Annotated in this window: 46 protein-coding genes and 2 tRNA genes; 13 read left to right on the plus strand and 35 right to left on the minus strand. The window is 71.6% G+C overall.

Annotated features, from left to right (window positions below; genetic code table 11):
* Positions 1-95 precede the first annotated feature (95 nt).
* The 4 genes from AQI88_RS32060 to AQI88_RS32075 form a co-directional block, all read right to left on the minus strand.
* Positions 96-169: transfer RNA gene (locus AQI88_RS32060), tRNA-Met, on the minus strand.
* A 78-nt stretch (positions 170-247) separates the two neighbouring features.
* Positions 248-2,059: a tetratricopeptide repeat protein gene (locus AQI88_RS32065; protein ID WP_208615959.1), complete on the minus strand. Its 1,812-nt coding sequence runs from the start codon at positions 2,057-2,059 to the stop codon at positions 248-250.
* 206 nt (positions 2,060-2,265) lie between these two features.
* Positions 2,266-2,339, minus strand: a tRNA-Met gene (locus AQI88_RS32070).
* Positions 2,340-2,380: 41 nt separating this feature from the next.
* Positions 2,381-5,275 carry a UPF0182 family membrane protein gene (locus AQI88_RS32075; protein ID WP_208615967.1) on the minus strand — a complete coding sequence of 965 codons (2,895 nt, stop codon included), beginning with the start codon at positions 5,273-5,275 and terminating at the stop codon, positions 2,381-2,383.
* A 164-nt stretch (positions 5,276-5,439) separates the two neighbouring features.
* On the opposite strand from AQI88_RS32075, the gene AQI88_RS32080 reads away from it, so the two are divergent.
* Positions 5,440-5,982, plus strand: a complete 543-nt coding sequence (locus tag AQI88_RS32080) for a PPA1309 family protein (protein ID WP_067005878.1) — start codon at positions 5,440-5,442, stop codon at positions 5,980-5,982.
* Between the two features lie 73 nt (positions 5,983-6,055).
* On the opposite strand, the gene AQI88_RS32085 is transcribed toward AQI88_RS32080, so the two are convergent.
* The 4 genes from AQI88_RS32085 to AQI88_RS32095 all read right to left on the minus strand — a co-directional run bounded on the left by AQI88_RS32085 (position 6,056) and on the right by AQI88_RS32095 (position 9,227).
* Entirely contained in the window at positions 6,056-7,153 is a 1,098-nt protein-coding gene (locus tag AQI88_RS32085) for a YlbL family protein (protein ID WP_208615961.1), read from the minus strand.
* Between the two features lie 52 nt (positions 7,154-7,205).
* Positions 7,206-7,379 carry a hypothetical protein gene (locus AQI88_RS46840; RefSeq protein WP_167357495.1) on the minus strand — a complete coding sequence of 58 codons (174 nt, stop codon included), beginning with the start codon at positions 7,377-7,379 and terminating at the stop codon, positions 7,206-7,208.
* A gap of 140 nt (positions 7,380-7,519) precedes the next feature.
* Positions 7,520-7,981 (minus strand): molybdenum cofactor biosynthesis protein MoaE, encoded by a 462-nt coding sequence (locus AQI88_RS32090; RefSeq protein WP_067005880.1) that lies wholly within the window; start codon positions 7,979-7,981, stop codon positions 7,520-7,522.
* A 133-nt stretch (positions 7,982-8,114) separates the two neighbouring features.
* Complete coding sequence (locus AQI88_RS32095) at positions 8,115-9,227, minus strand: SDR family oxidoreductase (RefSeq protein ID WP_067005882.1); 1,113 nt, start codon at positions 9,225-9,227, stop codon at positions 8,115-8,117.
* 192 nt (positions 9,228-9,419) lie between these two features.
* Here AQI88_RS32095 and AQI88_RS32100 point away from each other — a divergent pair, with 192 nt between their 5' ends.
* On the plus strand, positions 9,420-10,865 hold the full coding sequence (locus AQI88_RS32100) for a zinc-dependent metalloprotease (RefSeq protein ID WP_067005884.1): 1,446 nt from the start codon (positions 9,420-9,422) through the stop codon (positions 10,863-10,865).
* Positions 10,862-11,392, plus strand: coding sequence for an NUDIX hydrolase (locus AQI88_RS32105; protein ID WP_067005886.1), 531 nt, complete (start codon positions 10,862-10,864; stop codon positions 11,390-11,392). Before AQI88_RS32100 ends, AQI88_RS32105 begins: the two co-directional genes overlap by 4 nt.
* A gap of 74 nt (positions 11,393-11,466) precedes the next feature.
* Here AQI88_RS32105 and AQI88_RS32110 read toward each other — a convergent pair whose 3' ends face one another.
* From AQI88_RS32110 to AQI88_RS32125, 4 genes are all read right to left on the minus strand, one after another.
* Entirely contained in the window at positions 11,467-12,222 is a 756-nt protein-coding gene (locus AQI88_RS32110; RefSeq protein ID WP_067005888.1) for an AIM24 family protein, read from the minus strand.
* A gap of 18 nt (positions 12,223-12,240) precedes the next feature.
* Positions 12,241-12,921 (minus strand): AIM24 family protein, encoded by a 681-nt coding sequence (locus AQI88_RS32115; protein WP_067005890.1) that lies wholly within the window; start codon positions 12,919-12,921, stop codon positions 12,241-12,243.
* 11 nt (positions 12,922-12,932) lie between these two features.
* The gene (locus tag AQI88_RS32120; protein ID WP_067005892.1) at positions 12,933-14,540 is read right to left on the minus strand and encodes a TerD family protein; all 1,608 of its coding nucleotides are present in this window, start codon (positions 14,538-14,540) and stop codon (positions 12,933-12,935) included.
* A gap of 127 nt (positions 14,541-14,667) precedes the next feature.
* The gene (locus AQI88_RS32125) at positions 14,668-15,264 is read right to left on the minus strand and encodes a M48 metallopeptidase family protein (protein WP_079057943.1); all 597 of its coding nucleotides are present in this window, start codon (positions 15,262-15,264) and stop codon (positions 14,668-14,670) included.
* A 278-nt stretch (positions 15,265-15,542) separates the two neighbouring features.
* On the opposite strand from AQI88_RS32125, the gene AQI88_RS32130 reads away from it, so the two are divergent.
* Positions 15,543-16,757: a TOMM precursor leader peptide-binding protein gene (locus tag AQI88_RS32130; protein ID WP_067005897.1), complete on the plus strand. Its 1,215-nt coding sequence runs from the start codon at positions 15,543-15,545 to the stop codon at positions 16,755-16,757.
* Entirely contained in the window at positions 16,750-18,120 is a 1,371-nt protein-coding gene (locus tag AQI88_RS32135; protein ID WP_067005899.1) for an ABC1 kinase family protein, read from the plus strand. The genes AQI88_RS32130 and AQI88_RS32135 overlap by 8 nt, the downstream gene beginning before the upstream one ends.
* 137 nt (positions 18,121-18,257) lie before the next feature.
* Here AQI88_RS32135 and AQI88_RS46180 read toward each other — a convergent pair whose 3' ends face one another.
* The 5 genes from AQI88_RS46180 to AQI88_RS32155 all read right to left on the minus strand — a co-directional run bounded on the left by AQI88_RS46180 (position 18,258) and on the right by AQI88_RS32155 (position 22,151).
* Positions 18,258-18,470, minus strand: a complete 213-nt coding sequence (locus AQI88_RS46180; RefSeq protein ID WP_159050453.1) for a hypothetical protein — start codon at positions 18,468-18,470, stop codon at positions 18,258-18,260.
* Between the two features lie 136 nt (positions 18,471-18,606).
* Positions 18,607-18,930 (minus strand): hypothetical protein, encoded by a 324-nt coding sequence (locus AQI88_RS32140; RefSeq protein ID WP_067005901.1) that lies wholly within the window; start codon positions 18,928-18,930, stop codon positions 18,607-18,609.
* Positions 18,927-19,295: a WhiB family transcriptional regulator gene (locus tag AQI88_RS32145; protein ID WP_067005904.1), complete on the minus strand. Its 369-nt coding sequence runs from the start codon at positions 19,293-19,295 to the stop codon at positions 18,927-18,929. Before AQI88_RS32145 ends, AQI88_RS32140 begins: the two co-directional genes overlap by 4 nt.
* Positions 19,296-19,470: 175 nt before the next feature.
* On the minus strand, positions 19,471-19,791 hold the full coding sequence (locus AQI88_RS32150) for a hypothetical protein (protein WP_067005906.1): 321 nt from the start codon (positions 19,789-19,791) through the stop codon (positions 19,471-19,473).
* Between the two features lie 164 nt (positions 19,792-19,955).
* Positions 19,956-22,151, minus strand: a complete 2,196-nt coding sequence (locus AQI88_RS32155) for an ATP-dependent DNA helicase UvrD2 (RefSeq protein ID WP_208615962.1) — start codon at positions 22,149-22,151, stop codon at positions 19,956-19,958.
* A gap of 183 nt (positions 22,152-22,334) precedes the next feature.
* Between AQI88_RS32155 and AQI88_RS32160 the strand changes: the two genes are divergently transcribed.
* Positions 22,335-22,577, plus strand: a complete 243-nt coding sequence (locus tag AQI88_RS32160; protein ID WP_067005908.1) for a mycoredoxin — start codon at positions 22,335-22,337, stop codon at positions 22,575-22,577.
* Positions 22,578-22,693: 116 nt separating this feature from the next.
* On the opposite strand, the gene nudC is transcribed toward AQI88_RS32160, so the two are convergent.
* The 5 genes from nudC to AQI88_RS32185 all read right to left on the minus strand — a co-directional run bounded on the left by nudC (position 22,694) and on the right by AQI88_RS32185 (position 33,145).
* Complete coding sequence (gene nudC, locus AQI88_RS32165) at positions 22,694-23,638, minus strand: NAD(+) diphosphatase (protein WP_067005910.1); 945 nt, start codon at positions 23,636-23,638, stop codon at positions 22,694-22,696.
* 155 nt (positions 23,639-23,793) lie between these two features.
* Positions 23,794-25,197 carry a dipeptidase gene (locus AQI88_RS32170; protein WP_067005912.1) on the minus strand — a complete coding sequence of 468 codons (1,404 nt, stop codon included), beginning with the start codon at positions 25,195-25,197 and terminating at the stop codon, positions 23,794-23,796.
* A 47-nt stretch (positions 25,198-25,244) separates the two neighbouring features.
* Positions 25,245-28,787, minus strand: coding sequence for an ATP-dependent helicase (locus AQI88_RS32175; RefSeq protein ID WP_067005914.1), 3,543 nt, complete (start codon positions 28,785-28,787; stop codon positions 25,245-25,247).
* A gap of 168 nt (positions 28,788-28,955) precedes the next feature.
* Complete coding sequence (locus AQI88_RS32180) at positions 28,956-32,492, minus strand: ATP-dependent helicase (RefSeq protein WP_079057944.1); 3,537 nt, start codon at positions 32,490-32,492, stop codon at positions 28,956-28,958.
* 266 nt (positions 32,493-32,758) lie between these two features.
* A complete protein-coding gene (locus AQI88_RS32185; protein ID WP_067005918.1) occupies positions 32,759-33,145 on the minus strand; it encodes an MGMT family protein in 387 nt (128 codons plus the stop codon).
* Positions 33,146-33,331: 186 nt separating this feature from the next.
* On the opposite strand from AQI88_RS32185, the gene AQI88_RS32190 reads away from it, so the two are divergent.
* The 3 genes from AQI88_RS32190 to AQI88_RS32200 all read left to right on the plus strand — a co-directional run bounded on the left by AQI88_RS32190 (position 33,332) and on the right by AQI88_RS32200 (position 39,474).
* On the plus strand, positions 33,332-36,154 hold the full coding sequence (locus tag AQI88_RS32190; protein ID WP_067005920.1) for a lysylphosphatidylglycerol synthase domain-containing protein: 2,823 nt from the start codon (positions 33,332-33,334) through the stop codon (positions 36,152-36,154).
* 85 nt (positions 36,155-36,239) lie between these two features.
* Complete coding sequence (locus AQI88_RS32195; RefSeq protein ID WP_067005922.1) at positions 36,240-37,784, plus strand: alpha/beta hydrolase; 1,545 nt, start codon at positions 36,240-36,242, stop codon at positions 37,782-37,784.
* Between the two features lie 127 nt (positions 37,785-37,911).
* Positions 37,912-39,474: an alpha/beta hydrolase gene (locus AQI88_RS32200; RefSeq protein ID WP_067005924.1), complete on the plus strand. Its 1,563-nt coding sequence runs from the start codon at positions 37,912-37,914 to the stop codon at positions 39,472-39,474.
* A gap of 89 nt (positions 39,475-39,563) precedes the next feature.
* Here AQI88_RS32200 and moeZ read toward each other — a convergent pair whose 3' ends face one another.
* The 12 genes from moeZ to AQI88_RS32255 form a co-directional block, all read right to left on the minus strand.
* Positions 39,564-40,742, minus strand: a complete 1,179-nt coding sequence (gene moeZ / locus AQI88_RS32205) for an adenylyltransferase/sulfurtransferase MoeZ (protein WP_067005927.1) — start codon at positions 40,740-40,742, stop codon at positions 39,564-39,566.
* A gap of 63 nt (positions 40,743-40,805) precedes the next feature.
* The gene (locus tag AQI88_RS32210; protein ID WP_067005929.1) at positions 40,806-41,555 is read right to left on the minus strand and encodes a spherulation-specific family 4 protein; all 750 of its coding nucleotides are present in this window, start codon (positions 41,553-41,555) and stop codon (positions 40,806-40,808) included.
* Positions 41,543-42,502 carry an NAD-dependent epimerase/dehydratase family protein gene (locus AQI88_RS32215; RefSeq protein ID WP_067005931.1) on the minus strand — a complete coding sequence of 320 codons (960 nt, stop codon included), beginning with the start codon at positions 42,500-42,502 and terminating at the stop codon, positions 41,543-41,545. Before AQI88_RS32215 ends, AQI88_RS32210 begins: the two co-directional genes overlap by 13 nt.
* 198 nt (positions 42,503-42,700) lie before the next feature.
* Positions 42,701-44,194: a hypothetical protein gene (locus tag AQI88_RS32220; RefSeq protein WP_425264580.1), complete on the minus strand. Its 1,494-nt coding sequence runs from the start codon at positions 44,192-44,194 to the stop codon at positions 42,701-42,703.
* 107 nt (positions 44,195-44,301) lie between these two features.
* Complete coding sequence (locus tag AQI88_RS32225; RefSeq protein WP_067005933.1) at positions 44,302-45,978, minus strand: glycosyltransferase; 1,677 nt, start codon at positions 45,976-45,978, stop codon at positions 44,302-44,304.
* A 241-nt stretch (positions 45,979-46,219) separates the two neighbouring features.
* Entirely contained in the window at positions 46,220-47,812 is a 1,593-nt protein-coding gene (locus AQI88_RS32230) for a dipeptide ABC transporter ATP-binding protein (RefSeq protein ID WP_067005935.1), read from the minus strand.
* Positions 47,809-48,807: an ABC transporter permease gene (locus AQI88_RS32235; RefSeq protein WP_067005937.1), complete on the minus strand. Its 999-nt coding sequence runs from the start codon at positions 48,805-48,807 to the stop codon at positions 47,809-47,811. Before AQI88_RS32235 ends, AQI88_RS32230 begins: the two co-directional genes overlap by 4 nt.
* Positions 48,804-49,823, minus strand: coding sequence for an ABC transporter permease (locus tag AQI88_RS32240; RefSeq protein ID WP_067005939.1), 1,020 nt, complete (start codon positions 49,821-49,823; stop codon positions 48,804-48,806). The genes AQI88_RS32235 and AQI88_RS32240 overlap by 4 nt, the downstream gene beginning before the upstream one ends.
* Positions 49,824-49,827: 4 nt before the next feature.
* Entirely contained in the window at positions 49,828-51,546 is a 1,719-nt protein-coding gene (locus AQI88_RS32245) for an ABC transporter substrate-binding protein (protein ID WP_067005941.1), read from the minus strand.
* Positions 51,547-51,700: 154 nt separating this feature from the next.
* Positions 51,701-51,796 carry an Ms4533A family Cys-rich leader peptide gene (locus AQI88_RS48870; RefSeq protein ID WP_317933593.1) on the minus strand — a complete coding sequence of 32 codons (96 nt, stop codon included), beginning with the start codon at positions 51,794-51,796 and terminating at the stop codon, positions 51,701-51,703.
* 56 nt (positions 51,797-51,852) lie between these two features.
* Positions 51,853-53,463 carry a DUF3152 domain-containing protein gene (locus AQI88_RS32250; RefSeq protein WP_079057946.1) on the minus strand — a complete coding sequence of 537 codons (1,611 nt, stop codon included), beginning with the start codon at positions 53,461-53,463 and terminating at the stop codon, positions 51,853-51,855.
* Between the two features lie 8 nt (positions 53,464-53,471).
* On the minus strand, positions 53,472-54,530 hold the full coding sequence (locus tag AQI88_RS32255; protein WP_067005945.1) for an alpha/beta fold hydrolase: 1,059 nt from the start codon (positions 54,528-54,530) through the stop codon (positions 53,472-53,474).
* 223 nt (positions 54,531-54,753) lie between these two features.
* Here AQI88_RS32255 and AQI88_RS32260 point away from each other — a divergent pair, with 223 nt between their 5' ends.
* The 4 genes from AQI88_RS32260 (at position 54,754) to AQI88_RS32275 (ending at position 56,631) form a co-directional block, all read left to right on the plus strand.
* Positions 54,754-54,975, plus strand: coding sequence for a hypothetical protein (locus tag AQI88_RS32260; protein WP_067005947.1), 222 nt, complete (start codon positions 54,754-54,756; stop codon positions 54,973-54,975).
* A 189-nt stretch (positions 54,976-55,164) separates the two neighbouring features.
* Complete coding sequence (locus AQI88_RS32265) at positions 55,165-55,806, plus strand: TetR/AcrR family transcriptional regulator (RefSeq protein WP_067005949.1); 642 nt, start codon at positions 55,165-55,167, stop codon at positions 55,804-55,806.
* A gap of 134 nt (positions 55,807-55,940) precedes the next feature.
* Complete coding sequence (locus tag AQI88_RS32270; RefSeq protein ID WP_067005950.1) at positions 55,941-56,168, plus strand: DUF3107 domain-containing protein; 228 nt, start codon at positions 55,941-55,943, stop codon at positions 56,166-56,168.
* A gap of 193 nt (positions 56,169-56,361) precedes the next feature.
* Complete coding sequence (locus AQI88_RS32275; RefSeq protein ID WP_067005952.1) at positions 56,362-56,631, plus strand: hypothetical protein; 270 nt, start codon at positions 56,362-56,364, stop codon at positions 56,629-56,631.
* A 99-nt stretch (positions 56,632-56,730) separates the two neighbouring features.
* On the opposite strand, the gene AQI88_RS32280 is transcribed toward AQI88_RS32275, so the two are convergent.
* The gene (locus AQI88_RS32280; protein WP_067005954.1) at positions 56,731-57,477 is read right to left on the minus strand and encodes a ferritin-like fold-containing protein; all 747 of its coding nucleotides are present in this window, start codon (positions 57,475-57,477) and stop codon (positions 56,731-56,733) included.
* Between the last annotated feature and the right edge of the window lie 194 nt (positions 57,478-57,671).

A 57,671-nucleotide genomic window follows, 5' to 3' on the forward strand; every position in this document is an offset into this window, starting at 1 on the left:
TTTTTTTTCGTCCTCGCACCTGCCGCAAACTTGCACCTGCCACAAACACGCCGAGGGCCGGAATCCATCTCTGGATTCCGGCCCTCGGCCTTCAGTAGCGGGGACAGGATTTGAACCTGCGACCTCTGGGTTATGAGCCCAGCGAGCTACCGAGCTGCTCCACCCCGCGTCGGTGAACACGACATTACGCGAGGGAAGCCCACGGAAGCAAATCCATGGGGGACGAGGTGGCCGGGGTCACTTTGCCTCACGCCGACAGTTCTTCCCGCAACGCATCCCGCAACCGCCCCGCCCGCTCGGCGACCTCGGCGGGCCCGAGCGCCACCGCCCGGTCCGCCCACTTCTGCCCCTCCGCCAGCTCTCCGCGACGCGCGTAGACGAGGGCCAGCCGAAGAGCCGCCCGCCCATGCCCCGCGTCAGCGGCGCGCGTCCACCACACGGCCGCCTCCGGCTCGCTCCCCTCCCGGGCGAGCAGCAGCCCCAGATTGAACGCTCCGTTGCGCGACCCGGCCTCGGCCGCCGCCCGGTACCACCGCGCCGCCTCGACCACGTCACCCCGGGCCGCCGCGAGCATGCCCACCCGGACCTGTGCGCGCCGGTGTCCTTGGGTGGCGGCCCGCTCGTACCACTCCTCGCACTCGGTCTTCTCGTGCACGATCTCGCCCAGCTCGTGCGCGGGCTCCGGCGGCCTGCGCGCGTCCAGCACGGCGGCCAGCCGGTACGCGGCCTCCGCGCTCCCGCCGCCCGCGGCGCACCGCAGGTGCCGTTCGGCCTCCTGCTCGTCCCCCTCACGCAGCCGGGCCATGCCGACCTGGAGCGCGGCCTCGGTGTGCCCGGCGGCGGCCGCCCGCTCGTACCACCGCAGAGCGACCGGCTCCTCGCCGCGCCCGGCGTGCAGGATCCCGAGGTTGAATGCCGCGTCCACGCTCCCGGCCTCGGCCGCCTTGGAGAACCACGGCTCGGCCCCGGTCGTGTCGCCGCCCTGGAGCAGCAGGATGGCCAGCGCGTTCGCCGCCTCCCGGTGCCCGGCGTACGCGGCGCGCCGGTACCACTGCTCGGCCTGCGCGGTCCGGCCCTGCTCGGCGCAGAGCAGCCCGAGGTTGTAGGCCCCGTTGTCGTCCCCGGCGTCCAGTGCCGCCCGGTACCAGCGCTCGGCGGTCTGCGTCTCCCCGCGCTCGGCGTGCAGCGCGCCCAGCGCGTTGGCCGCGTTGCCGTCGCCGTCCTGCGCGGCCCGAAGCCACCACACGGACGCGCTGTCGGTGTCCCCGGCGTCCCGCAGCAGGAATCCGAGCGCGCAGGCGGCGCGTGGCTCGCCGTCCTTGGCGGAGGTCAGGTACCAGCGGCCGGCCTCCTTCAGGTCCCCGCGCTTCTCCAGGATCGCCCCGAGGTGCAGCGCGGCGCGCCGGTGGCCGCGCGCGGCGGCCTGCCGGTACCACTGCTCGATCTCCTCGACAGCGTTGTCAGCCCCGGCCTCGTCCTCGCGCGGCGCCCTGCGGTCGAGCGCGCGCGCCAGCCGGTAGGCGGCCTCGCGGTGTCCGCGTTCGGCGGCGGCCCGCATCCAGTGCTCTGCGCCGGCATCCCCGCGGTGCTCCAGCAGGTCGGCGAGCGCGTAGGCGCCCAGCGCATGGCCCTGCTCGGCGGACTGGCGCAGCCAGTACTCGGCGGCGGGTTCGTCCCCGCGCTCGCGGTGGTGCCGGCCCAGCGCGTGCGCGGCGGCGGCCGAGCCGGCGACGGCGGCGATCCGCCACCAGCCGGCGGCCTCATCGGCGTAGCCGCGCTGGTGGAGGAGGACGCCCAGGTTGTTGGCGGCGGCCCGGTCTCCGGCCGCGGTGGCGGCCCGCAGATGGGGTTCGGCTCCGTCGAGGTCGCCGCGGCGCAGCAGCAGGGCTCCGAGGACGCTGGTGGCCTCGGTGTCGCCGTTCTGCGCGGCGAGCGCGAGGCGTACCTCGTCGGCGGCTTCCCCCATGTCGCCCATCTCGTCCCGCGTCGGCTCCTCGACCGAAGGCTGCACAAATCGCCCTGTCTCGAACAGAGTTGCCTTGTCCCCCATAACGTCCATCGTCGCACCACCTACAACCTGGGTACACCCGGTATACCGCAGCCCGTGAGGTCACTTCAGCGTTTTGTCGACATGCCCACAGAGAGATAAGTCAAACACAGTTCGCCCAACTCCCCACGGCGGCGTGGCCGTCCCTCCTGTCTGCACATGAGTTCGCACATCACGAAGGCCCGGATCCCTGTCAGGATCCGGGCCTTCGACTTCAGTAGCGGGGACAGGATTTGAACCTGCGACCTCTGGGTTATGAGCCCAGCGAGCTACCGAGCTGCTCCACCCCGCGCCGTTGCCTGGTAACAGTACCACGGCGCGGGGCGGCCTTGATCAACTCTTCTTCGTATTGCCTGTCCTGTGGGCCGTACTGCCTGTCTCGTCGGCCTTGGACTGTGCATCCTCGGCCCGCTTCAGCGCGTCCTGCAGGTCCTTCTGCGCCTTGGCGTACGCGTCCCAGTCCGGCCCCTCCTTCAGGGCCTGCTGTCCGGCGGCGAAGGCCTTCTGCGCGTCTTCCAGTGCCTGCTTGACCGTCGGATTGCCGGAGCTGGGCGGTTGGGCGGTGCCGGTGTCCGGCGGGGTGGTGGCCTTCACCCCGAACACCTTGTTGAGCGCCTCGTCCAGGGTGTCCTCGAAGGCGGTCTTGCCCTCGTAGGTGACCAACACCTTGCGCAGCAAGGGGTACTTGAGTTCACCGCCGCGGACGTAGACGGGCTCCGCATACAGCAGGCCTCCGTCCAGCGGCACGGTCAGCAGGTTGCCGTACTCGACCTTGGAATGGCCTCTGCTCAGGAGACTGATGGTCTCGGCGATGTCAGCCTGGGAGTTGAACTGGCTCTGGACCTGCTTGGGTCCGTCGACCGTGGTGCTCGTCGGCAGTTTCAGGACTCTGATCTTGCCGTAGTCGCTCGCGCGCGGATCGGAGTCGACCGCCATGAAGGCGCTCAGGTTGTCCCGCCCGTTCGGCGTGAACGTCGTCGTCAGCGAGAACGCCTGCGCACTCTGGTCCGGCATCTTCATGCTCAGGTAGTACGGCGGTACCGCACTGCCGGAGTCGTTGGTCGGGTCGTCCGGGACCTGCCACACCTCGCTGCCGCTGAGGAAGGTCTGCGCGTCCGTCACGTGGTAGCGGGTGAGCAGCTCGCGCTGGACCTTGAACAGGTCCTGCGGGTAGCGCAGATGGGCCAGCAGGGACGGAGAGATGGCGCTGCGGGACTTGACCGTGCCGGGGAAGGCCTTCATCCAGGTCTTCAGCACCGGGTCCTTGGTGTCCCACTGATAGAGCTTGACCTCGCCGGTGTACGCGTCGACGGTCGCCTTCACCGAGTTGCGGATGTAGTTGACCTGGTTCTGCTGGGCCACCACGGTGCGCGAGTTGTTGGTGGCGTTCAGCGAGTCGGCCGTCGTGTCGCCGAGGGTCGTACGGGAGGCGTACGGGTAGCCGTTCGTCGTCGTGTACGCGTCGACGATCCACTGGATGTGGCCGTCCACCACCGCCGGGTAGGCGTCGCCGTCGATGGTCAGCCAGGGGGCGACCGCCTCGACGCGCTCCTTGGGCGTGCGGTTGTACAGGATCCGTGAGCCCTTGCCGATCGCGCCGGAGTAGAGGATCTGCGGCTCGTTGAACGCCACCGCGTATGCGGCCCGGTTGATCGGGTTGTCGAGGTTGACCCCGCTCTTGCCCGTGTAGCTGGTGGTCTTCTCGCCCTGGTCGTCGGAGTAGTCGATCTCCTTCTGGGGACCGCCGACGATCGAGTACGTGCTGGTCTTCTCTCCGTAGTAGATCCGCTGCTCGTACGTGCCCAGGTCGCCCTTGGACGGCAGGTTCTTCTCGGTGAAGACCGGGTGGCCCTCGTCGGCCTCGGTGCCCTTGGCGGCGACCACGCCGAAGCCGTGCGTGTAGCGGAAGTGGTCGTTGATCCAGTTGTTCTTCGGGATGCCGTCCAGGTTCAGCTCGCGCAGACCGAGGACGGTGTCCTGGTCCTTGCCGTCCTTGGCGTACCGGTCGACGTCGAGGTTGGTCGGGAACCCGTAGTAGTTCCGGATCTGCTGGAGCTGCTGGAACGTCGGCGAGACGACGTTCGGGTCCAGGATGCGGATGCTGGCCGTGTCGTCGACCTGGTCGCGCAGCTTGGTCTTGTCCGCGGTGGCGGACTTGCCCGCGTACTCGGTGACCTTGGTGTCGTCGATGCCGTACGCCTCGCGGGTCGCCTTGAGGTTCTTCTGGACGTACGGGGCTTCCTTGGCCTGCTCGTTGGGCTGCACCTGGAACTTCTGCACGATGGCCGGGTACAGGCCGCCGATCAGGATCGCGGACAGCACCATCAGGCCGAAGCCGATGACGGGCAGCTGCCAGGTGCGCCGCCACAGGGTGGCGAAGAACAGCAGCGCGCAGATGACGGCGATGCAGAACAGGATCGTCTTGGCCGGCAGATAGGCGTTGGCGTCGACGTAACGCAGGCCGGTCCAGTTGCCGGTCGCCTTGAAGTCGCTGGACTTGACGGCGAGGCCGTACCGGTCGAGCCAGTAGGCGACCGCCTTCAGCGCGACGAAGATCCCGAGGAGCACGGACAGGTGCCCGGTCGCGGCGGCGGTGGCGCGCGCACCCGGGCTGGTGACACGCAGCCCGCCGTACAGGTAGTGGGTGAGCGCGGCGGCGATCAGGCACAGGATCGCGGTGGCGAAGCCGAAGCCCAGCAGGAACCGGTACCAGGGCAGGTCGAAGGCGTAGAAGGAGACGTCGAGGTGGAACTGCGGGTCCTTCTGGTGGAAGGGCACGCCGTTGACCCACATCAGCCAGGTGCGCCACTGGCTGGACGCCGAGGCACCCGCGATCAGGCCGACGAGGGAGGTGACGGCGAGCAGCAGCCACGTCTTGTACGGCGCGATGCCCATCCGGTAGCGGTCCAGGCTCTGCTGCTCCATGGACATGGCGCTCAGCGGGGGCCGCAGCCGGTGCGCGAGCCAGATGTTGAAGCCCACGGCGAGAGCCATCAGCAGGCCGAAGACGAAGAACAGCCCGATCTTGGTCGACAGGGTGGTGGTGAACACGGACGAGTAGTGCACCGACCGGTACCACAGCCAGTCCGTCCAGAAGCCCGCGAACATGGTGAACGCCATACCGAGGACGGCGAGGACGCCCAGGGTCATGAGGAAGGTCCGGGCGCGCCGGGACGGGCGGCCCGCTCTGATCCGCGGCCCCGTCGGGCCTCCGCCGCGGTCCGGCATCTGGAAAGCCAAGGTGCGCCCCTCGAAGTTCGCTGTCGATCCGTCAGGCCCTCGTGTTCGCGGGCCCGCCGTGGCCCCCCGTGATCGCGGGCCCACACCTATGCAACTTACTGACGGTTTACTCGGTTCCCGATTCCGGCCGGGAACGAGGCAGGATTGTGACCATGTCCAACACTCCCATGGCGGCGAGCCCGCTCACCCGGGCCGTACTCGAGATCGACGAGTACGCCTCCGGCCTCGGCTGGGACCAGCCCGCTCGCCTCTTCGCCCTCGTAGACACCGCACGGCTGCGGGCTCAGGAACCCTCGCTCGCCGCCCAGCTCGGCCTGGAGGACGAGCCCGAGACCACCGGTCTCACCCCGATCGAGCAGGACGAGGTCCCGACGGGCAAGCCGCTCGACGAGTTCCTCGGCACCATCGCCTGGCCCGATGCGGTGGTCGGCTGCGCGCTCACGGTGGAGCGCATGATGCTGCCCCCGTCGGCCGAGGCGCAGGTCCCGCAGGGCCTGAGCGAGGCCAAGCTGGCCAAGTGGGTGGCGGACCACCCCGAGCGCCAGGAGGTCCGTATGACGGTCGCGGTCCTGCGTGACGGCAGCCGCGAGTCGGCGCTGCGCCTGCGCGAGAAGGACTCCCCGACGGAGGTCCTGACCGGCCCTGACCTGGTACCGGGTCTGGCGGAGGCCCTGAAGGCGACGTTCGAGGACTGACCGTCCGCTGTACGGCGATGGGGGCGCCCCCGGCTTCGAGGGGCGCCCCCAGCCGCGTACCGGGGCCTGCCGGTCAGCCCTTGGTGGTGCACTTCGGCAGATCGGCGGTGTCTCCGCTGCGGATGTCCTTGAGGGCACCGAGGGCGTCGCCGATGGTCTTGACCTTGACCAGGGTGAGCCCGCTCGGGGTGTCCTTGGCGGCGGCCGCGCAGTTGTCTGCGGGCGTCAGGAAGTACTGGGCACCCTTGCTGCGCGCGCCGACGGTCTTCATCTCGATGCCGCCGATCGGCCCGACCGTGCCGTTGTCGTCGATGGTGCCGGTTCCGGCGACGAACTTGCCGCCGGTGAGGTTCCCCGGGGTGAGCTTGTCGTAGATGCCGAGCGCGAACATCAGACCGGCGCTGGGGCCGCCGACGTCGGCGAGCTTGATGTCGATGCTGAACGGGAAGGTGTGATCGGTCCCGGCGGAGATCCCGACGATGGCCCGCTTGGCGGCGGTGTCGTCGGAGGTCTTGGTCGTGAGGGTGACGTTCTGCGTCTTGGTCGCCGTCTTGTGCTCCTTCTCGGCGGCGGCCTGCTCCTTGGCGGGGACGACGGTGAAGACGACGTCCTGCCCCGGCTTGTGCTTGGTGACGAGCTTGGCGACATCGGACGGCTGCTTGACCGCCGCACCGTCCACGGCCTTGATCACATCGCCGGCGTGCAGCCTGCCCTCGGCCGGGGAGTTCTTGACGACGGTGGAGACGATCACCCAGGACTTCACCGGGACGCCCAGCTCCTTCAGGGCGGCGACCTTGGCGCTCTCCTGGGACTGGCTGAACTCCTCGGCGTTCTCCTGGGTGGACTGCTCCTCCGTCTTGCCGTCCGGGTAGAGGGTGTCGTGGGGCACGATCTTGCTGTCGTGCGCCAGCCAGCCGTAGACGGCCTCGACCAGGTTCATCCGGAAGTCGGCGCTGGTGACGCGGACGGTCGTCATGTTCAGATGCCCGTCCGCCGGGTAGGTCTTGTGCCCCGAGATCTGCAGCACCGGCTCGCCCTCGTGCTCCCCCAGTGTGTTCACGGTCGGCCCCGGGGACATCTCCGAGTACGGCACGGGGATGAGCACTCCCGCGCACAGGAGCGCGATCAGCATCAGGGTGGAGGCGAGCATCGTCGCGGTGCGGCGTGGCATGCCACGACAGTACGGGACGCCTCTGTCAGCGCACCGTCAGGGCACCCCGTCCTCAGGCGCCGCGCGCACCCGGGTGGGACTTCTCCATGGCCTCGCGGAACCGCGCGTACCCGTCCAGTTCGGGACCGTCGCTGCGCGCCTTGCGTGTCCGGTTGGCCCAGCTGCCCCACAGACCAGCACCGACCGCGGCGATCAGCGGTATCAGCAACCAGGCAAGCACCGCCATGCCGACCTCCCAACCCCATGAGTGTCCGCAACTGACTGATCAGCAGATTAACCATCCGCACTGACAACGCTCACGCCAGGGGGGCGGTTACGCAACCGGAGGGGGTGATAGGCCGAAGGTGAACGAAGGTACGACTGATGTCAGCAGGCGCCGACCCACTCCTCGGTCCCGTCCGAGAACTTCTGGTGCTTCCAGATGGGCACTTCGTGCTTCAGGTCGTCGATGAGCTTGCGGCACGCCTCGAAGGCCTCGCCGCGGTGGGGACACGACACGCCGACGACGACAGCGAGGTCGCCGACCCTGAGGTCGCCCACGCGGTGGACGGCGGCCAGCGCCCGCACCGGATACTCGGCGACGACCTTCTCGGCGATCCGCCGCATCTCGGCCTCGGCGCTGGGATGACAGGAGTACCCGAGCGCATCGACGTCGGCACCTGAGTCATGGTTCCGCACGGTCCCCACGAACAGCGCGACACCACCGGCGGCGTCGTCCCCGACGGCTTGGAACACCTCGTCCACGGACAGCGCGCTCTCCCGGATACCGATCAGCTTGATGGGATCCTGCGCCGCCTGCTCACCGGGGTGATCGTTCGTGGGTGCCATGCCCCCATGGTGCCGCACACCTCCGACATCCCGGAATACAACTTTCACCAGGCACACACGCGGGGAGGTTTGGAGTCTCCTACAGTCACTTTTCGACCGGCCGAGCCAGGCGTCCAGGGGGCGGGCCCTTGCCTCACAGCCGCCGCCGGGCCTTCCGAGCCCGCCGTACGACAGCGGCAGCGCCCAGCAGCGCCACCGTCGCCCCCGCCGCTCCGGCCGCCGTCGCGTCCTTCCGTCCCAGCCGACGCCCGGCAACCGTGTGCCGCCCGGAGACCTCCTCCAGCAGCTCGGCCAGCACCTCCTCGTTGGTCCACCCCGGCCGCCACCCGGCGTCATGCAGCCGGCTCCCGCTGACCACCCAGGGATACATCGTGTAGGCCAGATCACCCGCCGGCGACGGAGTGAGGCCGATCCGGTGGAGCCGAGCAGCGGCGCCCAGCGCGACCGCCGAGGGCAGCTCCATCCGCCGGATCCCGCTCAGCTCCTCGACCTCCTCCTGCTCCAGCCAGCCGTCACAGCCCACGGCCAGCTCCCCGTCGACCTTCTCCAGGACGGCGTACTCCAGAGCACTGCACAGGTCCTCGACGTGACAGAACTGCCAGGCCGGCCGCGACCCGGCGACCACCAGCAGCCGAGGCGACTCGAAGTACCTGGTCAGCGCGGTGTCCGTACCGCCGACCAGCACGGCCGGCCGCACCACGGTGACGTTCAGCCCCGGATGCGCCCGCGGAGCGCGCCGCGCCAGCCGCTCGATCTCCAGCAGATCCCCGACCCCGGTGGCCTCGGCCGTGGCCCGCAGCTCCGCGTCCTCCGACAGGGGCAGCTCGTTGTCCGGCAGCGCCCCGTAGACCATCGCCGACGTGCACAGCACGACCCGGTGCACCCCGGCCGCCGCCGCGGCGGTCAGCACGGTCTGCGTCCCCCGGACGTTGTAAGCGGTGCGCGCGGCGGCGTCGCTGCCGAGGTCCAGGTCGAGGGCCAGATGCACCACCACGTCCGCGCCCCGCAGCTTGTCCGCGATCGCCGGGTCGCGCACGTCGAGGATGTGCCACTGCGCATCCGCGCACTCCCCGCGCCGCTCGTCGATGGCGACGACCTGCTTGATCTCCTCGCAGGCGGCGAGCCGCTCGGTGAGCAGGGCACCGACCCCGGTGGCGGCGCCGGTGACCGCGACGACGGGCCCGCGCACGGCGGGAGGGGTGGAAAGGTTTCGCGCTGCGCGAACCTGCGGATCTGGGGAACTCACCGGGCGTCTCCAGCGGTTGTCTTCAGTACGAGCGCGAGTGACGCGTACGTACCAGGTGCATCCATCCTGCCGCAGCCCTTGCGTCGGCGAAGCACTGAGGCCCGATCGGGTTCGGGTGTCTACGCTGGGTGGTGATGTCGGGCAGCCGCGCCACCGGAGCGAATCCGGTGGCCTTACCAGCCGAGGAATCCCGTGAGTGACACCCCATTCGGATTCGGCCTTCCGCCGGAGGAGCCGGAAGACGGCGACGAGGGCAAGAAGAAGGACCAGCAGAGCGGTGGTGGGCAGGGACCGGCCAACCCGTTCGGTTTCGGCGGCCTGCCCGGAGCCGGTGGCTTCGGCAGCCCGGGCGCCGACAATCCGCTCGCAGCGATGTTCGGTTCCCTGAACCCCACCGACCTGGGCGCCGCGTTCCAGCAGCTGGGCCAGATGCTCTCCTACGAGGGCGGCCCGGTGAACTGGGACATGGCCAAGCAGATCGCCCGCCAGACGGTCGCCCAGGGCACCCCTGACGGCACCAAGGACGCGAGCGTCGGCACCGCCGAGCGCTCCGCGGTCGAGGAGGCCGTCCGCCTGGCCGACCTGTGGCTGGACGACGCGACGTCGCTGCCGTCGGGCGCGGCCTCGTCGGTGGCCTGGTCCCGCGCGGAGTGGGTCGAGGCGACCCTGCCCGCGTGGCAGGAGCTGGTCGACCCGGTCGCCGAGCGGGTGGGCGCGGCCATGGGCGACGTCCTGCCGGAGGAGATGCAGGCCATGGCGGGCCCGCTGATCGGCATGATGCGCTCGATGGGCGGCGCCATGTTCGGCACGCAGATCGGGCAGGCCGTCGGCGTGCTCGCGGGCGAGGTCGTCGGCTCGACCGACATCGGCCTGCCGCTGGGCCCGGTCGGCAAGGCCGCGCTGCTCCCGGCCAACGTGGAGGCGTTCGGCAAGGACCTCGGCGTGCCGAAGGAGGAGGTCCGGCTCTACCTGGCCCTGCGCGAGGCCGCCCACCAGCGGCTGTTCGCGCACGTGCCGTGGCTGCGCTCGCATCTGTTCGGCGCGGTCGACGGGTACGCGCGCGGGATCAAGGTCGACACGGCCAAGCTGGAGGACGTGGTCGGCCAGTTCGACCCGCAGAACCCGGAGCAGTTGCAGGACGCCCTCCAGCAGGGCATGTTTCAGCCGGAGGACACGCCCGAGCAGAAGGCGGCCCTGGCCCGTCTGGAGACCGCTCTGGCACTCGTCGAGGGCTGGGTGGACGCGGTGGTCCACGCGGCCGCGAAGCCGCGTCTGTCGTCCGCCGACGCCCTGCGCGAGACCCTGCGCCGCCGCCGCGCCACCGGCGGCCCGGCGGAGCAGACGTTCGCCACGCTGATCGGCCTGGAGCTGCGCCCGCGCCGGCTGCGCGACGCCTCCCGCCTGTGGGCCTCGCTCACGGACGCGCGCGGGGTCGACGGCCGGGACGCCCTGTGGGCCCACCCGGACATGCTGCCGACGGCCACCGACCTGGACGACCCGGACGGCTTCGTACACCGCGAGCAGCTGGACTTCTCCGAGCTGGACAAGATGCTCGGCGAGGCGGCGGACGGCTCCCGGGACAAGCCCGACCTGAAGAAGAAGGACAAGGGCGAGACCGGGGGCGACGACACCGAGTGAGCCTGTACGACGACGCGGTCCTCGTCCTGAAGGGGCACGAGGACCAGCCCGAGCTGGGTCAGGCCTACCTGGACCACCTGGCGGCCCACCCGGACGGCATGTGGAAGGCCTGCCACGCCGGACATGTGACGGCGAGCGCCCTGGTGATCGACCCCGAGCGCGGCCGCGTGCTGCTGACACTCCACAAGAAGCTGCGGATGTGGCTGCAGATGGGCGGCCACTGCGAGCCGCACGACGCCTCCCTGGAGGCGGCGGCCCTGCGGGAGGCGACCGAGGAGTCCGGGATCGGCGGTCTGACCCTGCTGCCCGGCGGCCCGGTGCGCCTGGACCGGCATCCGATCCCGCCGCCGTGCCACTGGCACTACGACGTCCAGTACGCGGTCCTGGCACCGTCCGGCGCGGTGCAGGAGATCAGCGACGAGTCGCTCGATCTGCGCTGGTTCGCCTACGACGAGGTGGCGGGCGTGGCCGACGACTCGGTCGTGCGGCTGCTGGACGCCACGCGCGCCAGGCTCCGAAACGGGTAAGGGACGGCACGCGTAAGGGGCGGCTGCTCAGGCAGCCGCCCCTTACGTTCGTTTTCCGGACGCAGACCCGGCGGTCAGCTCCAGACGTTGCCCTGGTTCTGGGCGCGTGCCCCGTGCTGACCCATGCCGAACTGCGCGGCCAGGCCCTGCCCGATCTGGGCGTTCTGCGGCGGCAACAGCTCACTCGGCTGGACGAGCGCGAAGCCCGAGCCCATGAAGCTCAGCTCCCAGCCCTCGCCGGTGTTGCCACGGCGCCGCCACACCCCCGAGGAGTGCGTCTGGGCCTGCATCTGCACACGCAGCCCGGTGGACCAGGCGACGATCGCGTCCGCGTCACAGTTGACGTACTTGTCGGGCGTGACCTGCATCAGCAGCGGCGCGCCCGAGGTCATCAGGGCCACCTTGCCGCGCCCGGTGATATTGAGCTGGTACTTCCCGGACCCGGAGATGCCGTAGAGGCTGTCGACGGCGATGACCTCGTGGTGCAGCGAGGAGTCCATCGCGAGGACGTAGCTGCTGTCGACCGTCAGCCCGTCCTGCTCGACGTCCATGACGTGCACGTGCTGGGCGAGGTTGGCGAGATAGACCGTGCCCTGCCCGTGGCAGCGCATCAGGTCCAGGCCCTCGCCGGTGTGCGCACGCGCGCGTGCCTGGTTGTTGCTGCGGTATTCGGCGTCGAACTCGACCAAGCCCTGGTAGGCGACCATGGTGCCCTTGCGGGCGAGGATGTCGTCGTGGCCCTCCAGAGTGACGCGAAGCATCTGCGCGTTCTGCAGGCTCCAGCGCTCCTGCGTCTGGAGGTCGTTGTGCGCGAAAAGCGGGCTCTGCATGGTGTTTCTGGCTCCCCCTCAGCCCCGGATCCGGAGGCGGTCGGTGCTGTCCTCGCTGGGCTGGACGACGACGATGCCCTGGCCGGAGAAGGCCATCTGGTAGGCCTCGCCGCTGCCCCGGCCGATCAGCGACTGCGCCTTGAAGCTGCGCTTGCCCTTCACCTTCAGGTTCGGGGACCAGGCGACGAGCGCGTCGGGGTCGACGTACGTCTCGTCCTCGCCGCCTCCGCAGTCGACGACGATGGGCTTGCCCCGGGAGGTCAGCGCGACCCAGCCCTGCCCGGAGATCTTCGTGTTCCACAGGCCCTGCCCGGCAAACTTGGCGAGCCCCTTGACGCGCTCGACGCCCCACTGCAGGTGGGCGTCGAAGGCGAGCAGGTTGGTGGCGTTGACGGAGATGCCGTCGCCGTTGAGGTTGATCACGACGACGTTCGCGCCGTAGTCGGCGAGGTAGAGCAGGCCGTCGCCGGAGCACTTCATCAGCGGGGCGCCCTCGCCGGTGATCCAGTCGCGGGCGATCTGGCGGACGGCCGGCGGGTTGGGCTCGTACTGGATGAAGCCTTCGTAGGCGACCATCGACCCCACGCGCGCGAGGAGGTCGTTTCCGGTCTGCATGGCGACCTTCAGCATGTGGCTGCCGTGGTTCTCCATGCGGGCGGTGACGGGTGCGGGGGCGTAGCCCGCGAGCGGCTGGTTCATGACGGGCTCCCTCAGACCTCGTAGGGCTGGACGACGATGAAGTTCCCGGGCGCGCCCCGGAACTGGAGGTTGACGCTCTCCCCGGTGTCGCCCGGGTAGGCGTTGCGGCGCATCCGGACCTGGCTGGAGACGATCACTTGGGAGGCGGCCGACCAGGCGACCACCGCGTTGCAGTCGGCGAAGGTCGTGGGCGTCACGGGCAGCACGACGGGCGTGCCGTGCGTCTTGACGACGATCGTGCCGGTGCCCTGGAACTGCATGGTGAACAGCGCGCCACCAGGGATCCCGTGCCCCTCGATACGGCGGACCTCGTACTGGAGGCTCTCGTCGAAGGCGAGGACGTTCTCCGCGGAGACGCAGATCGCGTCGCCCTGCAGTTCGACGGGGTGCAGGTGTGTGGAGTTCTCGGCGAGGAACACCTGGCCGTTGCCGGTGCAGCGCATCAGCTGCATCTCCTGGCCGGTCGCGCTGCCCACGAGCCGCCCGGCGAACCCGGCGCCCTTGTAGCTGAAGTCGACCTTGCCCTGGTAGAGCACCATGCTGCCCTGCCGGGCCAGCACTGGCTGCCCGCCGATGCCGAGGTCGACGCGGATGAGCTTCTTGTTCTGCTGCGTCCAGCGCTGCCCGGTGGGCGTCTCCTTGAACGCCTGGAGCGCGGCCGTCACACCGGCCCCGCCCTGGGGGGCGCCCTGCGGCACTCCGTAGGGGGCGGCCTGCTGGCCGGGGACCTGGCCGTACGGCGGCTGCTGGCCGTAGCCCGGGGGCATCGGCGCGCCCGGCTGACCGCCGTACGACGGCTGCTGCGGCGGCTGGCCGTAGGGCGCGGGCGCCGGGGCCGGCGGATGTACCGTGCCGCCGGCGGGCGGGGCCAGGGGGGCGATGACCGTCGGGGCCGCGTGCACGTTCGGCGCGGGAGGCGGGGTGGCTCCGGGCGGAGGGGCGAAACCCTGGGCTGCGGGCTGCACGGCGGGCGCCGGAGCCGGAGCGGGAGCCGGAGTGGGCGCGGGCGCCGCCGGGACGCCGAACGCGGGCGGGGCGAAGCCGGGAGCGGCGCCGCCCTGGGGCTGCTGCGGGGCGGCGGGCGCCTCCTCCTCAAGCACCTCTCCGCCGAAGTTCTTCAGCAGCGCCTCCAGGCCGCCGTCGAAGCCCTGACCGACCGCCGCGAACCGCCACACGTCCTTGAAGTAGAGGTCACCGAGCATCACGGCCCGCTCGGTGGAGAACTCCGAACCGTTGAAGGAGTACCGGGCGACCTCTTCACCGCCGGCCACGATGCGCACGTAGCCCGGGCTGATCTGCGACATCTGCCCGGCGCCGTCGATGGTCGCCGTGAAGGCGAGCTTGCGGATCTGGGAGGGGATCCGGTCCAGCGTGACCCGGAACGACTCCGTGTCGCCCGCCTGGGCCCCCAGCAACTGGATGGACTCCTCGGGGGACTTCGGCTGGTTGAAGAAGATGAAGTACCGGTCGTCCGAAAGGCGCTCGTCGGCGTCCAGACCGAAGCAGCTGATGTCGAAGGTCAGTCCAGGGGCGGAGATCTGCACGCCTACGTACAGATCCGTGCCCGCCGTGAGGTCACTGATCCTGGCCTTGTGGCCGCGTTGGAATTCCCTGGCCATGCGTTACGACCGTCCCCCATCCCGAATGTGAGTGCGTCGCGCCAGGCTAACGGCAAACCCCGGCAACGGACGCAGTCGGTACAGACCCGGTACACAACCGCGCCCCGTACCTCACAAGGGCAGCCGTTCACTCACCCCGGGCGCCGGGCACATGCGGCAGCCGGTCGGCGGCCACCACCCCTTCGAGGTAGCCGCGGGCCCGCTCGGTGCGCGGGTAGGACTCCAGCAGCCGCCAGAAATCGGGCCCGTGACCGGGCACCAGCAGATGCGCCAGCTCATGGCAGAGGACGTAGTCGACGACGTACTCCGGCATCCCCTGCAACCGGTGCGAGAGGCGGATGCTGCCCTCGGCCGGAGTGCACGAACCCCAGCGGGTGTTCTGGTTGGTGACCCAGCGCACAGAGGCGGGGCGCGCCCGGCCGCCGAAGTACTGGGCCGACAGCCGCTCGGCCCGCTCCGTCAGCTCGGCATCGCCCAGCACCCGTTTGCTCTCCTGGGCGGCGAGTTTGTCGAGCATGACGGTCACCCAGCGCTGCTCCTCCGCCTCGGACATCCGGGCGGGGATGAGCACGACGGTGCGATCGCCCTCGCGGTACGCAGAGACCGTCCGACGGCGCCGGGCACTTCTGCGGACCTCGATCGCGCTCGCCTTTGAGCCGCTCGGCGGCTGGCTCGTCGTGCTGCGCTGTGGCTGTCCGGCGCGGTGCAGTGGGTCGGCGGGCACGCCCCGACGTTACCCGCTGGGCAGGGCCGAAGTCCCGGCTCCGGGACGGTTCGATACCGATGCCCACCATGCGTTTGATTTGTACGACCGATATGCCCTACTGCCATGGCCGATTTATACGACGAATACCCCCAGCCTGTGGATAACCTCCGCCACCCGGCGCCACGGACCGGCATGCTGGCAGGCGTCGGCAGAGCACGACCGACTCCACCGACAACGACGACGTTCGATGACTCAAGGGCTGTTCCAGGGCAATTCGACCGATACGGGGGCCTGGCATGCATCCGATGGTGAAGCCCGCGCTGCGACGCGGCTGGCGTGACCTCAACACCGTGCAGTTCGGGCTGACTCCGGCGCACGCGATGACACTGGGGCCGATGGACACGGCGACCGGCAGCTTCTTGGAGCTGCTCAACGGCACCCGCGGCCTGCCGCTGCTGCGCGAGGAGGGCAGGCACATGGACCTGCCGGACGGCCATGTCGACGCGCTGGTGGAGCGACTGGCCCGCGCGGGCCTGATCGACGACACCCGCGGCGGCGGACCGGCCGCCGACGCGCTGCGGGAGAAGAAGGACGTCCTGGAGCGGCTGCGCCCCGACCTCGCCTCACTCTCCCTGACCACCCCCGAGCCGGGCGGCGCACTCGGCCGGCTCGCGGCCCGCCGGTCCCTGCGCGTCCAGGTGCGGGGTGCGGGGCGGGTCGGGGCCGTGCTGGCGTCGGTGCTGTCCGGCGCGGGTGTCGGCGAGGTCGACGTGCGCGACGTGGGGCGCGTGGAACCGTGGGACGTGGCTCCGGGAGGACTGCCCGCAGAGTCGGTCCGCGAGCGCCGGGCGGACGCGGCACGGGCCGCCGTCCGCCGCGCCGCACCGGACCGCCCGCCACGCCGCACCCGCTCCTCCCCCGGCGACACGGAGGACCCAGGCCTCTCCCTGGTGATCCTCACCGCGCGAGACGATGTCGCCGTGCACGCACCGGATCCCTTCGCCGCCGAACCGCTCATGGCCTCCGGAACACCCCACCTCTATGCCGGGGTCGTGGAGGCAACCGGCGTCGTCGGCCCGCTCGTCCTGCCCGGCGAGACGGCCTGCGCCGGCTGTCTGCACCAGGACCGCACCGACCGGGACCCGGCCTGGCCCCGCCTGATCGCCCAGTGGCGTTCCGGAAAGGCCCGCCAGGTCGGCCCCTGTGACCTGGCCCTCGCCACAGCGGTCGCGGGACTGGCCGCCGCGCACGCCCTGGCCTTCCTGGACGGGGAGTCGCCGTCCAGCGCGGGCGCACGCTGGGAGGCGTCCCTGCCCGGTCTGAACTGGCGCTCCCGGCCCGTGTGGCCGCACTCGGCATGCGGCTGCGGGGCGGTGGAGAAAGGTAAGGGGGAGCACTCCTCAACCGGCGGGGAACCGCGCGAGACAATGGCGGTGCAACGGCCGTCGACGGAGCGACGACGCGAGACAGGCGCGGCGCGGCCGACTGGGACTTGGAGGGCGCATGTCTGATCTTCCCCGGAAGGCGGTCACCCGTACCGCCAAGCTCGCCGCGCTCCCGCTCGGCTTCGCCGGCCGGGCGACCTGGGGGCTGGGCAAGCGGATCGTGGGCGAGTCCGCGGAGATCGTCGGCCGGGAGCTGCAACAGCGCACCGCGGAGCAGCTGTTCAAGGTCCTCGGGGAGCTGAAGGGCGGTGCCATGAAGTTCGGGCAGGCCCTGTCCGTCTTCGAGTCCGCCCTGCCGGAGGAGGTCGCCGGCCCCTACCGCGCGGCCCTGACCAAACTCCAGGAAGCGGCACCGCCGATGCCGACCCGCACCGTGCACGCGGTGCTCGAGGAGCGGCTGGGTGCGGGCTGGCGGGAGCTGTTCCTGGAGTTCGAGGACAAGCCGGCGGCCGCGGCCTCCATCGGACAGGTCCACCGAGCGGTATGGCACGACGGCCGTGAGGTGGCAGTCAAGGTGCAGTACCCGGGCGCGGGCGAGGCCCTGCTGTCCGACCTGAGCCAACTGAGCCGATTCGCCCGGCTGTTGGGGCCGCTCATTCCCGGCATGGACATCAAGCCGCTGATCGCCGAGATGCGGGACCGCGTCTCCGAGGAGCTGGACTACGCACTGGAGGCCCAGGCCCAGGACGCACACGCGCAGGAGTTCGCGGACGACCCGGACGTCGTGGTCCCCGCCGTGGTGCACCAGTACGAGCAGGTCCTGGTCACAGAGTGGATCGACGGCATCCCACTGTCGGAGATCATCACGGACGGCACCCAGGAGCAGCGCGACCGGGCCGGCCAGCTCCTGGCCCGCTTCCTCTTCTCGGGTCCGGCCCGCACCGGCCTGCTGCACGCCGACCCGCATCCGGGCAACTTCCGGCTGGTGCCCGGCGGCCCGGACAGCGAGGAGGACTGGCGCCTGGGTGTCCTGGACTTCGGCACGGTCGACCGGCTCCCGGGCGGCCTGCCGTCACCGATCGGCATCTCGCTGCGGATGACCCTGGACGGCGAGGCGGACACGGTCTACGAACTTCTGTGCACGGAGGGATTCGTCAAGGAATCCATAGAGCTCAACCCCGACGCGGTCCTCGACTACCTGTTGCCGATCATCGAACCGTCCCGGGTCGAGGCGTTCACCTTCACCCGCTCATGGATGCGCAGCCAGGCCGCCCGCATCGCCGACCCCCGCTCCCCCGCCTACCAGCTGGGCAAGCAGCTCAACCTGCCGCCGGCCTATCTGTTGATACACCGGGTGACGCTGAGCACGATCGGCGTGCTGTGCCAGCTGGGGGCCTCGGTACGGCTGCGAGAGGAACTGGAGGAATGGCTCCCGGGATTCGTCCCCGAAGCCGAGCTGATCGAGGAGGAACCGGCAGCGGAGGCGTGATCCTGGGGTTGCCGTGAGGCCCGGGGCTGCTGAAGTCCGGGGCTGCCACGGAGCCTCGGGCTGCCGTGAAGTGTGCGAGGAGCGGGGTGGGGAGGGGGAGGGGGAGGGGAGGGGGGAGGGGCCCTTGAGAGGCGTTCTCACCACCAGGTCGAGTCCAGCCGCCCCTCAATCGCTCGCAGATTCTGCCGGGAGCAGGCGTCGCAGAAGTACTGACGGGTGCCGTTCTCCACGGAGCAGGTCCAGGTGGCCGGCTGGGAGCCATCGGCGCGGATGCCGCAGCGGGCGCACACGAGAGGGCGGGGCTCCGTGGTGGAGCCGCCCTGATCACTTCCTCCGGGAGGACTCGTCACCCGTCGACCATAACTCTCCGGTCGGCGGATCGCCCGGCACAACGCACCGCGGGGGCCGGTCCGTTCGGACGGACCGGCCCCCGCGGGCAAGGTTTCGCCTTCCTGGGCGGGAAGGCCACCGCTTCGGTGTGCTCGGTTACTGCATGACGGCCATGGCGAGCGCACGGCGGGCGCGCTTCGAGGCGCGTTCCGCCCGGCGCTGCATCCGCCGGGCGGTCGCCAGGCACACGGCCCGGCGCTCCCGGTCGGCCTCGTGCAGCCGGTCGTGCATATGCGCACGAGCCAGGGCTTCTGGGATGAGTTGCATCTCTCGGGTCCTGTTCTGACGCGAGCCGGTCGCGCCATTGGTGGTGAAGTCTGGGGTCGCGGAGCCTGCGAGCTCGCTGATGGACGGCTTCATCGGGGCCTGCTTCTTGGGGTCGTGCGTGAGGGGGCGGTCGATCGTTCCTGCGGTGTTCATGCCGTGACCGGGTTCTTGCGCGGGCGACCACGCGGCCGCTTCCGGGCGACGACGACACCCTGGACGAACAGCTCGCCACCCCAGACGCCCCAGGGCTCACGCCGTTCCTTGGCGCCGGCGAGGCAGGCCTCGATCAGCGGGCAGGTGCGGCAGAGGGACTTGGCGTACTCGACGTCCGCCGGCGACTCGGCGAAGAAGACCTCCGGGTCGTAGGAACGGCAGGGGACGGCTACGCCGAGGTTCTCGATGGCGTCGTCGAGCGCGGTGAGCGCGGTGAGGGGGGTCAAGGTGGAGTCCTCCGTGGGGCCGGGCGGGGGGATCGTCTGTGAAGGCGGTACGGACGGGGCGTGCGCTTCGAGTTGCACGGTTGGTCTTCCTCGTCTGGTCGTTCCGGCCGGTTGACCGGGTGTCGGCGTGGTACCGGGTTCTTTTCTTGTCCCGAGGCCCCTTCGCTCCGTCGTCCCCGTTCGGGGGCAAACAGAAGGGCCGCGGATCCCGGATGGGGTTCCGCGGCCCTGAAGGCGCCGGCCTGATCGGCGATCAGGCTGGATCACTCCAGGGTTCTGGCCCACGGAAGGCCCACATCAGGTGGTGCTGCGTCGTCTGCTTCCGGAATCCGGCACCGGCCGCCGCAAAGGCATAGGCATGCGCCCGTGCCTCTACCGCTTCCAGTGCCTTGGTCGGTCGCTCATTGCGCTCACGGATGGGAAGACCCGCGAGAGACAGGGAGGACGCCGGACGGACGGCACGGATGCCGGACAGACCGGTGCCCTGGTTCGAGGCGCCGAGCATGCACGTGGAGACGGCCGAGCGATCGGTCAGTTTGGCCGCGCTGATGGTGCTGGGGTTGATGCTGATCACTGGACTCGCCTCCTCTCGGCGTCTTGGGGACTGGGGGTGAGCCAGTCCGTTCGGATATGCAAGTACAACACGGAACCGGGCCTTGGAGAAGGCCGCCGCTTCCGTGCCTAGAACCTATGGGGATTGCTGGGGCATGCGCAAACTATTTTTTCGACGAGTTCGTATCAGTCGTTCTCGTCGCCTGCCACACCCTCGTGGCCTGCGCAGATGGCCAGAACGTCGGTTCCGTAGCGCTGCAGCTTGCGGTTGAGGACGCCGGGGATGCGGGACAGCTCGGCCGGGCTGTCGGGCCGCGCTTCGGCGATGGCCATGAGGGTCCGGTCGGTGAAGATGCAGAAGTCCGGCTGTCCGCTGCGCTCCGCCTGGACGGCCCGCCACTCGCGCAGCCGCTCGTAGAGGCCTTCGTCCATGTCGGAGGGGCAGTCCTCGCAGCGCATCAGCTTCATTTCGCCCGCGTCGGTGAGCGTGCGGCCGCAGACCCGGCAGCGGGCCGGGGTGCGCTGAGTACGCCGGCGGGCGGCCGGGGTGTCGGCGAGGGCGCCGCGTTCGATGCCTCCGGCGGCTGCGGTCCCGGTGCGGCCGGCGGTGGCGCCGGAGCCGGGGCGCAGGCCGTCGAGGAAACGGCTGGGCCTGCGGTTGGGCCGGCCGCCGGGTGAGCGGGACAGGGCCCAGGAAAAATGCAGGCGTTCTCGAGCGCGGGTCACGCCGACATAGAGGAGACGGCGTTCCTCCTCGACCTGTTCGTCCGTCTTGGCGTACGTGATCGGCATCATGCCCTCGGCGATGCCGACCAGGAAGACGACGTCCCACTCCAGGCCCTTGGCCGCGTGCAGGGAGGCCAGGGTGACGCCCTGGACGGTCGGGGCGTGCTGGGCGTTCGCCCGTTCGTCGAGCTCGGCCACGAGGTCGCCGAGGGTGGCTCGGGGCTGGGCGGCGGCGAAGTCGTGGGCGAGGTTGACCAGGGCGGACAGCGACTCCCAGCGTTCTCTTGCGGCGCCGGAGCCGGCCGGTGGCTCGCTGGTCCAGCCTTCCCCGGACAGCACGGCGCGCACTTGTGAGGGGAGGTTCACGGCGTCGTCGAGCAGGGAGTCGTTGCCGCCGAAGCGGGCGGCGGCGCGCAGGGCGATGCCCGCCTTGCGTACCTCGGGCCGGTCGAAGAAGCGCTCGGCGCCGCGCAGCTGGTAGGAGACGCCGGCGTCGGCGAGGGCCTGTTCGTAGGTTTCGGACTGGGAGTTGGTGCGGAAGAGGATGGCGATCTCGGCGGCCGGGACACCGGCGTCGATCAGTTCGCGGATGCGGCGGGCTGCGCCCTCGGCTTCGGCGGGCTCGTCGGTGTATTCGGTGTAGACGGGTTCGGGACCGGCGGGGCGCTGGGAGACCAGTTCCAGCCGGTGGTCGGCGGCGCGGCCGCGGGCCTGGGCGAGCAGGCCGTTGGCGAGGCGGACGACCTGGGGGGTGGAGCGGTAGTCGCGAACCAGCTTGACGACGGTGGCGCCGGGGTGGCGGAGACGGAAGTCGAGGAGATGGTCGGGCGTTGCTCCCGTGAACGAGTAGATCGTCTGGCTGGCATCGCCGACGACGCACAGGCTGTCGCGGTCGCCGAGCCACAGTTCCAGCAGCCGCTGCTGGAGGGGGCTGACGTCCTGGTATTCGTCGACGACGAAGTGCTGGTACTGGGCGCGGACCTGCGTGGCGATGTCGTGCCGGTCTTGGAGGACGGCGACGGTCAGCAGCAGGACGTCCTCGAAGTCGATGACGGCCCGGTCGCGCTTGAGGTCTTCGTAGGCCGCGTAGAGGTGGGCGATCTCGACGGGGTCGCGGGGGGCCTCACGACCGGCCTTCGCAACCGCGTACGGGTACTCGGCGGGGATGGTCTGGGTGACCTTGGACCATTCGATCTCGGCCATGGCGTCCCGCAGCTCGCCGCGGTCGAGGCGGAGGTTGCAGGTGGCGGCCGCGTCGGCGACGAGCTGGAACTTGCGGTCGACGAGCCGGGGCATGGAGCCGCCGATGGCTTTCGGCCAGAAGTATTGGAGCTGGCGCAGCGCGGCGGAGTGGAAGGTGCGGGCCTGTACGCCGTGGGCGCCGAGCTGGCGCAGTCGGCCGCGCATCTCGCCTGCGGCGCGGTTGGTGAAGGTGACGGCGAGCACGCTGGAGGGCTGGAGGATCCCTGCGCGCACTCCGTAGGCGATGCGGTGGGTGATCGCCCGGGTCTTGCCCGTGCCCGCTCCGGCCAGGACGCACACCGGGCCGTGCAGGGCGGTGGCCACCTCGCGCTGCTCGGGGTCGAGCCCTTCGAGCACCGCGTCGGCCGAGTCCGGTGCCTGCGGGAAGAGGGTGGAGTGCGTTGCTGCTGTCACACCGCCATGCTGCCAGGTCGTCCGTGACTGCTGGGTCGGTTGTCCACAGGCGGGCGCTGATAGTCGTACGAATGCGGCAGGCGTCACAGCGGTGGCGGATACCCCGGGCGGGAATGCCGGGCCGATGCCTTACGTTTCCACCCTGGACTACCTTCCCCGAGCTGCCTGAGGAGCGCGAGAGACATGCAGGGCACTGTGACGATGTACAGCACGACTTGGTGCGGCTACTGCCGTCGGCTGAAGAGCCAGATGGACCGGGAGGGCATCGCCTACACCGAGATCAACATCGAGCAGGACCCGGCGTCCGCTGCTTTCGTGGAGAAGGCGAATGGCGGAAACCAGACGGTTCCGACCGTGCTCTTCGCGGACGGCAGCACGCTGACGAACCCGTCGCTGGCCCAGGTGAAGCAGAAGATCGCCGCCTGACGAGGTCGGTCCGCACCTGCGGAGGAGGCGGTTCTTGAGGCTGTGGTGCCTCAAGAACCGCCTTTTGTGTCTTGTCTCACATTCCGGCGCCGGTGGCCGTTTACGCCGGCTCGGGTTCAGACGAGGCTTCTCGTCGGGAGCGGCTTGCCGTACCACATCTCGATCAGGCGGGCGGCGATGGAGATGCCGTACGGGGGCAGCACCTCGCCGGATTCGAAGGCCGCGTGCAGTTCCTCGCGGGAGAACCAGCGGGCCTCGTGGATCTCGTCGCCGTCGACGTTGATGTCGGTCGAGGTGGCGTGGGCCATGAAGCCGAGCATGAGGCTGGACGGGAAGGGCCAGGGCTGGCTGGCCACGTACTCGACCGGACCGACGGTGATGCCGGCCTCCTCGAAGACCTCGCGGCGCACCGACTGTTCGATGGACTCGCCGGGCTCGACGAAGCCGGCGAGCGTGGAGAAGCGGCCCTCGGGCCAGTGGACCTGGCGGCCGAGCAGGATCCGGTCCTCCTCGTCGGTGACGGCCATGATCACGGCCGGGTCGGTGCGCGGGTAGTGCTCGGCACCGCAGGCCTGGCAGCGGCGGATGTGGCCGGCGGCGGCGATGACCGTGCGCTCGCCGCATCGGGAGCAGAAGCGGTGGGTGCGCTGCCAGTTCTCCAGGCCGACCGCGTGCACCATGAGGCCGGCGTCTCGCGGTGACAGGAGCAGTCCGGCCTCGCGCAGGCCTGCCGGGCGCGCGGACTGGTCGATGCGGCCGGGCAGCGAGTCCTTCTGGAGGGCGAAGTAGCTGACGCCGTCCTCGCCGATGCCGAGGAAGTAGCGGTGGGCCTCGGTGAGCGGCGCCTCGAAGGAGGGGGTCATGACGAGTTCGGTCCGGCCGTCGGGCGTCTCGTCGATGAGCACCTGGCCGCCGGATACCACGAAGCAGCGGGTGGTGGGGTGGCTCCACGCCGCCGCGAGCCAGGCCTCGTCGAGCCGGTGGTGGGCGGCGCGGTCGATGCCGCTCGGGGCGGTCAGCGAGATAGGTCGGTCTGCGGTGCGGTCGGTCCAGGTGGTCACGGGTGCTTCCAACTCCCCCTGTGGAACGGTTCGTTTCGGCGGGCGGTTCGGCGGGATGTAGGGCGGGTGGGCACCGGGCCGGGCGTGGGCGGAGCGTGCGGGGCGGTTCTTCCAGTGTGCCCGCGCGCGGTGCCGTCCCGTACGGCACCTGCCGGTCAGGGGGCGGGACGCCAGTTCTCGGCGAGGTCGCCCCACAGGTAGGCGCTGGTCTCGACGCCCTTGAGGAGGAGGTCGAGTTCGACCTTCTCGTTCGGGGCGTGCCAGCCGTCGGAGGGGACGGAGATGCCCAGGAAGAGGACGGGGGCGCCGAGGATCTCCTGGAGGTCGGCGGCGGGTCCGGAGCCACCCTCGCGGGTGAAGCGGACCGGCCCCTGGAAGGCGCGGCCCATGGCGCGGGCCACGGACTGCAGCGCGGGGTGGTCGAGGGGGGTCAGGCACGGGCGCGTGGCGGAGCCGAAGCTGATCTCGTGCCGGACCCCGGCGGGCACCTGCTCGGCGACCCAGGCGTGGACGGCCTTCTCGATGTGGTCGGGGTCCTGGCCGGCGACCAGCCGGAAGGAGAGCTTCACCATCGCCGAGGACGGGATGATCGTCTTGCTGCCGGGGCCCTGGTAGCCGCCGCCGATGCCGTTGACCTCGGCGGTCGGGCGGGCCCAGATGCGCTCCAGAACGGTGTGCCCGGCCTCGCCGTGGGTGGCGTACGACTTGGCGGTGCGCAGCCACTGCTCCTCGTCGAACGGCAGCTCGGCGAAGAGTTCGCGGTCGCGGTCGGCCAGCTCGACGATGCCGTCGTAGAAGCCGGGGATCGCCACGCGCGCGTCCTCGTCGTGCAGGGCGGCCACGAGGCGGGCGGCGGCGGTGGCCGGGTTGGGGACGGCGCCGCCGAAGGAACCGGAGTGGATGTCCTGGTCGGGGCCGCACAGCCGGATCTCGCACTCGGCGAGGCCGCGCATGCCGGTGCAGACGGTCGGAGTGTCCGCCGACCACATGCCGGTGTCGGAGACGATCACGGCGTCGGCGGTGAGCTGTGCGGCGTGCTCCTCGACGAGGCTGCGGAAGTGCGGGGAGCCGGACTCCTCCTCGCCTTCGATCAGCAGCTTCAGGTTGACGGCGGGGGCGGTGCGGCCGGTGGCGGCGAGGTGGGCGCGGACGCCGAGTGTGTGGAAGAACACCTGGCCCTTGTCGTCGGCGGCCCCGCGCGCGTAGAGGCGGTTTTCGCGGATGACGGGTTCGAAGGGCTCGCTGTCCCAGCCGTCCTCGCGGGCGGCCGGCTGCACGTCGTGGTGGCCGTAGACGAGGACGGTGGGCGCGTCGGGGTCGCCCGAGGGCCACTCGGCGAAGACGGCCGGGGCGCCCGGGGTCTGCCAGACCTCGGCGGTCGGGAAGCCGGTCTCCTTGAGCTTGGCGGCGAGCCAGTCGGCGCTGTGCCGTACGTCGGGCGCGTGGTCGGGCTGGGCCGACACGGAGGGGATGCGCAGCCATGCGGTGAGGTCGTCGAGGAAGGCGGCGCGGTGCTGCTCGATGTACGTGCGGACGGCGCTGTCCGGGGTCTGGCTCATGCTCACGAGCCTATCGGCCCGCACCGACATCCTCGGCGGGCGGTTCGTCACACTTGGCTTGCCTCGCGTGCCCCTTCCGTGTCGCCCGGGTTGTCTCCGGTGAGAAGCCGCTCCAGGGCTGCCCGGTCGGGCAGGCCCTCGGGGCGTACGATCTCGCCGCTGCGCACGTACACGAAGGCAGCCGTGACCGACTCGGGCGGCACGCCCTGCTGCTCGGCCCAGGCCAGCCGGTACACGGCGAGCTGGAGGGGGTCGGCGGTGCGGGAGCGGCTGGTCTTCCAGTCGACGATCTCGTAGGCCGCTCCGTGGCCGTCGTCGTACTTGTAGACGGCGTCGATCCGGCCGCGTACGACCCGCCCGGCGAGGGTGAGCTGGAAGGGCGCCTCGACGCGGTAGGGGGTGCGGTGGGCGTACGCGGTGCGTTCGAAGGCCTCCTTGAGCGCCTCCAGGTCGCGTTCGTCGGCGATCTCGGCTGCGCTGCCGGGCAGCTCGTCGGGCTCCAGCACGGGCAGCGTCAATTCCTCGAAGCGCGCTTCGACCCAGGCGTGGAACCGGGTGCCCCGGCGCGCGCCGGGTTGCGGAGGGCGCGGCATGGGGCGCGCGAGTTCCTGCGCGAGCCCGTCCGGGTCCTCGGCGAGACGCAGCAGCTGGGACGCGGTCAGTGTGGTCGGCAGGGGGACGTCCGTGACGCTCTGCCGGGCGCGCAGCAGCTCACCGGTGAGCGCGTCGAGGTCACGGTCCCAGGAGGCGATGGTGCGGGCCTCCTCGGGGGTGATCTCCGGGGTGACCTCGGGGACGGCCTCGCGGGTGAGGGGCCGGGGATGCCCGGGCTCGACGGGGGCCGGCCCTTGGTGGGGAACAGCCGGCCGCTCGGCGCCCCAGGAGTCCCAGTCTCCGGGGTCCTCCGGATGCAGGGCGGCGTCATCGGCGTGCGGGCTCTCGGCGTACGGCTCCTCGTCGTACGGGAAGTCCTCGTCGTACGGAAACTCCCCCGCGTACGGGTCCTCGTCGTCCGGCGGCGCCGGCCAGTCGGGGTCGTCGAAGGCGTCGGGGGCGTGGGCAGCGGGCGGGTGACCGTCCTGCCGGGCGGCCAGGGTGTCCAGGTGGGCGAGGACGGTCTCCGCAGCCGCGCGGCGGCGGGCCATGGCCGCGTCGTCCAGGGGCAGCGGCCACACCTGGTCGGCGGTGGCCGTGTGCAGGGCCGGGTTCTCCTCGTCCTCGGCGGGCTCGTCGACCCACGCCTCGATCTCGCCGTACCCGGCGGCGCAGTGGTCGTGCAGGGCCTTGAGGAAGTCGGAGGGTCCGCGTGGCTTCTTCTGGCTGGGCCCCCACCAGTGGCCGGAGCCGAGGAGGAGGGAGCGGGGGCGGGTGAAGGTGACGTAGCCGAGGCGGAGTTCCTCGGTGTGCTGGTGCTCCTTCATGGCCTCGTGGAAGGCCTTCATGCCCCGGGAGTCCCAGGAGCCGATGTCTGGCAGGGTGTCGGTGTCGCCGCGCAGGGCGTGCGGCAGCACCCTGGCCTGCGCGGTCCACTTCTCGCGGCCCTGGGCGCTCGGGAAGGTGCCCTTGACCAGTCCGGGCACGGCGACGACGTCCCATTCCAGACCCTTGGACTTGTGCGCGGTGAGCACCTTGACGGTGTTCTCGCCGCCGGGCAGGGCGTTGTCGAGGCCCTTTTCGTACTGGGCGGCTGTGCGCAGGAAGCCGAGGAAGGCCAGCAGCGTGGCCTCGCCGTCGCCGGCCGCGAAGGAGGCGGCGACGTCCAGGAAGTTGGACAGGGTCTCGCGGCGGCGGGCGGCCAAGGCGTGCGGGGACGCCGACAGCTCCACCTCCAGGCCGGTGACCGCGAGGACGCGGTGCAGGACGTCCATCAGCGGGTCGGACAGGGAACGGCGCAGGTCCCGCAGTTCGGCGGCGAGGCGGGCGAAGCGCACGCGCGCGTCCGGGGAGAACGGCAGGCCGTCGTCGTCCCCGTCCTCGTCCAGGGGGCTTTCCAGGAACGTGTCCAGGGCGTCCGCGAGCGATATCACCTCGGACGGATCGACCCCTTCGACGGCCTCGGCGAGCCGGCGGTCCGGGTCGTCGGTGTCGCCCACGCGCGCGTGGGCGACCAGCAGGCGGGCACGGCGGCCGAGGAGGGCGAGGTCGCGAGGGCCGATGCGCCAGCGCGGGCCGGTCAGCAGGCGGACCAGGGAGGCGTTGGCCCCGGGGTCCTGGAGGACTTCGCAGACGGCGACGAGGTCGGCGATCTCGGGCAGGTGCAGCAGCCCGGACAGGCCGACCACCTCGACGGGGATGTCACGGGCGACGAGGGCGGCCTGGATCTCGGCGAAGTCGGTCGCCGTGCGGCACAGTACGGCGATCTCGCCCGGGGCCTTGCCGGTGCGCACGAGGTGGGCGATGGAGTCGGCGATCCAGTCGGTCTCCTCGGCGTGGGTGCGCAACAGGGCGCAGCGGACCGTGCCGTCGTGTTCGGCGCCGGGGGCCGGGCGGAGGGCCTCCACGCCCGCGTGCATGGCGCGCAGGGGCTCGGCGAGGCCGTTGGCCAGGTCGAGGAGGCGGCCGCCGCTGCGGCGGTTCTCGCTGAGGGCCTGGCGGGTGGCGGGGTGCCCGCCGGCGTGGGCGAAGTGCTCGGGGAAGTCGTCCAGGTTGGCGACGGAGGCGCCGCGCCAGCCGTAGATGGCCTGGCAGGGGTCGCCCACGGCGGTCACCGGGTGTCCGGTGCCGCCGCCGAACAGGCCCGACAGCAGGACGCGCTGGGCCACGGAGGTGTCCTGGTACTCGTCCAGGAGCACCACACGGAACTCCTCGCGCAGCAGCCGGCCCACGTCGGGGATGCCGGCGAGGCGGGCGGACAGGGCGATCTGGTCGCCGAAGTCGAGCAGGTCGCGTTCGCGTTTGGCGGCCCGGTAGCGCACGACGAGGTCGGTGAGCTCGCGGCGGGCGGCGGCGGCCTCGGGGACCTTGCGCAGGTCGGCGTTGGTGAGCTTGGTGCCCTCCAGGGTGCCGAGCAGGCCGGTGTCCCAGGCACGCAGCCGGGCGGGGTCCACGAGGTGCTCGGCGAGTTCGGAGTCGAGGGCGAGCAGGTCGCTGACGAGGTCAGCGAAGGAGCGGGTGAGCGCCGGGTAGGGGCCGGGAGCTTCGCGCAGTACGCGCGCGGCGAGCTGGTAGCGGGTCGCGTCGGCCAGCAGCCGGGAGGTGGGTTCGAGGCCGATGCGCAGGCCGTGGTCGGTCAGCAGGCGGCCGGCGAAAGCGTGGTACGTCGAGATGACCGGCTCGCCGGGCGGGTTGTCCGGGTCGATGACCTCGGGGTCGGTCACGCCGGCCTTGATCAGCGCCTTGCGGACGCGTTCGGCGAGTTCACCGGCGGCCTTGTTGGTGAAGGTCAGGCCGAGCACCTGTTCGGGGGCGACCTGCCCGGTGCCGACCAGCCAGACCACTCGGGCCGCCATCACGGTGGTCTTGCCCGAACCGGCTCCGGCCACGATCACCTGCGGGGCGGGCGGCGCGGTGATGCAGGCCGTCTGCTCCGGGGTGAACGGGATACCGAGGAGCTCTTTGAGCTGCTCGGGATCGGTGATACGGGCGGGCATGTCGACAGAGGCTAGCGGCGGGCACTGACAATCGAGGACGGATCGGCCGCCCGGGGAGGAAAAGACGCAGGTCAGCACGTGTGGTGCCGTACGTCACTCGGGCCTGTGCGGTTCGACGGGGTGCCGCGCGCCACTCGGGCTTCGGCCTCTGCACGGGTCGCCGCCGCGTCACTCGACCACGTGCCGCCCCTCCGGCCGGGCGCTGCACGAGGCGCGGAACGCGCAGTGCGTGCAGTGCTGGCCGGCGCTCGGTGTGAACTGCTCGTCGAGGACCTTTCCGGCGGCGTTGGCCAGCAGTTCGCCGACCCACTCCCCCGCGAGCGGCTCCTGGGCCTGCACCTTGGGCAGGGTCTCGCCGCCGTCCCGCTTGGCGGCGCCCTGCCTGAGGTGCACCAGTTCGGCGCCGCCCGGTTCGGGGCGTACGCCGTCGAAGGCGGTGTCGACGGCGCCTTCACGGACGGCGAGCTGGTACACGGCGAGCTGCGGATGACGGACCACCTCGGCGCCGCTGGGCGCCTGCTTGCCGGTCTTGAAGTCCACGACGTAGGCCCGGCCCTCGCCGTCCGCCTCGACGCGGTCCATCTGGCCGCGGATGCGCACCTCGTAGTCGCCCGCTGCGAGGGTGATGTCGAAGTCCTGCTCGCTGGCCACCGGAGTGCGGCCGGTGCGGTCCAGTACGTGCCAGTTCAGGAAGCGTTCGAGCGCCACGCGCGCGTTGTCCTTCTCCTGCGCCGACTTCCAGGGCGCGTCGAAGGCGAGCGCGTTCCACACCGACTCCAGGCGTTCCATCAGCGCGTCGAGGTCGGCGGCGGTGCGGCCGGAGGCGACCTCGTCGGCGAGGACGTGGACGACGTTGCCGAAGCCCTGGGCGGTCGTGGCGGGCGCGTCGGCCTTCACCTCGCGGCCCAGGAACCACTGGAGTGCGCAGGTGTTGGCGAGCTGGTCCAAGGCGCTGCCGGAGAGCACGACGGGCTGGTCGCGGTGGCGCAGCGGCACCTTGCTCTCGGTCGGCTCGAACATGCCCCACCAGCGGTAGGGGTGCGCGGACGGCACCAGCGGGCGGCTGTCCTCGTCCGCGAGCGCGGCAAGCCTGGCCAGGCGGCGGGCGGCGGCCTCCCGCAGGGCGGCCGAGACGCGCGGGTCGACGGTGGTGGCGCGCAGCTCGGCGACGAGCGCGGCCACGGACAGCGGGCGGCGGGGGCGGCCGGTGACGTCCCGGGGTTCTACACCCAGTTCGGTCAGGAAGCGGGAGGGCTGGTCGCCGTCGTCGGCCGGTGCCTTCACTGCGGTCACCACAAGACGCTCACGCGCGCGCGTGGCGGCCACGTAGAACAAGCGGCGCTCCTCGGCGAGCATCGCGCCCGGGGTAAGTGGTTCGGCGAGTCCGTCGCGGCCGATGCGGTCGGCCTCCAGGAGGGAGCCACGGCGGCGCAGGTCGGGCCACAGGCCTTCCTGGACGCCGGCGACGACGACGAGCCGCCACTCCAGGCCCTTGGCGCGGTGCGCGGTCATCAGACGGACGGCGTCGGGGCGTACGGCGCGCCGCGTGAGGGTGTCGGCAGCGATGTCCTCGGCCTCGATCTCCTCCAGGAAGTTCAGGGCGCCGCGGCCTCCGGTGCGCTCCTCCGCGCGCGCGGCGGTGGCGAACAGCGCACACACCGCGTCCAGGTCCCGGTCGGCGTTGCGGCCGGCCGCGCCGCCGCGCCGGGCGGCCCGTTCCAGGCGCGCGGGCCAGGGCGTGCCGTCCCACAGGTCCCACAGCGCCTCCTCGGCCGTACCGCCGCGGGCGAGGCGCTCGCGGGCCCTGCGGAGCAGCGCGCCGAGGCGCTGCGCTCCGCGCGCGTACGCGGGGTCGTGCGCCACCAGACGCTCGGGTTCGGCGAGTGCCTGCGCGAGTAGTTCGTCGGAGGGCGGCGGCAGGGGGTTCCCGGCGGCTCGCTCCTCCTCGCGCAGGGCACGCCCGAGGCGGCGCAGATCGGCGGTGTCCATGCCGGCGAGGGGGGAGGCGAGCAGGGTGAGGGCGGTCTCGGCGTCGAGCCAGTGCGTGTCGGCGGCCTGCTCGTCGGCAGGCGTCTCGCTGCCGGCTTCGAGAGCCGACTCCTCGGCTTCGCCGGGCGCGTCCCCACGAGAACGCCGGGCGGCCTCCGCCGAGAACTCCTCCGCTTCGTCGGCCCCTTCCTCACGAGAACGGCGGGCGGCCTCCGCCGAGGACTGCTCCGCTTCGCCGGGCGCCTCCCCACGAGAACGCCGAGCGGCCTCCGCCGAGAACTCCTCCGCTTCGCCGGGCGCCTCCCCGCGAGGACGCCGGGCGGCCTCCGCCGTGGCCACGGCCCTGAGGGCCGTCAGCAGGGGCGCCACGGCCGGCTCGTGGCGCAGGGGCAGGTCGTCACCGTCGATGTCCAGGGGGACGCCGGCCGCGGTGAGGGCGCGGCGCAGCGTCGGGATGGTCCGGGAGCCGGCGCGCACCAGGACGGCCATGTCGCTCCAGGGGACGCCGTCCTCCAGGTGCGCGCGGCGCAGGATGTCGGCGATGTTGTCCACTTCCGTGCCGGGCGTCGGGTACGTGTAGACCTCGACGCGGCCGCCGTCCCGTACGGCGGCCGGTTCGCGGTGGGCGCGCACCTTCTCGGCGGGCAGCCGGGGCAGCGGCATGCGCTGGGTGATCAGGCGGGTCGCGGCCAGCAGGGCGGCGCCGGAGCGGCGGGAGGTGCGCAGCACCTCGACGGGGGCGGGGCGGCCGTCCGCGCGCGGGAAGGCCACGGGGAAGTCCAGGATGCCGTTCACGTCGGCTCCCCGGAACGTGTAGATGGACTGGTCGGGGTCGCCGAAGGCGACCAGGGCGCGGCCGCCGCCGGCCAGGGCGTGCAGGAGTCGTACCTGGGCGGGGTCGGTGTCCTGGTACTCGTCGACGTACACGGCGTCGTACCGGGCGGCGAGGCGGGCTGCGACCTCGGGGCGGCGGGCGAGCAGCACCGCGCGGTGGACCAGTTCCGCGTAGTCGAGGACGCCCTGCAGGTCGAGCACGTCGAGGTATTCGGCAAGGAAGGCGGCCGCGGCCCGCCAGTCCGGGCGGCCGATGCGGCGGGCGAAGGCGTCCAGGGCACCGGGTGAGAGGCCCAGCTCGCGGCTGCGGGCGAGGACGGCGCGGACCTCGTCGGCGAAGCCGCGGGTGGTCAGGCAGGCGCGCAGCTCGTCCGGCCAGCGCACGTGGTCGAGGCCGAGCCGCTCCAGCTCGGGCTGCCCGGCGAGCAGCTCGCGGACGGTGACGTCCTGCTCGGGTCCGGACAGCAGGCGCAGCGGCTCCGCGAACAGTCCGCTGTCCTGGTGGGCGCGGACCAGGGCGTAGCAGTACGAGTGGAAGGTGGTCGCCCGCGGTGCGCGGGCCGCGCCGATGCGCAGGGCCATGCGGTCGCGCAGGTCGACGGCGGCCTTGCGGCTGAAGGTCAGCACCAGGATGCGTTCCGGGTCTGCGCCACGGGCGATGCGCGCGGCCACGGACTCCACCAAGGTGGTGGTCTTGCCGGTGCCGGGACCTGCGAGGACGAGCATCGGCCCGGTCCGGTGATCAACCACGGCGCGCTGTGTGGCGTCCAGACGAGGGGAATCGACGTCGGCCGGCGGGGTACGGACCAGTCGGTAAGCGCCACGGTTCCCCTGCCGCACCGGTGGGTGCGGCAGGCGCCTAGTGGAGGAAGAGGAGCTCACGTGGTTGGCCGGTCCTGGTGGTCGTGCTGGTGGGCAGGCGGTCACGCGTGCGAGGCGGTGGCCGCGGGATGAGGGGGACACGTGCAGCCGACGCTACGCCGCCGCACCGGACGGAAGCAGGGCTTCCGATTCTTCCCTCACGGCTCTCGCGGCCCTCGCGCCACGCGCGTCCCTCACCTCACGAACGTACGTCATGCCACGGACGTCCCCCGTGTCCCTCGTACGGGCCACAGGTTCCCCCTGAGGGCATCCGATGGCGGAAGCTGTCAGGTGTGACCCTCCGCGCCCGCACCACCGTCCCAGCGCGCCCGCCGCATGTCGAGTCGTGGCAGATGCCCCTCGGTGCTCCTGCCCGCCTCCTTCAGCGGCGTGCCCTCCGCGCGGTAGTGGGCGAGTGCGCGCAGCTCGTGGCCGGGCAGCAGCACTCCGTCGGCGCGCACCACGCGCCACCAGGGGACGGCGCCGCCGTAGAGAGCCATCACCCGGCCGACCTGGCGCGGCCCTCCCTCCTCGAGCCACTCGGCGACATCGCCGTACGTCATGACCCGCCCGGGCGGAATCCGCTCGGCGACCTCCAGGACCCGCTCGGCGTACTCCGGCAGCGCGTCCGCGTACCCCTCTCGGGTGTCCTCGGCAGGGCTCTGCTCGCTCATTCGCCCCATCCTGCCGCACCCCGCCGACAACGCGGCATGGTTGGCACAGGGCGGTCCCCTCGCCCTTGGGCAGCGCTTGCGGCAGACTGTCCGCCCGCGCATCCGCACCCTGATGGCCGCGTGTACCGGCGGGGCATGCCACCATCGTGCGGGCGGTGACTGGTGATACGAGACCAAGAAGAGACCATGAAGCAGCAGGGCGTGCACCCCGAAGGCGCGGAGGGCACCCCTGGCGCGGCCGCACGCCCCGCCACCGCCCGCGCGGGCGGTGGCGAGACCGGCGCCGCGAGCGATGATTCCGGCACACAGCGGCCCTTCACGCGCGCGCGTGAGGACGCCGCCGGGCCCGTCGAGGGGGCGCACGTCCCCGAGAACCCGCCGGCCGGCACAGGGCCGGGCGCCGGAGACGACGGTCTCCACCCGGACGAGGTCGAGGGCGACGAACCGCTGCTCCCCGCGCGCGTGCACCGGCCCTCCGACCTCATGCGGCTGCTGGTGGGCGTGCTCGCCATCGTCGTCCTGCTCGCCATCGCCGCGTTCGCGCACGGCACCACCTCGGGCCTCGAACAGGACATCAACAAGGGCACCGGCCAGGCCCCCGACCTGCTCATCAAGATCGCGGGACTGGCCTCCAGCATCGCGATCCTGCTGGTGCCGGTCGCCTTCGCGATCGAACGGCTGATCAAACGGGACGGGCTGCGGATCGCCGACGGCGTCCTCGCGGCCGTCCTCGCGCACGGAGTGACTCTCGCCACCGACCTGTGGGTCGCCCGAGGCGCCCCGGGCTCCATCCAGGAAGCGCTCACCCAGCCCTCACCAGGTGACATCCACGCCCTGACCGACCCGGTGCACGGCTATCTGGCACCCGTCATCGCCTACATGACGGCCGTCGGCATGTCCCGCAGACCCCGGTGGCGTGCGGTGCTGTGGATCGTGCTGCTGCTCGACGCGTTCTCGATGCTGGTCACCGGCTACACGACCCCGTTCTCGATCATCTTGACGGTGCTGATCGGCTGGACCATCGCCTACGGCACCCTGTACGCGGTCGGCTCGCCCAACGTCCGCCCCACCGGGCAGACCCTGATGGCGGGCCTCAGGCACGTCGGTTTCCACCCCGTCGGCGCGGCCCGCGAGGAGGCTGTGGAGACGGAGAACGGCGACCGCGGACGGCGTTATTTCGTCACCCTGGAGGACGGCCCGCCGCTGGACGTCACGGTCGTCGACCGGGAGCAGCAGGCCCAGGGCTTCTTCTACCGCGCGTGGCGCAATCTCACCCTGCGCGGCTTCGCCACCCGCTCCAGCCTGCAGTCGCTGCGCCAGGCGCTGGAGCAGGAGGCGCTGCTGGCGTACGCGGCGATCGCGGCGGGTGCCAACGCGCCCAAGCTGATCGCCACCTCGGAACTCGGCCCCGACGCGGTGATGCTCGTCTACGAGCACACGGGCGGGCGCACGCTGGACTCACTGGCCGACGAGGACATCACCGACGAACTGCTGCGCAACACGTGGCACCAGGTGCAGGCGCTGCAGTCACGGCGCATCGCGCACCGCAGGCTGGCCGGTGACGCAATTTTGGTGGATCGTTCCGGCAAGGTGATCCTCACCGAGTTGCGCGGCGGCGAGATCGCGGCAGGCGAACTGCTGTTGCGCATGGACGTCGCCCAGCTGGTCACCACGCTCGGCCTGCGGGTCGGCGCCGAACGGGCCGTGGCCTCGGCGGTCGGCGTGCTCGGCCCGGACGCGGTCGCCGACTGCCTGCCGATGCTCCAGCCCATCGCACTGACGCGCTCCACGCGCGCGACCCTGCGCCGACTGGCCCGGGAGCGTACGCAGCGCGAACGGGAAGCGGTCCTGGAGGCGTCCCGGCAGGCCAAGCAGGCCCGCCTGGAGGAGGCCTCCGAGACGACTCGGCCCGTCCTCGAAAAGCCCGACAAGAAGACGGTCCGCGCCGAGCAGCGCGCGGAGAGGCGGGCCATCGACGAAGCCCTCGACGAGGCACGCGAGGAGGACCTGCTCACGCAGATCCGGCACCAGGTGCTGCGGATCAGGCCCCAGGCGCCCGTGGAGCCGGCCCGCCTGGAGCGGGTGCGCCCGCGCACGCTGATCAGCTTCATCGCCGGTGCGATCGGCGCGTACTACCTGCTGACCCAGCTCACCCACATCGAGTTCGGCACGCTGTTCGCGCAGGCCCAGTGGGGCTGGGTGGCCGCGGCGGTGCTGTTCTCGGCGCTCAGCTACCTGGCCGCCGCGATGGCGCTGCTGGGGTTCGTGCCGGAGCGGGTGCCGTTCCCGAGGACGGTGGCGGCGCAGGTCGCCGGCTCCTTCGTGAAGATCGTGGCGCCGGCCGCGGTCGGCGGTGTGGCCCTCAACACGCGCTTCCTGCAGCGCACCGGCGTGCGCCCGGGGCTCGCGGTGGCGAGCGTCGGCGCGTCACAGTTGTTCGGGCTCGGCTGCCACATCCTGATGCTGCTGTCCTTCGGCTACCTGACCGGCACCGAGAAGACGCCGTCGCTGTCGCCGTCCCGGACGGTCATCGCGGGTCTGCTGACCGTGGCGGTACTCGTCCTCGTGGTGACCTCGGTGCCGTTCCTGCGGAAATTCGTCGTCACCCGTGTGAGGTCGCTGTTCGCAGGTGTCGTACCGCGCATGCTCGACGTGCTCCAGCGCCCGCAGAAGCTCGTCACCGGCATCGGCGGCATGCTGCTGCTGACCGCCTGCTTCGTGATGTGCCTGGACGCCTCCATCCGGGCGTTCGGCGACAACTCGACGTCGCTGAGCATCGCCAGTGTCGCCGTGGTCTTCCTCGCCGGCAACGCGCTCGGCTCTGCGGCGCCCACCCCGGGCGGCGTGGGCGCGGTGGAGGCGAGCCTCACGCTCGGCCTGATCGCCTTCGGCCTGCCCAAGGAGGTCGCCGCCCCGGCCGTCCTGCTGTTCCGGCTGCTGACCCTCTGGCTGCCGGTGCTTCCGGGCTGGCTCGCCTTCAACCAGCTCACCCGCAAGGGCGCCCTGTAGACAGGCCCGCACAGAGGCTCCGGGGACGTACCTCGGACGGCCCGTGTCCCGCGCGCGCCGGCCCGCGCGCCCCCACGATGGAAACATGGCGAACCCCTCCCGGCCGCGTGCCGCCGCCCTGACCACCGGCATCGTGCTGCTGGCCGCCCTGCTGGCCGGGTGCAGTCACGGCGCCGAGGACGGGGACCTCACGGCGCAGAAGCTGGACTGGAAGGACTGCCCGGCGCCGTCCGAGGCGGAGGGCGGCGGCGGTTCCCCGTCCCCGCTGCCGAACGGCACCCAGTGGCAGTGCGCCACCATGAAGGCGCCCCTGGACTGGAGCAATCCCAAGGGCGACACCATCGGTCTCGCCCTGATCCACGCCAAGGCCAGCGGCCCGGCCGGCAAGCGGATCGGCTCGCTCGTGTTCAACTTCGGCGGCCCCGGCGGCAGCGGCGTCACCACCCTGCCCGCGTTCGCCGAGGACTACGCCGCCCTGCGCACCCGCTACGACCTGGTGAGCTTCGACCCACGCGGGGTCGGGCGCAGCAAACCGGTGAAGTGCGAGAGCGACGCCCAGCTCGACCAGTACTTCCAGCAGGACGCGACACCCGACGACAGCGCCGAGCGCACGCAGTTGCTGGAGCGCACCAAGCAGTTCAACGGCGCCTGCGAGAAGCACTCCAAGACGATCCTGCCGCATGTGCGCACCACCGACGTGGCCCGCGACATGGACCTGATGCGCCAGGTGCTCGGCGACGACAAGCTGCACTACTTCGGCATCTCCTACGGCACGGAACTCGGCGGCGTCTACGCCCACCTGTTCCCCAAGGACGTCGGGCGGGCGGTCTTCGACGCGGTGATCGACCCCACGCAGAACCCGGAACAGAGCGCGCTCGGGCAGGCCAAGGGCTTCCAGCTCGCACTCGACAACTTCGCCCGGGACTGCACGTCGAAGACGACCGGCTGCCCGATCGGCGACACGGCCCAGGACGTGAAGGACCGCATCGCCAAACTGCTGACGGACCTGGAGAAGAAGCCGATCCCCGGCATCCTCCCGCGCGAGCTGACCCAGACCGCGGCGACCAACGGCATCGCGCAGGCCCTGTACTCCAAGGACTTCTGGGAGTACCTCACCGAGGGGCTCCAGCAGGCGTACGAGGGCGACGGAAGGGTCCTCATGCTGCTGTCCGACTCGATGAACGGCCGCAACGAGAGCGGCGAGTACAGCAACATCACTGCGGCGAACATCGCCATCAACTGCTCCGACGAGAAACCCCGGTACACCCCCGACTTCGTCCAGCAGAAGCTGCCCGAGTTCCGCGCCGCCTCCCCGCTGTTCGGGGACTACCTGGCCTGGGGCATGGTCGGCTGCACCGACTGGGCCGTGCCGGGCGCCGCCGACCATCCCGACGTCAGCGCACCGGGATCGGCACCCATCCTCGTCGTCGGCAACACCGGCGACCCCGCCACCCCGTACGAGGGCGCGAAGAAGATGGTGGACGCACTCGGCAAGGGCGTCGCCGTCGAGCTGACGTACCGGGGCCAGGGGCACGGGGCGTACGACAGCAAGAACAAGTGCGTGCAGAACGCGGTGAACGGCTACCTGCTGGACGGGAAGGTACCGAAGCCCGGTACGGTCTGCACCTAGCGAAAATCCCCGCAAAATCGCAGGTCAGATGGTTATCCACAGGCCGCTACGGGCTAAGCCCGCTCCGCCTACCATGGCCTGAACGCCCGCCGCGGCACGACGCGGAGGGCCTGCTAGGGGGGTGCACATGTCGCGATTCCTGCGGTGGGCGGCCGCCGCGGCCGCAGCGCTGCTGGTGGCCGGATGCGGTGGCGGCTCGTCGGGCGGGGGCCATGACGAGGGCAAGACGACAAGTCCGGCCAGGGAAAAGGAGACCGGTCCGGCTTCCGTGCCGGCGTCACCGCCTGCGATGGACCCGCCCTCCTCGCTCACCTCGCAGCGGCTCGACTGGCACCGCTGCAAGGCCACTGACTCCGCCGCGCCGAGCGACGACTGGCGGTGCGCCACACTCAAAGTGCCGCTGGACTGGTCGAAGCCGGGCGGTACGACGATCGGCCTCGCCCTCATCCGCGCCCGGGCGACCGGAAGCGACCGGATCGGCTCGCTGTTGTTCAACTTCGGCGGCCCCGGCGGCTCGGGCGTGTCGATGATGCCGTACTACGGCACCACCGTCTCCCACCTGCGCGAGCGCTACGACCTGGTGAGCTGGGACCCGCGCGGGGTCGGGGCCAGCGAGGGCGTCCGCTGCCGCGGCGACCGGGCCATCGGGGCGGCCGAAGCGGTGGACGCCACTCCGGACACCCCGGCCGAGGAGAAGGCGTATCTGCGGGACGCCACCGACTTCGGCAAGGGCTGCCGGAAGGCTGCCGGCACGCTGCTGGCGCACGTGTCGACGACCGACACCGCGCGCGACATGGACCTGATGCGCCAGGTGCTCGGCGACCGCACGATGCACTACTTCGGCATCTCCTACGGCACCGAACTGGGCGGCGTGTACGCCCACTTGTTCCCGAAGCGGGTCGGCCGGCTGATCCTCGACGCGGTGGTCGACCCGACCGCGGACACGGTGGGCCATGCCGAGAACCAGGCCCGCGGCTTCCAGCGCGCCCTGGACGACTATCTGAAGTCCACCGGCCAGGACCCGAAGCAAGGCTCGCGGAAGATCGTGGCCCTGCTCCGGCGGATCGACGCGAAGCCGCTGCCCACCTCGTCCGGCCGGAGGCTGACCCAGACGCTCGCGGTCACCGGAATCATCCGGCCGCTGTACAGCGAGGCCGGCTGGCCGCAGCTGACCAGCGCGCTCAAGTCGGCGCAGAGCGGCGACGGTTCACAGCTGCTGGCGCTCGCGGACGAGTACGACGAGCGCGACGCCTCGGGGCGCTACGGCACGACGAGCCACGCCCAACGGGTCATATCGTGCCTGGACGACAGGCAGCGGCCCACGCTCGCACAGACGAAGAAGCTGCTGCCCGAGTTCGAGCGGATCTCACCGGTGTTCGGCGACTTCCTGGGCTGGGACACGGCCGGGTGGTGCCACGACTGGCCGGTGCCGGGGCAGTTCGACACCCCCGAGGTCAGCGCGCCGGGTGCGGCACCGATCCTGCTGGTCGGCAACACCGGGGACCCGGCGACACCGTACGAGGGTGCCCGCAGGATGGCCGACGAGCTGGGCAAGGGCGTCGGAGTCAACCTCACCTGGAAGGGCGAGGGACACGGGGCGTACGGCAACGGCAGCGACTGCGTCGACTCGGCGGTGGACGCCTACCTGCTCGACGGGACAGTGCCGAAGGACGGCACGGTCTGCTCATGACGACGGCGGGGGCCCCGGGCGCCAACAGCACCCGAAGCCCCCGCCGCTCGGACCGGAAGGCCTGCTCGTCTCGACCGCCGAGGCGTCGCTCAGTAGACCGGCTTGTGCGGTTCGATCTGGTTGACCCAGCCGATCACGCCGCCGCCGACGTGGACGGCGTCCGCGAAGCCCGCGGACTTGAGGACGGCGAGGACTTCCGCACTGCGGACACCTGTCTTGCAGTGCAGGACGATCTTCTTGTCCTGCGGCAGGCCCTCCAGGGCGGTGCCCATGAGGAACTCGTTCTTCGGGATCAGCTTGGCGCCCGGGATGGAGACGATCTCGTACTCGTTCGGCTCGCGGACGTCGATGATCTCGATGCTCTCGCCGTCGTCGATCCACTCCTTGAGCTGCTTGGGAGTGATCGTCGAACCGGCGGCCGCCTCCTGGGCCTCCTCGGAGACGACGCCGCAGAAGGCCTCGTAGTCGATGAGCTCGGTGACGGTCGGGTTCTCGCCGCAGACCGCGCAGTTCGGGTCCTTGCGGACCTTGACCTGGCGGTACTGCATCTCCAGGGCGTCGTAGATCATCAGGCGGCCGACCAGCGGCTCGCCGATGCCCGCGAGGAGCTTGATGGCCTCGTTGACCTGGATGGAGCCGATGGACGCGCACAGCACACCCAGCACGCCGCCCTCGGCGCAGGAGGGGACCATGCCCGGCGGCGGGGGCTCCGGGTAGAGGCAGCGGTAGCAGGGGCCGTGCTCGGACCAGAAGACCGAGGCCTGGCCGTCGAAGCGGTAGATCGAGCCCCACACGTACGGCTTGTTCAGCAGCACGCACGCGTCGTTGACCAGGTAGCGGGTCGCGAAGTTGTCCGTGCCGTCGACGATCAGGTCGTACTGGCTGAAGATGTCCATCACGTTGTCGGCTTCGAGCCGCTCCTCGTGAAGGATCACGTTCACGTACGGGTTGATGCCCTTGACCGAGTCGCGCGCGGACTCGGCCTTGGAGCGGCCGATGTCGGACTGGCTGTGGATGATCTGCCGCTGCAGGTTCGACTCGTCGACCTCGTCGAACTCCACGATGCCGAGCGTGCCCACGCCCGCGGCGGCCAGGTACATCAGCGCCGGCGAGCCCAGGCCGCCGGCGCCCACACAGAGCACCTTGGCGTTCTTCAGCCGCTTCTGCCCGTCCATCCCGACGTCGGGGATGATCAGGTGGCGGGAGTACCGGCGGACCTCGTCTACGGTGAGCTCAAGAGCTGGCTCGACCAGGGGTGGCAGCGACACGGGGACTCCGTTGGTCGGTCAATCACTACAGTTGTTCTCTCCGTAACACTGCCACGACCTTCTTCATTCCGAGACACCCGTTCCGACACGCGAGACGATGTCGTCCCAGTAGCCGGGCATGGTCTCCCACGGGTCGGTGCGGCCGCCGCGGTCGGTGTGGTCCGTGAAGTAGATCGTCGACGCGCCCTGCCAGCGGGCGATGCGCAGCGCCTCCTCCAGATGGCCCCGGGGCACACCGTGCACGAAGTGGCAGAAGCGGTCGGGCGGGTAGTCGGCGGTCCACTCGGCCACCTGGGACCAGCGGTAGTCGGACCAGGAGCCGGAGAAGGTCACCAGTTGGTCGGCGTTCTCCGCGTACCCGGGGTGCGGGTGGCTGCCGTGGCCGAGGACGATGTGGGCGCTGTCACTGATCGCCCGCAGGGTGGTGATCGCGTGGCGGACTTCGGGGAGCGCGCTGCGCTCGGTCGGGCAGCGGTCCAGCAGGAAGCCGTCGGCCCGGTACCAGTCGAGGTAGCGGTGCGCGTCGCCGAGCAGGTCGGCGAGGGCTCGGGCGCCGTGGGTGAGGTCCAGATGGCCGAGGACGCGAACGCCGGCGCAGCGCAGTCGGGCGGCCGCATGGAGGCAGTGCGGGTCGGGGCGTGTGCCGGGTCCGGCGGCGACGTTCAGGACGACCCAGTCGAGAGGGGTGCCGGGGCGGGTGAGTTCGGCCCACTGGGCGGGGGCGACGAGCGGGTGGGCGTAGCCGGGGATGCCGAGGGCGGTACGGGTTGCGGTGCGCGCGGTGCCCGCTGTGGTGCTGGTCAGATGCGGCATGCCGCCTCCATCCAGATGTCGGCCAGGGATTCTTCGAGGTTGATCCGGGGCCGCCAGCCGAGCCTGTCGCGGGCGGTGCGCACATCGGCCTGCTGCCAGCTGCCGCAGCCGTCCGGGTACGGGTACGCGACCGGGCCCGCGTGCTCGGAGTCGACGCGGGGGTGGCCGATGGGGCTGCGCAGCGGCCCGGGAGGGGCGTCGAGTTCGTGGAGGGCGCCGCCGTATCCGGCGACCCGGGCGAGCACGGCGGCTGCGTCGCGGAGGCGTACCGCGCGGCCGGAGCCGATGTTGATGACGCCCTGCGCGGCGGAGAGCGAGGCGGCGTGCACGGCGCGGGCGACGTCGCGGACGTCGACGAAGTCGCGCTGGACGCCGAGGCCGCCGAGCTTGAGTTCCCCGTCGCCGGACTGCATGGCACGGCGCATGGCCTCGGCGAGCCGGCCCAGCGGGGAGCCGGCCGGGGTGCCGGGCCCGGCGGGTGAGAAGACGCGGAGCACGACGGCGTCGAGGCCGGAGCCGAGGACCAGTTCGGTGGCGGCGAGTTTGCTGACACCGTACGGCCCGCCGGGGCGGGGCACGGCGTCCTCGGCGGTGGAGGAGCCGGGCTGGCTGGGGCCGTACTCGGAGCCGCACCCGATCTGCACCAGGCGGGCGCCGCAGCCGCTGCGGCGCAGGGCTTCGCAGACGGTCGCGACGGCGACGGTGTTGTGCCGGGTGAGCTCGCGGGCGCCGCCGCGGGTGGCGCCGGCGCAGTTGATGACGACTCCGGGGTGGACCGCGTCCAGGAAGCGGGTGAGCGCTCCGGGGCTGCCCGTGGCGAGGTCGAAGCGGACGTCGGCGTCGTCGCCGCGGCCGAGCGCGGTGAGCTGGACGGCCGGGTCGGCGAGCAGGCGGTCGGCGACGAAGCGGCCGATGTATCCGTTGGCTCCGATCAGCAGGACCCTCATCGTGCGGCTCCCGGGGTGTGCGCTCCGGCGGCTCCCAAGGCTCCGGACGCTCCGGGCGCTCCGTGTCGGGAGGTGGTCATCTGGTCTTCTCCTTCAGAGGGGTGGTGCGGTTGCCTGCGACGTCAAAGGCGCGGTGCGGTCGCCTGCGGCGGTGGGCCGGGCCCGAGCGGCTGCGGCCGGGGGCCGGTGGCGGAAGGTTCACTCGGGTGCTCCCGTGGGGGCGTGGGCCGAGGCCTGGGTGAGGGTGCGCTGGGCGTGGACCAGCAGGGTCAGGGCCGCGGTGCCACAGGCGAGTACCGGGACAGCGGCCGTGCCCCAGGCGTCCACCAGGGTTTGGACGGGGGTCGCCAGGAAGGCGCAGCCGGGCAGCCGGCCGGCCAGGGGCAGGGCGAGGGCCGCCGCCTCGGTGGCCGCCGCCGCGGCGAGGACGAGGGCCGGGGCGTGCCGGCGGTGGTGCACGGTGAGGAGGCGGGCGAGCAGGAGCAGGGCGCCGAGAGTGAGGGCCTGCGGGTAGTGCGCACCCTCGTGCAGGGCGGCGCCGCACAGGGCGAGCAGGGCGGTGAGGGCGCCGAGGAACAGGGCGAAGGTGCCGAGCAGCAGTGGCCGGGCTGCGGCCGTGAAGTCCTCCAGGCCGCGGCTGCCGGCGAGCCTGCGGCGGGCGCCGGCGGCGAGGAGGTGCGCGCACCAGGCGGCCGGGGCGCAGGCCAGGGTGAGCGCCAGGGCGGGTGCGGCGGTCACGGGCCAGGGGCCGTCCGGGGCACCGGTGGGCAGGGCGTCGGGGCCGCCGGCCAGGATCGCCCGCAGGAGTCCGTCGCCCAGGAGGGCGTAGCCGAGCAGACAGAGGGTCCACGCGCGCGTGCCGGATCCCGTACGCCACGAGGGTGTGCCTGGCGCGGCGGCGAGGGGGCCGCGGCGCAGGGCTGCGCGGACCGCGAGGCCGACGGCGAGGAGTCCGCCGAGGGCCACCGGCAGGCGGGCCTGGCCGTGGGTGAGGTGCAGTCCGGCCAGGACGGCCGTGCCGAGCGCCCCGGGCAGGAGGGTGAGCAGGATCCAGCCGGCGCTGACGCGGGGTACGCGCACGGGCTCGGGGTACGGACGCGATGCGCCGTCGCGGGGCACGCGCGCGTACAGCTCCTCGGCGAGCGAGAAGACGTCGCGGTGGCGGAAGCGGGCGGCGGTGCGGTCGGTGATGCCGAGCGCCTCGAGGCCGGCGGCGATCTCCAGCGGGTCCACGGCCCGTTCGCACAGCTCCCGGTGACGGTGCAACAGGGCCTTCACGGGGTCGGCGGCGCCGCGCCGGGGGGCGGCTCTGCGGCTCCTGTCGGGCTCGGCGTCCGCTCCGCCACGCGTCGAGGCCGAGGGCGAAGACAGCTGGGCCGCTCGGGGACGCACCGATGCCGTTGGCGTCCGGGCCACGGCGACGGAGGCCGCCGAAGTCCTGGCTGCCGGGGGCGAGGGCGCCTCGAAGGCCTCGGACGCGTCCGCCGCCGTGAGAACCCTCGCATCGAACGGCGCGGCCCAAGCCTCGGTCGCCGTGGGAGTCCCGGAGGTCTCCCAGGGGTCGGGGTCCGGTCGGTCGGTGGCGCCGGCGGGCGCACGGCGCTCCCCGGCCGGCCAGTGTCCCGGCCGCGCGTCCCATGCGTCCGCGCCGCTCGGCATGCCGGGGCGGTCCGGTCCGCCCGGCTCGCCCAGGGTGCCCGCGCTCTCGCCGCGCGCGCCGCGCGCAGCACGGGGTTCGCCGACTCCGCTCATCGCCGCCCTCCCCTCGTCGCGGGCGCCCTCCGCCCTGCCGGAGCCGTTCATTGCGCCCCCTCCGCGGTTGCCAGCGGGGTCGCACGGACCGGGCCGCCTGCCGCCCAGCCGGGGACACCCCGGGTCAGTGCGCGGGCCGTGGGGCCGGTCCAGCGGCCGGGGACGTGGGCCTCGGGCGGGGTGGCGAACGGCAGGGGTTCGCCGGCCTCGTCGAGGACCACCCGGCGGACCGGACAGCGCGCGACGACCTCCAGGTAAATGCAGTGAAATGCCGCGATGTTCTGCTCGACGGTGAACAGTTCGAGCGCACGGGCGCGTGCGGCGGCGCCCAGGCGCTCACGGCGCTCGGGGTCGCGCAGCAGTGCCACGCACGCCTCGGCGAGCGCCCGCGGATTGCGCGGGGGCACGACGAGGCCCGTACCGCCGATGACCTCCAGCACCGCGCCGACGTCGGTGGACACGGTGGCGCGGCCGCAGAACATGGCCTCGGCCAGGGTGATCGGGAAGCCCTCGACGACGCTGGAGAGGACGACGACGGCGCCGGCGGCGTACGCGTCGGGCAGGGTCGGGGCCTCGGGGTCTCCGATCTCCTCGAAGGAGACCGGATTGTCGCCCACCGCGTGCACGCCCTCCGCCTCGTCCGGGAAGAGCTGGGCGGCGAGCACCCGGCAGTGGCCCAGGTAGGCCTCCCCCTCGGGGCCCGCGGGGGCACCGATGATCCGCAGGCGGGCCTTCGGCTGCTCCTTGCGCACCTCGGCGAAGGCGTGCAGCAGGGACACCAGGTCCTTGGCGGGTTCGACGCGCCCGACCCAGACGAGCGTGCCGGGGTCGGCGCGGTCCGGGGACTCGCCGATCTCGGCGAAGCGGGAGGCCTCCATGCCCGGGTGGACGGTACGGATCCTGTGGCGGTCGGCGCCGCACCGTTCCTGCCAGCGGCGGGCGTGGGCGTTGCCGGGTGTGAGGATCGCGGCGCGCCGGTAGACCTCGGCGGCCAGCCGGCCGTGGAAGGCGGCGAGCAGGGCGCGTACGGCGGGGGCGGCGGCGTCGGGGCCGAGGGCCAGGTAGTGCGAGCGCAGTTGCACGCCGTACTCGGTGACCAGCAGCGGTACGTCGCAGAAGTGCCGGGCGAGCAGTCCGGGCAGGGCGGCCGGGCCGCCCGCGGTGGCGTGGCAGAGGTCGGCCGCACCGAGGGCGTCGTCGCCGTACCAGTCGAGGGAGAGGGGGCGCAGGGCGCGTTCGAGGTGTGCGGCGACGGTGAGCAGGTCGGGTACGCGCGCCTCGCGCGCCGTGCGCAGCGCGCCGGGGGCGCGGCAGGCGCGCTCCAGGGTGCGTACGGCGATGTCGGAGCGGAGTGCGCCGATCAGTCCGCCCTCGTCGCGGGCGAGTTCGGCGAGGCCGTAGAGCGCATTGCCGAAACGGTCCGCCAGGTGGGGGGACATGGCACGGGACGCCGCGTCGAACACCTCATCGGACCCGGCGCACACCGCCGCGGCCAGTTCCCCGTAGCACTCGGTGAAGCGCCGGCGTGCGCGCCGCCCGTAGGCGACCCCGTCGTCCTCGGCCGTCCACAGCGGAGCCGTACGCACCCGGCCGACGTGTGGCGGGAGCGGGCCCCAGCCGGCGTCCTCCTGCTGTCGGCTGCGGCTGAGCGCGTAGAGGTCGAACTCGTGCTGTGCGAGCCCGCGCACGAGCCGGTCGCACCAGAGCCCGGCGTCACCGCTCACATACGGATAGCCACCTTCCGTAAGCAGTCCGATGCGCACGTGTGCACCCCCGATCTCCCGTGAGTGGGAGCCGCCCTGGTCCCGGCGGCTCGCAGCGGGAAGAACGTATGCGGACAAGGCGGTGGCGCGACGGACGGTTGTCCATCGCGCCACCAAAAGGGGTGAACGGTCGTAACTTTCGCGTGCGGACCGCGTTCCGTCGCGCTATGAGATCACAGGGTGATTGCTCACGTACGAAACGTTACGCCACGGCCAGCTCCCGTCGGGCGGCGCGCCGCTGGGCGGCCAGCTCCGGGTCGAGCGCGGGCACGGCGGCGAGCAGCTGCTTGGTGTACGGCTCGCGCGGGGTGTCGTACACCTCGTCGACGGGTCCGGACTCGACGACCTGTCCGCGGCGCATCACCGCGATCCGGTCGCTGACCTGGCGGACGACGGCCAGGTCGTGCGCGATGAACACGAGCGCGAGGCCGAGTTCCCGCTGCAACTCGCCGAGCAGGGCGACCACCTGGGCCTGCGTGGTGACGTCGAGCGCGGAGACGGGCTCGTCGCAGACGATGACACGCGGATCGGCGGCGAGCGCCCGTGCGATGCCCACGCGCTGGCGCTGTCCGCCGCTGAACTCGTGCGGGTAGCGGTCGTAGTGCGCCGCTTCGAGCCCCACGCGCTCCAGCAGTTCGAGCACGCGCCCCCGGATGCGCTCGTCGTGTTCCCCGCGCGCGCGGAGCGGGTCGGCGATGGACTCGCCCACGCTGCGGCGGGGGTTGAGGGAGGAGACCGGGTCCTGGAAGACCATCTGCACGGCCGGGTTCACGCCGGTGTGCGGGCGCCCGTCGTAGCGGATGCCTCCAGCGGTGGGCGGCAGCAGCCCGACCAGCATGCGGCCCAGCGTCGTCTTGCCGCTGCCGCTCTCCCCCACGATCCCCAGGGTCTCGCCCCGGCGGACGGTCAGCGAGATGTCGTCCACGGCCGTGAAGGCCGTCCTGCCGCGCCCGAACTCGCGCCTGAGGCCGGTCGCCTCCAGGACGACCTCGTCGGACGCCTCGGCCACGGCGGCGCGCGGCGCGTCCACGCGCGGGACGGCGCCGAGCAGTTCGCGGGTGTACGCCTGCGCGGGCGCCCCCAGAACCGTGCCGACCGGGCCGTGTTCCACGGCCTTGCCGTGCCGCATGACCAGCACCTCGTCGACGCTCTCGGCGGCGACGCCCACGTCGTGGGTGACGAGCAGCAGGCCCATGCCGGTCTCCTCGCGCAGCGTGTGCAGCAGGTCGAGGATCTGGGCCTGGACGGTGACGTCGAGGGCCGTCGTGGGCTCGTCGGCGATCAGCAGGTCCGGTTCGCAGGCCAGGGCCATGGCGATGAGGGCGCGCTGGCGCATGCCGCCGCTGAACTCGTGCGGGCGGGACCGGGACCGGCGCCGTGCGTCCGGAATTCCAACCCTCTCCAGCACCTCGACGGCACGCGCGCGTGCGGCGCGTCGTGACGCGCGCGTGTGCACGCGGTACACCTCGGCGATCTGGTCGCCGATCGCGTAGTACGGGTCGAGCGAGGACAGCGGGTCCTGGAAGACCATGGCGGCCTTGGCGCCGCGCAGCCGCCGCAGTTCCCCGTCCGAGGCCTGCTGGACGTCGGTGCCGGCGACGTGGACCGAGCCGCCGACCCGTGCTCCGGTGCCCCGGTGCAGGCCCAGCAGGGCGCCGGCGACCGTGGACTTGCCGGAGCCGGACTCGCCGACCAGCGCTAGGGCGGCCCCCTCCGCCAGGCGGAAGGAGAGCCCGTCCACGGCCCGCAGCGAGCCGAACTCGACCGTCAGGTCCGTGACTTCCACCAGGCTCATGCGAGTACCACCCGTCGGTCGGCCACCGCGTACAGGACGTCCGCGACGGCGTTGGCGATGACCACGAAGAAGCCGACGACCAGGACCATGCCGACGACGACCGGCAGGTCGACGACCTTCACCGCGTGCACCAGCTCCTGGCCGATACCGGGCAGGCCGAACAGGGTCTCGGTGAGGACGGCGCCGCCGACGGCCGAGCCGACGTTGTTGGCGTTCAGCGCGATGACGGGCGCCAGGGCGCCGCGCAGGGCGTGCCGGCCGACGATCGCGCGCTCGCCCACGCCGTAGGCGCGGAAGGTGCGGATGTGGTCCTCGGCGAGCGTCTCCAGCATCGCCGCCCGGGTGAGCCGGGCGAAGGCGGCCGCTTCGATCAGGGCGAGCGACAGCCAGGGCAGCAGCAGGTTCCACGCCCACTGCTCGGGGTCGTCGGCGAAGTTCACGTACTGCGGGAACGGCAGCAGCTGGAGTTCGCCGCAGACGACGATCATCAGGACGAGGCCGAGGACGAACACGGGGGTGGCCCAGCCGGCGAGCGTGACGGCGGTCAGTACGCGCTCGGAGAACCGGCCGCGCCGCCAGGCGGACAGCACGCCGGTGCCGACGCCGATCACCAGCCACAGCACCATCGCGCCGAGGACGAGGGACAGGCTGACCGGCAGCTTGGTCAGGATGATGTCCATCACCTGCTGGTCGCTCTGGTACGACAGCCCCAGGCAGGGTGCCGGGCAGTGTGCCACCGAGGTGCCGGTCGAGTAGTCCTGGCCGACGAAGATGCCCTCCAGGAAGTGCCAGTAGCGCAGGTAGAGCGGGTCGCCGAGCTTCAGCTGCTGGGCGACCTGGTGCACCTGTTCCGGCGAGCAGCGCGGGCCGCAGGTGATCTGGGCGACGTTGCCGGGGGTGGCGTAGAAGACGACGTAGACGAGCACCGAGATGGCGAGCAGGGTGACCGCCGTGCCCACGGCCCGGCGCAGCAGGAATCCACCGAAGCCGCTCATGAGGTCTCCTCCTTCCCGGTCCCGGCGCCGCCGGTCTCGTTCCTGCGGCCGGTGCCGACGCGCAGGCGGGAGGCCGCGCGCGGGTCGAGGGCGGTGCGCACGCCGTCGCCGAGGACGGTGAGGGCGAGGACGGTGACGAACAGGGCGCCGGCCGGCAGCAGCAGGTACTGCGGGGCCGCCTGGTACCAGACGTCGGCGGCGGTGAGCATCTGCCCCCACGAGGGCGTCGGCGGCTTCACGCCGACACCGAGGAAGGACAGGGCCGCCTCGGCGGAGATGTTCGTGGGCACCAGCAGCGCGGCGTACGTGATCACGGGCGCGGCGAGGCCTGGCAGCAGCTCGCGGCGGGCGATCCGCCAGGCGCCCCAGCCGCTGAGCCGGGCGGCCAGGACGTAGTCGAGGCCCTTGAGGGTGAGGGTCTGGGCGCGCACGATCTTCGCGATGTTGCCCCAGGCGATCAGGCCGATGACCAGGCTGACGAGGACGGGCCGCGGGAAGCTCGACGGCACGATCGCCAGCAGTGCCAACGACATGATCATCAACGGCAGGGCCACGATGATGTCCGTGACACGGCTCAACAGTTGATCAACCCATCGGTTGCCGAGTGCGGAGGCCACGCCGATCACGATGCCGAGGAAGACCTGCAACACCGTGGCCGCCAGCGCGACAGCGAGTGAAACCCGTGCCCCGTAGGCCAGCCGCGCGAACAGGTCGCGCCCGGTCTGCGGTTCGACGCCCAGCCAGTGGTCGGCGCTGATGCCGCCGAAGGAGCCGATGGGCACGCCTCCGCGCGCGGAGTCGATCAGGGAGGGGTGGTACGTGGTCGGGTCCTGGCCCTCCAGGGCGGTGAGCAGCGGCGCGGCGAGCGCGACCAGGACGAGCAGTGCGACGACGGCCGCGGCGACCAGGGCGGCGCGCTGTGCCCGCAGCCGCCGCCAGAACTGACGGGCCCCCGAAGCCCCCGGGACGGGTGTGTCCGTCCCGGGGGGCTGGGAGGCGACAAGTGCCTCGCTCACGGCCTTACTTCACCGCGACCTGGGAGATGTCGAGGACGCCGGTCCAGTCGCTGATGACGATGTTCTTGACGTCCGAGCCGTACAGGCGCTTGTAGACCGGGTGGAACAACGGCACGACGAGGGCCTGCTCGCCGATCTTCTTGTCCAGTGCACCCCACCGCTTGGCGGCCGCGTCAAGGTCGGTCAACTTGTTGATCGCGTCAATCTCGTCATTGACCGACTTGTCGTTCAGCAGGCCCGTGTTGAAGTTCGCTCCATCGTTGACGATCTGCCGGCCGTCGAAGATCGGGGCGAGGAAGGGGCCGCCGGAGGGCCAGTCGGCACCCCAGTGGGCGAGGAAGAAGCCGGGCTCGGTCTTCACGCTGTGGATCTTGTCCCGGTAGTCGTTGTCCTCCAAGCCCTGGAGCTTGACTGTGATGCCGGCCTTCTTCAGGGCGTCCTGGAGGGCGGTGGCGATCTCCGGGCTGGTCTCGAAGTTCTTGTCGTTCGAATGGGTCAGCGTGACGGTCAGGCCGTTCTTGAAGCCGGCCTGGGCCAGCAGCTCCTTGGCCTTGGCCGCGTTGCCGGTCTTGCCCGCCGGGAAGAGGTCGTAGGGCGTGTAGCCGAAGGACTTCTGGTCGGGCAGGAAGGTGGTGGCGGGCTCGGCGAGCGCCGAACCGCCGGCCGCGTTGACGACGGACGAACGGTCGACGGCGTACGAGATCGCCTGCCGCACCTTGGGGTTGTCGAACGGCTTCACCTTCGGGTTGAAGGCGATGTAGTTGGTGTAGCCGAAGTGGCCGGTGCCCACGCGCGCGGCCAGCTCCTTGTCGCCGGTCACCTTGGCGAGTTCGGCCGGGCCGAGGTTGGTGTCCGTGGTGACCGCGGCCGCGTCCGCTCCCTGGGACGCGGACAGCCGCTGGTTGATCACGGAGGAGTCGAGGCCGGAGCGCACGTCGATGGTGTCCGGGTAGGCCTTGCGCTCGGCGTCGACGGCCGTGGACCAGTTCGTGTTGCGTTCCAGGACGACGTGCTCACCGTCGTTCTCGTTCTTGACGACCTTGTAGGGGCCGGACGAGACCGGGTGCTCCTCGTACTTGGTGCCCGTGTCCTTGGCCTTCGGGACCGGGGTGAACTGCGTCTGCGTGGCGAGGAACGGGAACTCGCCCTCGGGCTTGTCCAGGTGGAAGACGATGGTCCGCTCGTCCGGCGTCTCGATCGCCGAGAGGCCCTTCTTGTCCTTGTACGGGCCCTGGTAGTCGGCCGCGCCGGCCAGCCAGTCGCGCAGGTAGGGGGCGCCGCCGGAGAGTTCGGGGGCGAAGGAGCGCTCGATGCCGTACTTGATGTCGGCCGAGGTGATCGGGGTGCCGTCCTCGTACTTGAGGCCCTTCTTCAGGGTGTACGTCCACACGGTCGCGTCCTTGTTGGGGCGCCCGGTGTCGGTGGCCAGGTCCGGGACGACCTTGGCACCGGCCGCGCCGTTCTCACGGTTGCGCGTGGTGAGCGTACGGAAGACCAGGGACGGGACGTTGCCGCCGCCGGAGGTGTAGAGGCGGGCGGGGTCGAAGTCGGTCTGCGGCTCGGAGTTCAGCACCGTGAGCGTGCCGCCCTTGTGCGGCGTGGAGTCGCCGCCGGAGCCCTTGGCATCGTTGTCCTTCGGGCCGCAGGCAGCGGCGCCCGCTGCCACGACCAGGCTGACGGATGCCGCTGCCACGCGGCGCGCTATGACGGACGGTTGACGCATCGGAATGACGACCTCTCGGATACTGAGACAAGTGGACGATAAATGAGACGACTGTGAACAGACGTCGGCCCCGGCGTCGGGTCGTCGAAAAATCCGTGACACGGTCACGGACGGAAGGGAGAAGAAGTCGCGACGCGAACGCCAGGAGGCGGCGTCAGCGACAGTGGATGTCGGCTACACAGAGCGCGGTCACGCCGATCAGCGCCAGCTCGATGGCGGCGCTGTCGGAGACGGCATGACTAGACCACATGCGCAAAAATATGAACGAACCATCGACTCATGTCAATGTGACATGAGCGGCAGCCGTCAACTCCTGGGATAGGGCCAGGGGTTGGGCAGGCAGTGGATTCCGTCGTGGTCGAGGAACTTGGTCTGCTGCTGCATGACCGGGGCGAGTTCGCCGTCCTTCTGGCACGTCACATGGCCGTGGCCGAGCCGGTGGCCGACCTCGTGATTGATGAGCATCTGCCGGTATGGGTAGATTTTGTCCCCGTATGTCTTGCTGCCCTGCGCCCACCGGTAGGCGTTGATCATCACGCGTTCGGTGGACGCGGAGTCGCAGGAGACGTTGTCCTCCGTGGTGTCCAGGCCGGACTTGGCACACCACTTGGCGGTGGTGCCGGGGCTGGCGAGCGTGATCACGAAGTCGGGCTTGCCGGAGTAGATCCGCTCGAAGGTACGGACGCCGCCGTGGGCCCAGCTGCGGTTGTCGTTGAGCGTCTTCTGCACGGCCTCGGCGAACAGCTCGCCGTCCAGGCCGAGTCCCTGTTCGACGTCCACGCGGTAGGTGTACTTCTGCCCCCTGCCGGGCGCCTTGTCGAAGCCCGGGACGGCCTCGAACTTCCCCGAGGCCGTCAGCGTGGCGCTGAGCGGGTACTTCGTGCCCATCTTCTGCTCGTACGTCAGCACCGCCGGGCTCGGCGAGGCGGACGGGGTCGTCTGCCCGGGGGCCCGGGCGTCGCGCGCCTGGTCGGCGGCGGACTGCGACCGTACGCCCGTGCCGTCCCGGTCATCGGCGACCTGCACGGCGACGACGACCGCGAGCACGGTGGTCACGGCGGCGGCCGCGATGCCCGTGAAGGCCCGCCCCTTGCCGCCCGTGCGCTGCGCGGGCACACCGGTGGGCGGCGCGCCGTCGCCGTCACCGGCCCCGGCGCCAGCCGTGTCCGCACCGGGGCTGTACGACTCCTGCGCCTCGGCGGTCCCGCCGCCGGAACGGGGCGCGAAGACGTCGACGTCCCCCTCGAAGGCATCGAGGTAGTCCTGCCGGGGCCCGCCGCCCGAACGACCGCGCCGGCCCTGCCGCTGCCCCTGTTCCTGCCTTTGCCCTGGCCCTTGCCCTTGCCGCTGTCGCGGAAGAGTGACACCGGGCCCGCCCGCACCCGGCCTCACCCCGGAAGCAACCCCGGCCCCGCCACCGGCCGGCCCCGCGAACTCACCCCAGCCACCCCCGCCTTCGCGCTGCTCGGGGTGCCCGCCCCGAGCGCGCGGAGCACCACTGGCCAGCCCCGGCACACCGTGCGCGGGGGTGCCGTCGGGAAGCCGCGGTACGCCATGCACAGGCGTGCCGTCGGGAAGCCGGGGACCACCCTGGGCCGGCGTGCCCTCGGCGTACCGCGGCACCCCGTGAGCCGGACTTCCGTCGGCAAAGCGAGGCACCCCATGAGCCGGAGTTCCGTCAGGAAAGCGAGGCACGCCGTGGGCAGGTGTGCCCGGCGGGAACCCGGGCGCGCCCTGGGCGGTGCGCGGTGGCCCGTAGGCGTAGGCGCCTCCTCCCGGCGCCTGGCGCTGGCCGGGCAGGCCGGGCTGCTGGGCTGTCCGGGGCGGGCCGGCGGCCGGGCTCCGTTCGTCTCGCTGTGCGGCTATGTCCGCGGAGTCGTCCTTGGGGGCCGGTCCGCGGCGGCTGTGGCGTCCCACCTGTGCCCTCAGCTCCCCGCGCCCATGGCGGCGACATCGCCGCCCCCGGCGGAACCGGCACCCGGCGCCGCGACCTCGCCGGCACCACTTCGCGCTTCGCCCGTGTCGCCCAACTCGCCCGCCTCCGCAAGGAGTTCCCGGAAAGCGCCGGCCACCACCTCCGGGTACTCCATCATCGCCACATGCCCGGCCTCCGGCAGGGACAGCAGGCGGGAGTCGCGGAAGGAACGGGCGGCCCTGCGGGCCATGCGGAAGCCGACCAGCTGGTCACGGCCGCCGTAGATGAGAAGGGTCGGCGCGAGCACGCGCTCGGCCTGACGCCACAGCCCGTGCTGGCCGCCGAGGGTGTAGGCGTTGACGAGCCCCCGCGCCGAGCGTGCCATCGCGTCCCAGAAGTACGGCAGTTGAAGCCGCCGCTCCAGTTCCTCCACTGCATGCCGGAACGCCTCGGGCGACACCCGCCCCGGATCGCCGTAGCACAGGGCCATCACGCCGCTCACGCGCTGCTCGGCCGTCCACTCCTTGGTGAGCCGGTTGAACAGCACGACGATGCCGGGCACGCCCAGCAGCGCCGTCGGCACCGCGGTCCGCTGCACGCGCAGCTCCGGCAGGGCGGGCGAGACCAGCGTGAGCGTCCGGACGAGGTCGGGGCGTACGGCGGCGACGCGGGTGGCGACCGCTCCGCCGAGGGAGTTGCCGAAGAGGTGGACCGGACCGCGCTCGGCGGCGTCGAGATAGCGGATGATGGCGCGCGCGTGCCCGGTGACGGAGTAGTCGCCGTCGTCCGGGGGCGGGGAGTCGCCGAAGCCGGGCAGATCGACCGCCTCGCTGTCGACGAGGCCGTCCAGTTCCGCCATCAGCGCCGACCAGTTCTGCGAGGAACCGCCGAGCCCGTGGACGAACAGCGCGGGCGGCAGGCCCTCGCGCGCGGGGTGCCGCGAACGCACGGACAGGGTGGCCCCCGGCAGCCCCACCGACCGCAGCCGCTCGCCCTCGCCGACCCGGACGGGCGCCACCCTGGGAAGCACACTTGCGGCCGGCACGGACGGCGACTCGGTCGAAGACATGCGGCAATGTTACGAGACGATCACGCTGTGGTTCATGTGTTCGCCGTCACAGGCGAGGCTCGCCGTGTCGGACAGGACCGGAGATCGGGCAGGACCGGAGAACCGCGCGGCGAACGGGCGTCCACGGCATGGCGTCCGGATCAGGTGTCTCCTAGGCTCGTACAGGGGCACCCGTATGTGGTCCCTGCTGCTTCCAGGGATGTTCGTAGGAAGGGAGCCCACCATGGCCTATGACCCCATCCAGCCCGACACGATCGAGGATCTGGAAGCCGAGAACACCCCGGAGATCGACGTCGAGGCCCCCGAGGGCGACTCCGTCGAGCAGAACGCCGACCTCGCACCGGATCACGACGAGCCCCTGACAGGAGACCCGGACCGCGGGAACGAGGCCGATCTCATCGAACAGGCGCGCGTGGTCTCGATCGACGAGGACGACTACCGCTGACCTTGCAGGACCTCATGGGGGTCGCGCGGGACCCCGCCGGCCGCTGCTCCGGCTCCTTTGGGCGGGCTTCGCGGCTTTCGTCGCCGTCCGGTACGTGAAATTCTGCGCTCGCACCGCGCACACCACGGTTACCGAAAAGTACGATGGCCGCGCGGCCGATACCGCATGTGGACGACTTTGGGAGGCGGCGTGACAGCCATCGAGCAAACTGAGGCGGTACGCCCACGTGGCACCCGTCTGCCGCGCCGAGCCCGACGGAACCAGCTGCTGGGCGCCGCCCAGGAGGTCTTCGTCGCACAGGGCTACCACGCGGCCGCGATGGACGACATCGCCGAGCGGGCCGGAGTCAGCAAGCCGGTGCTCTACCAGCACTTCCCCGGCAAGCTCGACCTCTACCTCGCCCTGCTGGACCAGCACTGCGAGTCGCTGATCCAGGCCGTGCGCGGTGCGCTCGCCTCGACGACCGACAACAAGCAGCGCGTGCGGGCGACCATGGACGCCTATTTCGCGTACGTCGAGGACGACGGCGGCGCCTTCCGTCTGGTCTTCGAGTCGGACCTGACGAACGAGCCCGCGGTGCGCGAGCGAGTCGACAAGGTCACCAACGAGTGCGCCGAGGCGATCTGCGACGTCATCGCCGAGGACACGGGCCTCTCGCGCGCCGAGTCGATGCTGCTCGCCTCCGGCCTCGGCGGTCTCGCCCAGGTGGTGGCGCGCTCCTGGCTGCACAGCGACCGCAGTGTGCCGCGCGACCAGGCGGTGCAGCTGCTGGCCTCACTGGCCTGGCGGGGCATCGCCGGTTTCCCGCTGCACGGCACCGAGCACCACTGACGGCCGTTTGTTCCCCCGGGGTGTTCGCTGTTGGCGTTCCGGCCCACAGCGTGTACGTCCCCTCGCCGGGCTAATGTGTGCTGCGTACGGCGCGGAAGATCGCGCACATCACTGACCGTCGGAGGGACATAGCCGTGGAGGTCAAGATCGGCGTGCAGCACGCGCCCCGCGAGATCGTTCTGGAGAGCGGTCTGAGCGTCGAGGAGGTCGAGCGTCTGGTGTCGGAGGCACTGGCCGGCAAGACGCAGCTGCTGAGCCTCCAGGACGAGAAGGGCCGCAAGGTCCTGGTCCCGACGGACCGCCTGGCGTACGTGGAGATCGGCGAGCCGACCGTCCGCAAGGTGGGCTTCGGCGCACTGTAGGTCCAGTCGGAAAAGGGCCCGGCGGCACTGTGCCGCCGGGCCCTTTTCCATGGGGCCGCCGGGCCCTTTCCCCGCTTGGGCGGGTGCACGGATGGAGCACAAATCGCCCACAGGGGAGGATTGCAATCCGCAGGTCACGGGTATGACGGGCTACGACCGTCACGCACAGGCCGGCCGTGGGAGGGACCCCGAAATGATCCTGGAAGCACTCGGATCCGCCTTGCTGGGTCTTGCTCTCGCCTGGGCGGCGACCCACCGGCTCTCACACCGGCTGCCCGCCCGCCCCCTGGTGTTCTCGACCGGCATCGCCGGAGCCCTTTTCGGTGACTTCGTCACCCACAGCGCCCTGGGCCCCGGCAGCATCCTGCTGAGCCTCCTGGGCGCCGCGATCGTCTCGGCCGCCTCCCTGTCCCTGCTGCTGCGCCCGTCAGGCCACCTGCGCCGACGATCAGCGACGGCGTAGCCGCCCCGACGGCGCAGCCGTCAGGGGCGCGGGGAACTGCGCGACCAGCCACACACAACCCCCGGCCGCGAGACGGCCGAACCGGTCCTTCACAGGGCGCTACGCCGCCAAGCCCAGCGCAGCCATCCGCTTGGTGTGCGCCTCCGTGATCCGCGAGAACATCCTGCCGACCTCCGCGAGATCGAACCCGTCGGCCACACCGCCCACGAGCATCGTGGACAGCGCATCCCGGTCGGCGACCACCCGCTGCGACTGCGAGAGCGCCTCCCCCATCAGACGGCGCGCCCACAGCGCCAGCCGCCCGCCGACCCGCGGGTCGGCGTCGATGGCCGCACGCACCTTCTCCACCGCGAAACCGGCGTGCCCGGTGTCGTCGAGGACGGCGAGGACCAGCTCGCGCGTGTCGGAGTCCAGACGGGCCGCGACCTCCCGGTAGAAGTCGCTGGCGATCGAGTCGCCGACGTACGCCTTGACCAGGCCCTCCAGCCAGTCCGAGGGCGCGGTCTGCTTGTGGAAGCCGTCCAGGGCCGCAACGAACGGCTCCATCGCCCCGGTCGGCTCCTCGCCGATCTCGGTCAGCCGGTCCCGCAGCCGCTCGAAGTGGTGGAACTCGGCCGAGGCCATCTTCGCCAGCTCCGCCTTGTCCGCGAGCGTCGGCGCCAGCTTGGCGTCCTCCGCGAGCCGCTCGAACGCCGCCAGCTCCCCGTACGCGAGCGCGCCGAGCAGGTCCACGACCGCGGCACGGTAGTGCGGGTCGGCGGAGGCCTGCGCCCAGTTCCGGGCGGCGACACCGGTGGGTTCGGCGGAGGCGGCGGACGCGTTCTCAGGCTTGTCAGAGCTAGTCATGAGGCGCACAATAGTCCGCTTGCCGCGCCTCGGAAGTCCCTGGCCACCCACTGTGACCACGACTACGTGACCAAATCGGCCATCGCATGTGCGCGAATCCGGGGTATGGTGGTAATGCGCCTGCTGAGTGGGTCGACGGTAGTCGACGTCTCCCGACAGGCCGCATGTATGAGGATGCCCGGTCGGTGGCCCGA

The sequence above is a fragment of the Streptomyces cellostaticus genome (assembly GCF_001513965.1).
In the GTDB taxonomy this organism is placed as follows: domain Bacteria; phylum Actinomycetota; class Actinomycetes; order Streptomycetales; family Streptomycetaceae; genus Streptomyces; species Streptomyces cellostaticus.

Coding starts and splice junctions, on each gene's coding strand:
- AQI88_RS32065 (WP_208615959.1), bottom strand. CDS start 2,059: ATGGACGTTATGGGGGACAAGGCAACTCTGTTCGAGACAGGGCGATTT.
- AQI88_RS32075 (WP_208615967.1), bottom strand. CDS start 5,275: ATGCCGGACCGCGGCGGAGGCCCGACGGGGCCGCGGATCAGAGCGGGC.
- AQI88_RS32080 (WP_067005878.1), top strand. CDS start 5,440: ATGTCCAACACTCCCATGGCGGCGAGCCCGCTCACCCGGGCCGTACTC.
- AQI88_RS32085 (WP_208615961.1), bottom strand. CDS start 7,153: ATGCCACGCCGCACCGCGACGATGCTCGCCTCCACCCTGATGCTGATC.
- AQI88_RS46840 (WP_167357495.1), bottom strand. CDS start 7,379: ATGGCGGTGCTTGCCTGGTTGCTGATACCGCTGATCGCCGCGGTCGGT.
- AQI88_RS32090 (WP_067005880.1), bottom strand. CDS start 7,981: ATGGCACCCACGAACGATCACCCCGGTGAGCAGGCGGCGCAGGATCCC.
- AQI88_RS32110 (WP_067005888.1), bottom strand. CDS start 12,222: ATGCAGAGCCCGCTTTTCGCGCACAACGACCTCCAGACGCAGGAGCGC.
- AQI88_RS32115 (WP_067005890.1), bottom strand. CDS start 12,921: ATGAACCAGCCGCTCGCGGGCTACGCCCCCGCACCCGTCACCGCCCGC.
- AQI88_RS32120 (WP_067005892.1), bottom strand. CDS start 14,540: ATGGCCAGGGAATTCCAACGCGGCCACAAGGCCAGGATCAGTGACCTC.
- AQI88_RS32130 (WP_067005897.1), top strand. CDS start 15,543: ATGCATCCGATGGTGAAGCCCGCGCTGCGACGCGGCTGGCGTGACCTC.
- AQI88_RS32135 (WP_067005899.1), top strand. CDS start 16,750: ATGTCTGATCTTCCCCGGAAGGCGGTCACCCGTACCGCCAAGCTCGCC.
- AQI88_RS32140 (WP_067005901.1), bottom strand. CDS start 18,930: ATGAACACCGCAGGAACGATCGACCGCCCCCTCACGCACGACCCCAAG.
- AQI88_RS32160 (WP_067005908.1), top strand. CDS start 22,335: ATGCAGGGCACTGTGACGATGTACAGCACGACTTGGTGCGGCTACTGC.
- AQI88_RS32170 (WP_067005912.1), bottom strand. CDS start 25,197: ATGAGCCAGACCCCGGACAGCGCCGTCCGCACGTACATCGAGCAGCAC.
- AQI88_RS32175 (WP_067005914.1), bottom strand. CDS start 28,787: ATGCCCGCCCGTATCACCGATCCCGAGCAGCTCAAAGAGCTCCTCGGT.
- AQI88_RS32185 (WP_067005918.1), bottom strand. CDS start 33,145: ATGAGCGAGCAGAGCCCTGCCGAGGACACCCGAGAGGGGTACGCGGAC.
- AQI88_RS32190 (WP_067005920.1), top strand. CDS start 33,332: ATGAAGCAGCAGGGCGTGCACCCCGAAGGCGCGGAGGGCACCCCTGGC.
- AQI88_RS32195 (WP_067005922.1), top strand. CDS start 36,240: ATGGCGAACCCCTCCCGGCCGCGTGCCGCCGCCCTGACCACCGGCATC.
- AQI88_RS32200 (WP_067005924.1), top strand. CDS start 37,912: ATGTCGCGATTCCTGCGGTGGGCGGCCGCCGCGGCCGCAGCGCTGCTG.
- AQI88_RS32210 (WP_067005929.1), bottom strand. CDS start 41,555: ATGCCGCATCTGACCAGCACCACAGCGGGCACCGCGCGCACCGCAACC.
- AQI88_RS32215 (WP_067005931.1), bottom strand. CDS start 42,502: ATGAGGGTCCTGCTGATCGGAGCCAACGGATACATCGGCCGCTTCGTC.
- AQI88_RS32230 (WP_067005935.1), bottom strand. CDS start 47,812: ATGAGCCTGGTGGAAGTCACGGACCTGACGGTCGAGTTCGGCTCGCTG.
- AQI88_RS32235 (WP_067005937.1), bottom strand. CDS start 48,807: ATGAGCGGCTTCGGTGGATTCCTGCTGCGCCGGGCCGTGGGCACGGCG.
- AQI88_RS32245 (WP_067005941.1), bottom strand. CDS start 51,546: ATGCGTCAACCGTCCGTCATAGCGCGCCGCGTGGCAGCGGCATCCGTC.
- AQI88_RS48870 (WP_317933593.1), bottom strand. CDS start 51,796: ATGTGGTCTAGTCATGCCGTCTCCGACAGCGCCGCCATCGAGCTGGCG.
- AQI88_RS32255 (WP_067005945.1), bottom strand. CDS start 54,530: ATGTCTTCGACCGAGTCGCCGTCCGTGCCGGCCGCAAGTGTGCTTCCC.
- AQI88_RS32260 (WP_067005947.1), top strand. CDS start 54,754: ATGGCCTATGACCCCATCCAGCCCGACACGATCGAGGATCTGGAAGCC.
- AQI88_RS32275 (WP_067005952.1), top strand. CDS start 56,362: ATGATCCTGGAAGCACTCGGATCCGCCTTGCTGGGTCTTGCTCTCGCC.
- AQI88_RS32280 (WP_067005954.1), bottom strand. CDS start 57,477: ATGACTAGCTCTGACAAGCCTGAGAACGCGTCCGCCGCCTCCGCCGAA.